The 54,172-nt window shown below is 63.2% G+C and carries 61 protein-coding genes and 1 pseudogene (2 of these 62 only partly in view); 17 read left to right on the top strand and 45 right to left on the bottom strand.

Features of this window, described 5'->3' with window-relative positions:
• A protein-coding gene (locus C7G61_RS31090; protein ID WP_108521052.1) for a KpsF/GutQ family sugar-phosphate isomerase crosses the window boundary here: on the top strand, window positions 1-614 show its 3' portion. The gene continues 400 nt to the left of window position 1, outside the view; only the last 614 of its 1,014 coding nucleotides appear in the window; the start codon falls outside the window, past its left edge; the stop codon is at window positions 612-614.
• A gap of 99 nt (window positions 615-713) precedes the next feature.
• Here C7G61_RS31090 and C7G61_RS31085 read toward each other — a convergent pair whose 3' ends face one another.
• Window positions 714-1,265, bottom strand: a complete 552-nt coding sequence (locus tag C7G61_RS31085) for a carboxymuconolactone decarboxylase family protein (RefSeq protein ID WP_108521050.1) — start codon at window positions 1,263-1,265, stop codon at window positions 714-716.
• 72 nt (window positions 1,266-1,337) lie between these two features.
• On the opposite strand from C7G61_RS31085, the gene C7G61_RS31080 reads away from it, so the two are divergent.
• Window positions 1,338-1,673, top strand: coding sequence for a winged helix-turn-helix transcriptional regulator (locus tag C7G61_RS31080; RefSeq protein ID WP_108521048.1), 336 nt, complete (start codon window positions 1,338-1,340; stop codon window positions 1,671-1,673).
• A 198-nt stretch (window positions 1,674-1,871) separates the two neighbouring features.
• Here C7G61_RS31080 and C7G61_RS31075 read toward each other — a convergent pair whose 3' ends face one another.
• The 3 genes from C7G61_RS31075 to hemH all read right to left on the bottom strand — a co-directional run bounded on the left by C7G61_RS31075 (window position 1,872) and on the right by hemH (window position 4,590).
• Window positions 1,872-2,318 carry an NfeD family protein gene (locus tag C7G61_RS31075; protein WP_108521046.1) on the bottom strand — a complete coding sequence of 149 codons (447 nt, stop codon included), beginning with the start codon at window positions 2,316-2,318 and terminating at the stop codon, window positions 1,872-1,874.
• Window positions 2,319-2,362: 44 nt separating this feature from the next.
• Window positions 2,363-3,364 carry an SPFH domain-containing protein gene (locus C7G61_RS31070; protein ID WP_108521044.1) on the bottom strand — a complete coding sequence of 334 codons (1,002 nt, stop codon included), beginning with the start codon at window positions 3,362-3,364 and terminating at the stop codon, window positions 2,363-2,365.
• A gap of 188 nt (window positions 3,365-3,552) precedes the next feature.
• Complete coding sequence (gene hemH / locus C7G61_RS31065) at window positions 3,553-4,590, bottom strand: ferrochelatase (RefSeq protein WP_108521098.1); 1,038 nt, start codon at window positions 4,588-4,590, stop codon at window positions 3,553-3,555.
• Window positions 4,591-4,680: 90 nt separating this feature from the next.
• Here hemH and C7G61_RS31060 point away from each other — a divergent pair, with 90 nt between their 5' ends.
• Window positions 4,681-5,079 carry an MAPEG family protein gene (locus C7G61_RS31060; protein ID WP_108521042.1) on the top strand — a complete coding sequence of 133 codons (399 nt, stop codon included), beginning with the start codon at window positions 4,681-4,683 and terminating at the stop codon, window positions 5,077-5,079.
• A 261-nt stretch (window positions 5,080-5,340) separates the two neighbouring features.
• Here the strand turns inward: C7G61_RS31060 and C7G61_RS31055 are convergent, their stop codons facing one another.
• The 7 genes from C7G61_RS31055 to C7G61_RS31025 all read right to left on the bottom strand — a co-directional run bounded on the left by C7G61_RS31055 (window position 5,341) and on the right by C7G61_RS31025 (window position 10,123).
• On the bottom strand, window positions 5,341-5,499 hold the full coding sequence (locus tag C7G61_RS31055; protein ID WP_244608546.1) for a hypothetical protein: 159 nt from the start codon (window positions 5,497-5,499) through the stop codon (window positions 5,341-5,343).
• Between the two features lie 49 nt (window positions 5,500-5,548).
• Window positions 5,549-5,851, bottom strand: a complete 303-nt coding sequence (locus C7G61_RS31050) for a copper-binding protein (protein WP_108521039.1) — start codon at window positions 5,849-5,851, stop codon at window positions 5,549-5,551.
• A gap of 36 nt (window positions 5,852-5,887) precedes the next feature.
• Complete coding sequence (locus tag C7G61_RS31045) at window positions 5,888-6,379, bottom strand: cupredoxin domain-containing protein (RefSeq protein ID WP_108521037.1); 492 nt, start codon at window positions 6,377-6,379, stop codon at window positions 5,888-5,890.
• A 39-nt stretch (window positions 6,380-6,418) separates the two neighbouring features.
• Window positions 6,419-7,801 (bottom strand): multicopper oxidase family protein, encoded by a 1,383-nt coding sequence (locus C7G61_RS31040; RefSeq protein WP_108521096.1) that lies wholly within the window; start codon window positions 7,799-7,801, stop codon window positions 6,419-6,421.
• A gap of 12 nt (window positions 7,802-7,813) precedes the next feature.
• Window positions 7,814-9,217 carry a TolC family protein gene (locus C7G61_RS31035; RefSeq protein ID WP_108521035.1) on the bottom strand — a complete coding sequence of 468 codons (1,404 nt, stop codon included), beginning with the start codon at window positions 9,215-9,217 and terminating at the stop codon, window positions 7,814-7,816.
• 74 nt (window positions 9,218-9,291) lie between these two features.
• On the bottom strand, window positions 9,292-9,588 hold the full coding sequence (locus C7G61_RS46220; RefSeq protein WP_108521033.1) for a hypothetical protein: 297 nt from the start codon (window positions 9,586-9,588) through the stop codon (window positions 9,292-9,294).
• Between the two features lie 76 nt (window positions 9,589-9,664).
• Window positions 9,665-10,123 carry a hypothetical protein gene (locus C7G61_RS31025; protein WP_108521030.1) on the bottom strand — a complete coding sequence of 153 codons (459 nt, stop codon included), beginning with the start codon at window positions 10,121-10,123 and terminating at the stop codon, window positions 9,665-9,667.
• 471 nt (window positions 10,124-10,594) lie between these two features.
• Between C7G61_RS31025 and C7G61_RS45670 the strand changes: the two genes are divergently transcribed.
• From C7G61_RS45670 to C7G61_RS31005, 4 genes are all read left to right on the top strand, one after another.
• Window positions 10,595-10,954, top strand: a complete 360-nt coding sequence (locus tag C7G61_RS45670) for a hypothetical protein (RefSeq protein ID WP_108521028.1) — start codon at window positions 10,595-10,597, stop codon at window positions 10,952-10,954.
• Window positions 10,955-11,691: 737 nt separating this feature from the next.
• A complete protein-coding gene (locus tag C7G61_RS31015) occupies window positions 11,692-13,353 on the top strand; it encodes an efflux RND transporter periplasmic adaptor subunit (protein WP_108521026.1) in 1,662 nt (553 codons plus the stop codon).
• A gap of 12 nt (window positions 13,354-13,365) precedes the next feature.
• Complete coding sequence (locus C7G61_RS31010) at window positions 13,366-16,494, top strand: efflux RND transporter permease subunit (protein WP_108521024.1); 3,129 nt, start codon at window positions 13,366-13,368, stop codon at window positions 16,492-16,494.
• A gap of 30 nt (window positions 16,495-16,524) precedes the next feature.
• Window positions 16,525-16,890, top strand: a complete 366-nt coding sequence (locus tag C7G61_RS31005) for a hypothetical protein (RefSeq protein WP_108521021.1) — start codon at window positions 16,525-16,527, stop codon at window positions 16,888-16,890.
• Between the two features lie 202 nt (window positions 16,891-17,092).
• Here the strand turns inward: C7G61_RS31005 and C7G61_RS31000 are convergent, their stop codons facing one another.
• The 5 genes from C7G61_RS31000 to C7G61_RS30980 form a co-directional block, all read right to left on the bottom strand.
• Window positions 17,093-17,527, bottom strand: a complete 435-nt coding sequence (locus C7G61_RS31000; protein ID WP_108521094.1) for an acyl-CoA thioesterase — start codon at window positions 17,525-17,527, stop codon at window positions 17,093-17,095.
• Between the two features lie 233 nt (window positions 17,528-17,760).
• Entirely contained in the window at window positions 17,761-18,573 is an 813-nt protein-coding gene (locus C7G61_RS30995; protein WP_108521018.1) for an outer membrane protein, read from the bottom strand.
• Window positions 18,574-19,059: 486 nt separating this feature from the next.
• A complete protein-coding gene (locus C7G61_RS30990; RefSeq protein WP_145963712.1) occupies window positions 19,060-20,160 on the bottom strand; it encodes a nickel/cobalt transporter in 1,101 nt (366 codons plus the stop codon).
• Between the two features lie 5 nt (window positions 20,161-20,165).
• Window positions 20,166-20,801, bottom strand: a complete 636-nt coding sequence (locus C7G61_RS30985; protein WP_108521013.1) for a DUF1007 family protein — start codon at window positions 20,799-20,801, stop codon at window positions 20,166-20,168.
• 13 nt (window positions 20,802-20,814) lie between these two features.
• The gene (locus C7G61_RS30980) at window positions 20,815-22,905 is read right to left on the bottom strand and encodes a M3 family metallopeptidase (protein WP_108521010.1); all 2,091 of its coding nucleotides are present in this window, start codon (window positions 22,903-22,905) and stop codon (window positions 20,815-20,817) included.
• Window positions 22,906-23,136: 231 nt separating this feature from the next.
• Between C7G61_RS30980 and C7G61_RS30975 the strand changes: the two genes are divergently transcribed.
• From C7G61_RS30975 to C7G61_RS30945, 7 genes are all read left to right on the top strand, one after another.
• The gene (locus tag C7G61_RS30975; protein ID WP_108521008.1) at window positions 23,137-23,397 is read left to right on the top strand and encodes a hypothetical protein; all 261 of its coding nucleotides are present in this window, start codon (window positions 23,137-23,139) and stop codon (window positions 23,395-23,397) included.
• A gap of 651 nt (window positions 23,398-24,048) precedes the next feature.
• Complete coding sequence (locus C7G61_RS30965; protein ID WP_108521006.1) at window positions 24,049-25,191, top strand: type III PLP-dependent enzyme; 1,143 nt, start codon at window positions 24,049-24,051, stop codon at window positions 25,189-25,191.
• A 119-nt stretch (window positions 25,192-25,310) separates the two neighbouring features.
• Entirely contained in the window at window positions 25,311-25,934 is a 624-nt protein-coding gene (locus C7G61_RS30960; RefSeq protein WP_108521004.1) for a GNAT family N-acetyltransferase, read from the top strand.
• Between the two features lie 4 nt (window positions 25,935-25,938).
• Window positions 25,939-26,112, top strand: a complete 174-nt coding sequence (locus C7G61_RS44955) for a hypothetical protein (RefSeq protein ID WP_190242042.1) — start codon at window positions 25,939-25,941, stop codon at window positions 26,110-26,112.
• Window positions 26,113-26,205: 93 nt separating this feature from the next.
• On the top strand, window positions 26,206-26,595 hold the full coding sequence (locus C7G61_RS30955) for a RidA family protein (protein WP_057855534.1): 390 nt from the start codon (window positions 26,206-26,208) through the stop codon (window positions 26,593-26,595).
• Window positions 26,596-26,637: 42 nt separating this feature from the next.
• Window positions 26,638-28,068, top strand: coding sequence for a homospermidine synthase (locus tag C7G61_RS30950; protein ID WP_108521002.1), 1,431 nt, complete (start codon window positions 26,638-26,640; stop codon window positions 28,066-28,068).
• Window positions 28,069-28,294: 226 nt separating this feature from the next.
• Window positions 28,295-28,516, top strand: a complete 222-nt coding sequence (locus tag C7G61_RS30945; RefSeq protein WP_108521000.1) for a hypothetical protein — start codon at window positions 28,295-28,297, stop codon at window positions 28,514-28,516.
• An 87-nt stretch (window positions 28,517-28,603) separates the two neighbouring features.
• On the opposite strand, the gene C7G61_RS30940 is transcribed toward C7G61_RS30945, so the two are convergent.
• From C7G61_RS30940 to C7G61_RS30820, 26 genes and pseudogenes are all read right to left on the bottom strand, one after another.
• Window positions 28,604-29,344 carry an acetoacetate decarboxylase gene (locus C7G61_RS30940; RefSeq protein ID WP_190242041.1) on the bottom strand — a complete coding sequence of 247 codons (741 nt, stop codon included), beginning with the start codon at window positions 29,342-29,344 and terminating at the stop codon, window positions 28,604-28,606.
• Between the two features lie 121 nt (window positions 29,345-29,465).
• Window positions 29,466-30,203: an ABC transporter ATP-binding protein gene (locus C7G61_RS30935; protein WP_108520995.1), complete on the bottom strand. Its 738-nt coding sequence runs from the start codon at window positions 30,201-30,203 to the stop codon at window positions 29,466-29,468.
• A complete protein-coding gene (locus tag C7G61_RS30930) occupies window positions 30,193-30,930 on the bottom strand; it encodes an ABC transporter ATP-binding protein (RefSeq protein WP_108520993.1) in 738 nt (245 codons plus the stop codon). Before C7G61_RS30930 ends, C7G61_RS30935 begins: the two co-directional genes overlap by 11 nt.
• A complete protein-coding gene (locus tag C7G61_RS30925; protein WP_244608545.1) occupies window positions 30,927-31,892 on the bottom strand; it encodes a branched-chain amino acid ABC transporter permease in 966 nt (321 codons plus the stop codon). The genes C7G61_RS30930 and C7G61_RS30925 overlap by 4 nt, the downstream gene beginning before the upstream one ends.
• Window positions 31,889-32,755 (bottom strand): branched-chain amino acid ABC transporter permease, encoded by an 867-nt coding sequence (locus C7G61_RS30920; RefSeq protein WP_244608544.1) that lies wholly within the window; start codon window positions 32,753-32,755, stop codon window positions 31,889-31,891. The genes C7G61_RS30925 and C7G61_RS30920 overlap by 4 nt, the downstream gene beginning before the upstream one ends.
• Window positions 32,756-32,811: 56 nt before the next feature.
• Complete coding sequence (locus C7G61_RS30915) at window positions 32,812-34,056, bottom strand: amino acid ABC transporter substrate-binding protein (protein ID WP_108520988.1); 1,245 nt, start codon at window positions 34,054-34,056, stop codon at window positions 32,812-32,814.
• 89 nt (window positions 34,057-34,145) lie between these two features.
• Entirely contained in the window at window positions 34,146-35,087 is a 942-nt protein-coding gene (locus tag C7G61_RS30910) for a dioxygenase family protein (RefSeq protein WP_108520985.1), read from the bottom strand.
• A gap of 233 nt (window positions 35,088-35,320) precedes the next feature.
• Window positions 35,321-35,617, bottom strand: a complete 297-nt coding sequence (locus C7G61_RS30905; protein WP_244608543.1) for a hypothetical protein — start codon at window positions 35,615-35,617, stop codon at window positions 35,321-35,323.
• Window positions 35,618-35,741: 124 nt separating this feature from the next.
• A pseudogene (locus C7G61_RS46215) lies at window positions 35,742-35,874 on the bottom strand (WD40 repeat domain-containing protein); the annotation flags it as partial.
• Window positions 35,875-35,892: 18 nt separating this feature from the next.
• Window positions 35,893-36,609 (bottom strand): MgtC/SapB family protein, encoded by a 717-nt coding sequence (locus C7G61_RS30900; RefSeq protein ID WP_108520980.1) that lies wholly within the window; start codon window positions 36,607-36,609, stop codon window positions 35,893-35,895.
• A gap of 33 nt (window positions 36,610-36,642) precedes the next feature.
• The gene (locus C7G61_RS30895) at window positions 36,643-37,659 is read right to left on the bottom strand and encodes a WD40 repeat domain-containing protein (protein WP_190242040.1); all 1,017 of its coding nucleotides are present in this window, start codon (window positions 37,657-37,659) and stop codon (window positions 36,643-36,645) included.
• Window positions 37,659-38,714 carry a CobW family GTP-binding protein gene (locus C7G61_RS30890; protein WP_108520974.1) on the bottom strand — a complete coding sequence of 352 codons (1,056 nt, stop codon included), beginning with the start codon at window positions 38,712-38,714 and terminating at the stop codon, window positions 37,659-37,661. The genes C7G61_RS30895 and C7G61_RS30890 overlap by 1 nt, the downstream gene beginning before the upstream one ends.
• A gap of 57 nt (window positions 38,715-38,771) precedes the next feature.
• Complete coding sequence (locus C7G61_RS30885) at window positions 38,772-39,644, bottom strand: metal ABC transporter solute-binding protein, Zn/Mn family (RefSeq protein ID WP_108520972.1); 873 nt, start codon at window positions 39,642-39,644, stop codon at window positions 38,772-38,774.
• A 2-nt stretch (window positions 39,645-39,646) separates the two neighbouring features.
• Entirely contained in the window at window positions 39,647-40,516 is an 870-nt protein-coding gene (locus tag C7G61_RS30880) for a metal ABC transporter permease (protein ID WP_108520970.1), read from the bottom strand.
• Window positions 40,516-41,271, bottom strand: coding sequence for a metal ABC transporter ATP-binding protein (locus C7G61_RS30875; protein ID WP_190242039.1), 756 nt, complete (start codon window positions 41,269-41,271; stop codon window positions 40,516-40,518). The genes C7G61_RS30880 and C7G61_RS30875 overlap by 1 nt, the downstream gene beginning before the upstream one ends.
• 2 nt (window positions 41,272-41,273) lie before the next feature.
• The gene (locus C7G61_RS30870) at window positions 41,274-41,489 is read right to left on the bottom strand and encodes a hypothetical protein (RefSeq protein WP_108520966.1); all 216 of its coding nucleotides are present in this window, start codon (window positions 41,487-41,489) and stop codon (window positions 41,274-41,276) included.
• A 387-nt stretch (window positions 41,490-41,876) separates the two neighbouring features.
• On the bottom strand, window positions 41,877-42,014 hold the full coding sequence (locus tag C7G61_RS44950; RefSeq protein ID WP_190242038.1) for a hypothetical protein: 138 nt from the start codon (window positions 42,012-42,014) through the stop codon (window positions 41,877-41,879).
• Window positions 42,015-42,226: 212 nt separating this feature from the next.
• Window positions 42,227-42,565: a hypothetical protein gene (locus C7G61_RS30865; RefSeq protein ID WP_108520964.1), complete on the bottom strand. Its 339-nt coding sequence runs from the start codon at window positions 42,563-42,565 to the stop codon at window positions 42,227-42,229.
• Between the two features lie 159 nt (window positions 42,566-42,724).
• Entirely contained in the window at window positions 42,725-43,363 is a 639-nt protein-coding gene (locus C7G61_RS30860; protein WP_108520962.1) for a cation efflux transmembrane domain-containing protein, read from the bottom strand.
• A 28-nt stretch (window positions 43,364-43,391) separates the two neighbouring features.
• Complete coding sequence (locus C7G61_RS46210; protein ID WP_108520960.1) at window positions 43,392-43,610, bottom strand: GDCCVxC domain-containing (seleno)protein; 219 nt, start codon at window positions 43,608-43,610, stop codon at window positions 43,392-43,394.
• 30 nt (window positions 43,611-43,640) lie between these two features.
• Window positions 43,641-43,868 carry a hypothetical protein gene (locus C7G61_RS30850; protein WP_108520958.1) on the bottom strand — a complete coding sequence of 76 codons (228 nt, stop codon included), beginning with the start codon at window positions 43,866-43,868 and terminating at the stop codon, window positions 43,641-43,643.
• Window positions 43,869-44,118: 250 nt separating this feature from the next.
• The gene (locus C7G61_RS30845; protein WP_108520955.1) at window positions 44,119-44,892 is read right to left on the bottom strand and encodes an outer membrane protein; all 774 of its coding nucleotides are present in this window, start codon (window positions 44,890-44,892) and stop codon (window positions 44,119-44,121) included.
• A gap of 143 nt (window positions 44,893-45,035) precedes the next feature.
• Window positions 45,036-45,539, bottom strand: coding sequence for a hypothetical protein (locus C7G61_RS30840; RefSeq protein ID WP_108520953.1), 504 nt, complete (start codon window positions 45,537-45,539; stop codon window positions 45,036-45,038).
• Window positions 45,536-46,138: a permease gene (locus C7G61_RS30835; RefSeq protein WP_108520951.1), complete on the bottom strand. Its 603-nt coding sequence runs from the start codon at window positions 46,136-46,138 to the stop codon at window positions 45,536-45,538. The genes C7G61_RS30840 and C7G61_RS30835 overlap by 4 nt, the downstream gene beginning before the upstream one ends.
• Before the next feature lie 139 nt (window positions 46,139-46,277).
• A complete protein-coding gene (crcB, locus tag C7G61_RS30830) occupies window positions 46,278-46,652 on the bottom strand; it encodes a fluoride efflux transporter CrcB (protein WP_108521090.1) in 375 nt (124 codons plus the stop codon).
• Between the two features lie 256 nt (window positions 46,653-46,908).
• Entirely contained in the window at window positions 46,909-47,505 is a 597-nt protein-coding gene (locus tag C7G61_RS30820) for a superoxide dismutase (protein ID WP_108520946.1), read from the bottom strand.
• Window positions 47,506-47,684: 179 nt separating this feature from the next.
• Here C7G61_RS30820 and C7G61_RS30815 point away from each other — a divergent pair, with 179 nt between their 5' ends.
• From C7G61_RS30815 to C7G61_RS30805, 3 genes are all read left to right on the top strand, one after another.
• Window positions 47,685-48,239 carry a GNAT family N-acetyltransferase gene (locus C7G61_RS30815; RefSeq protein ID WP_108520944.1) on the top strand — a complete coding sequence of 185 codons (555 nt, stop codon included), beginning with the start codon at window positions 47,685-47,687 and terminating at the stop codon, window positions 48,237-48,239.
• A gap of 84 nt (window positions 48,240-48,323) precedes the next feature.
• Window positions 48,324-49,709 carry an MATE family efflux transporter gene (locus C7G61_RS30810; protein WP_108520942.1) on the top strand — a complete coding sequence of 462 codons (1,386 nt, stop codon included), beginning with the start codon at window positions 48,324-48,326 and terminating at the stop codon, window positions 49,707-49,709.
• Window positions 49,710-49,784: 75 nt separating this feature from the next.
• Window positions 49,785-50,228 carry a DUF2147 domain-containing protein gene (locus C7G61_RS30805; protein ID WP_108520940.1) on the top strand — a complete coding sequence of 148 codons (444 nt, stop codon included), beginning with the start codon at window positions 49,785-49,787 and terminating at the stop codon, window positions 50,226-50,228.
• A 220-nt stretch (window positions 50,229-50,448) separates the two neighbouring features.
• On the opposite strand, the gene C7G61_RS30800 is transcribed toward C7G61_RS30805, so the two are convergent.
• The 3 genes from C7G61_RS30800 to C7G61_RS30790 all read right to left on the bottom strand — a co-directional run.
• A complete protein-coding gene (locus C7G61_RS30800; protein ID WP_108520937.1) occupies window positions 50,449-51,603 on the bottom strand; it encodes a DUF3095 domain-containing protein in 1,155 nt (384 codons plus the stop codon).
• 76 nt (window positions 51,604-51,679) lie between these two features.
• Window positions 51,680-53,548 (bottom strand): molecular chaperone HtpG, encoded by a 1,869-nt coding sequence (htpG, locus tag C7G61_RS30795; protein WP_108520935.1) that lies wholly within the window; start codon window positions 53,546-53,548, stop codon window positions 51,680-51,682.
• Between the two features lie 103 nt (window positions 53,549-53,651).
• Window positions 53,652-54,172 carry the 3' portion of an HlyD family type I secretion periplasmic adaptor subunit gene (locus C7G61_RS30790; RefSeq protein WP_108520934.1) on the bottom strand. 1,465 nt of this gene lie beyond the right edge of the window, so the window shows 521 of its 1,986 coding nt (coding positions 1,466-1,986); the start codon falls outside the window, past its right edge; its stop codon occupies window positions 53,652-53,654.

Genomic DNA, 54,172 nt, shown 5'->3' with positions numbered 1-54,172 from the left:
TCCGGATTTCCGTGATCGCGATGACGGCGGAGCGGGAATCCTCGCTCAGCAAGGCGGCCGACGTCGCGCTGACGCTGCCGAAGGCGCGCGAGGCCTGCCCGCACAATCTCGCGCCGACCACCTCCTCGCTGATGATGCTGGCGCTCGGCGATACGCTGGCGATCGCGCTGCTGGAAGGCCGCGGCTTTACGTCGGTCGATTTCAGCGTGCTGCATCCGGGCGGCAAGCTGGGTGCAATGCTGAAATATACCCGCGATCTCATGCACGCGGGCGACGCCGTGCCGCTGAAGCCGCTGGGCACCAAAATGTCCGACGCGCTGGTCGAGATGACCTCAAAGGGCTTTGGCTGCGTCGGCATCGTCGACGCACGCGGGCATATTGTCGGCATCGTCACCGACGGCGATTTGCGCCGCCACATGGGGCCCGATCTGATGGCGGCCACCGTCGATGAAGTGATGACGAAAAATCCGAAGACGATCGACGGCGATGTCCTGGCCGGCGAGGCGCTGGAGATCCTCAACTCCTCGAAGATCACGACGCTGATCGTCACCGACGCCGGCAAGCCGGTCGGCATCGTGCATCTGCACGATTTTTTGCGCGCGGGCGTGGCGTAGATTGGACGGTCTCGTAGGGTGGGTTAGCCGAAGGCGTAACCCACCGATTTCCGAGCCGCAGAATGGTGGGTTACGCTTCGCTAACCCACCCTACGATTCTCACTTCGGAAACCTTGCCGCCTTCGCCTCCAGCGGCAGCGCCAGTCCGTTCGCGAGATACGATACGGTGTGATAGAATCCGCACAGCAGGATGATCTCGAATATCTGCGCCTCGTCGTAATACGCCGACAGCGCCGCGAATTCGGCATCGCTCAGCGTTGCGCGGTCGTGCAGCGCATCGACGACGGCGATCAGCGCCTGCTCGGCCTCCGACCAACAGGCCTCGGTAGCCGCGCCGCGCACGGTGGCGCGGACCTGTTCATCGGTCAGTTTTGCAGCAGCCGCAAACGCCGCGATGTGCACGCCCCATTCGTACTCGCATCCGGTTCGCCCGCAGGTGCGATCGATGACGATCTCGCGCTCCCGCAACGACAGCGGCCCGCGATCCAGCAGACTGCCGGCGCGGAATTTCTCCCAGGCGCGGGCGTTGCCGGCCATGACGCGAAACAGCACCAGCGGCGGCGCGCCACGCATGATGCGGTCGAACTGCTCGGCAATGTCAGGTGCATAAGGCGGCTCAAGCGGCGCGATGCGCGGCGCGGTCTGGGACATGGCCAACTCCTGTGCTACAAATAACGTAGCGATATGCTACATTATCTGTAGCGCCACGCAAGAGGGCTTTCGATGCCGAAACCGGCCGCCATCCCAAGGAAAACTGCCGTTCGCGGCTCTAGAACCGGCCGGCCGGTCATGGCGCTGCTCGATCTGCTCGGCCGCCGCTGGACCTTGCGGATCGTCTGGGAGCTGCGCGACGGCGCGCTGACCTCGCGCGCGCTGCGCACCGCCTGCGACGACGCCTCGCCGACGGTGATGCAGGCCCGGCTGTCGGAGCTGCGCGAGGCCGGCCTCGTCGAACTCCTGGCCGGCGACGGCTATCGCCTGACACCGCTGGGCAGGGAGCTGATGGAAAGCTTCCTGCCGCTGCATCGCTTTGCCGAGCGATGGAGCAAGCGGAATTGAGCGGGCTTTCTACCTCGCCCCGCTTGCGGGGGTCGAGACGAGCGAAGCTCGCTCTTAGGTCGCCGCGCCCTTCGCGCGGCGGGTGAGGGGTACAGGTCTATCGATAGAGCTCACTCGCGGAGAGAGCACCTCACCCCTACCCTCTAAGAGCGAGCTTCGCTCGTCTCGACCCCGTGAAGGACGGGGCGAGGGAGTCTACTAAGCCGCCGCCACCGTCAGGCTCGCGCCATCTGCCTGCACCACCTTGACGCGGCTGCCGGCCGGCGCGTCGGGGCCGGCGACACGCCAGATCGTATCGTCGATCCGCACCGTGCCCGTGCCGTCGACGATCGGCTTTTCCAGCGTGAATTCCCGGCCGATCAGCGCTTCGGTCCGCCGGTTGAGAAACGGGTTGCTCTGGCTGCGGCTTCCAGCGCTGCGCGCGAAGTGTCGCCACGCCGGCACGGCGGCGACTGTGAAGATGGCGAACAACAGGATTTGCGTCTGCCAGGACGGGTTGATCACAAACGAGAGCAATCCGACCAACAGCGCCGCAAGCCCGAGCCAGAACAGAAAAATGCCCGGCGCGAGCAGCTCCAGCGCCATCAGGCCAAAGCCGAAGATCAGCCAATTCCAGGTACCTAACGTAGAGAAAATTTCGGCCATGACACGAACCTCTTATCAAACAGTATGACCTTCCGGACCCGCCCCTACCGCTGCGGCGCGACCGGCGGCGGCGTCGGACCGGCGTTCGGCACCGAGGACGTCCGCCGCGCAGCGGCCGCCGCAGAGGCCGCGCTCTCGCCGAAGGTCGCCTTGGCGATCTCGCCAATGCCGGCAAGCGATCCCAAAATGCTCATCGCTTCGATCGGCAGCATGACGATCTTCTGGTTCGGCGAATCCGCAAGCTGCCCGAACGCCTTAATGTATTTGTCGGCGATAAAATAGTTCAGCGCGGCGACGTCGCCCTTGGCGATGGCCTCGGAGACCATCTGCGTCGCCTTGGCCTCGGCTTCGGCCGAGCGTTCGCGCGCTTCGGCGTCACGGAACGCGGCTTCCTTGCGGCCTTCAGCCTGCAAAATCTGACCCTGCTTGGCGCCTTCCGCACGAAGAATTTCGGACTGCCGCTGGCCCTCGGCCTGCAGGATGTCGGCACGCTTGACGCGCTCGGCCTTCATCTGCCGGCCCATCGCCTCGACCAGATCGGCCGGCGGCACGATGTCCTTGATCTCGATGCGGTTGACCTTCAGCCCCCACGGCGACACCGCGGCATCGACCACGCGCAACAGGCGCTCGTTGATCTCGTCGCGATGCGACAGCACCTGGTCGAGGTCCATCGATCCCATCACGGAGCGGATATTGGTCATGGTCAGCACGATGATCGCTTGATCGAGATTGGATACTTCGTAACTCGCCTTGGCGGCATCGAACACCTGATAGAAGGCGACGCCGTCCACCGTCACGGTGGCGTTGTCCTTGGTGATCACCTCCTGCTCGGGAATGCTGATCACCTGCTCCATCATGTTCATCTTGCGGCCGACGCGGTCGAAATAGGGAATGATGAGGTTGAGCCCCGGCGCCAACGTGCGGGTGTATTTGCCGAACCGCTCGATGGTCCAGTCATAGCCCTGCGGCACCGTCTTGACGCCCGCGAACAGCGTAACAATGACGAGCAGAACAAACGCGATCGCGAAGATGTCAAAACCGCTCATAAAATCCCTCCAAAGCCGGCAGGAAGCGCTGCCGGACGCGCTATCCATTTGTCAGCAAAGCCGCGGCGCCGGTTCAGCCGACGCTCTCAAGTTGTGGACTATATAGCTAGGGAACGGTTTGACGGCCACCAGATGTTCTTGCGTCCGAACGGCGGCAAGCTATCGGCAAATTTTCAATTTTCGAAGGGCTATATCCAGCCTTGAAGCTCACGCAAAACGAGCTGGCGGATGACGTCCATGCCGGGATCGCTGTCGTTGAGGCAGGGGATGGCAAAAAATTGCTCGCCGCCATTGTGCTTGAAGATTTCGGCGTTTTCCTGCGCGATCTCCTCCAGCGTCTCCAGGCAATCGGCGGAGAAGCCGGGGGTCACGACGGCAATGCGCTTGACCCCATCTTTCGCCAGCTTTTCGATGGTCCTGTCCGTATAGGGCTGCAGCCACGCGTCGAAGCCGAAGCGCGACTGAAACGTAAGGATCAGTTTTGCGGCATCAAGCCCCAGGCGCTTGCGCAAGCTTTCCGTCGTTGCAACGCACTGGGCGTAATAGGGATCGCCCTTGTCGACATATTTCTGCGGCATGCCGTGAAACGACGCCACGATCAGTTCGGGCTGAAACGGCAAGGTCGCCAGATGCGCTGACATGGAAACGGCGACCGCGTCGATGTAATCGGGATCGTCGTAATAAGGCGGGCTCACCCGCAGCGTCGGCTGCGCGCGCATGTCGGCGAACGCGCGAAACACTTCGTCGCAGACGGTCGCCGAGGTCGCGGCGGAATATTGGGGATAGAGCGGCACGACCAGCAACCGGTCGCAGCCCTGCGCGGTCAGCGCATCGATGCGCGAGCGGATCGACGGGTTGCCGTAGCGCATCGCCCAATCGACCACGACGTGGTCGTGATCGGCGATGGCGTCTGCAAGCTTTTCGGCCTGGGCGCGCGTAATCGTCTTGAGCGGGGATTCGTCTCTTTCGGTATTCCAGATCTTCCGGTAGTCGCGCGCCTTGCGACCGGGACGCAGGCGCAGGATGATGCCGTTGAGGATCAGCTTCCAGCGCAGGCCCTGATCCTCGATCACGCGCGGATCGGACAGAAACTCCTTGAGATAAACCCGCACACCCCGGGCGTCGGCGGTGTCAGGCGTGCCGAGATTGACCAGCAGCACGCCGACGCGTTGCGGCTGGGCTGCCGATGCCGGCCTGGGATGTCCGATGGGGGCGACCGCGGTCATGATTTCGATGGCTTCGCGCGTTGCACTATCCTTGTCAAGATAATGGCCGGTTCGATACGCTTTGCCCATATCCTGCGGGCGGGAGGAACCATGACGGTCGCCGAATGGTGCGTTTTCGGAACGCTGATGCTCTATTTGCTGACGATCGCCTCGGTCAAATGGGCCGGGCATCGCCATTTCGACAATGCCAGACCGCGCGATCCCGCCTTCTACGAGGACGCGATCCGCGCCCGCGCGCTCGGCGCCCATCAGAACGGCATCGAGGCGTTTCCGTTCTTTGCGGTTGCCGTCCTGCTGGCGGAATTCCGTCTCGGGCCGCAGCACCTGATCGACGAGCTCGCGGTGCTCTTCCTGATCGTGCGGGTCGCCTATGTCTTCACCTATCTCGGCAATCGCCCGACGCTGCGCTCGATCCTCTGGAGCCTCGGCTTCGCGATCAACATCGCGATTTTCTTCCTGCCGGCGATCAGGGGTTATCTGCCAGTGTAAGGTCGTCATATGAAGCATTCAAGACATACTGAGAGGGCATGCGTTCGCGATCTCGTAGCGCGGATTGCGCCCGAGGTTTGCGTCTTGCTCGCCCATCAAAGAAGAGCAACTGAGCCGAAGTAGCCCGGTGATCGGTCGGCCTCAAGGCTGGCGCTGGCGCGCCCCCGCCTACGGCGGCTACGGCCTTGACCCCGCCCGTTCACCGGTCTGTTGGCTTTGCAAGCGCTCGGTCGAGGACCGAGCGCGGAGAGGTGCGCTCGCTCAGCTCAGCGCGTAACGGCTAGAATCCCATTTCTGCCGTCGCGCGATCATGGTCTTGAGGATGACGATCAGCTTTCGCATGCAGGCAATGAGCGCGACCTTCGGCTCCCTCACGCTCTCATTTGGCAGCAGTTCTCCGCGCATTGATATCCGTTTCACGGTCGACGCCGCCTGCCCGCCAGCCGGGAAGCGGCGCCGATCGTTTCGCTTACTTGCCCTTCTGAATCTTGGTGATGGTGATGCCTGCCGGGGCTCTTTCCGCGTCGAAGTTCACCTTGTCGCCGACTTTCACCTGCTTGAGCATCGCAGGATCCTGCACCCGAAACACCATCGTCATTTCGTCCTCCATATCGAGACTCTTGATGGGACCGTGTTTCAGCGTGATTTTTCCCGCAGCTTCGTCGATCTTCCTGACCTCGCCGCTGGCCATCGCCGCTTGCGCGAATGCGCTGGCGCTTGACAAAGCGAGCGACAGCGCGAGAGCTGCGGCTGCGACTTTACTAGCATTCATGTTTAACTCCCTTCCTTCGATTGATCCTGACTCACGTCACTTGACCGTAACCGTGCCGACCATCCCGGCTTCGCGATGTCCGGGGATCAGGCACGAATATTCGAACTCGCCGGCCTTGGTGAATTTCCAGACCATCTCATCCGTCTTCTTCGGGGCAAGCCGCTTGCCGTTCGGATCGTCATGCTCCATGTCGGGATTCTTCTTCATCGCCTCGCCGTGCTTGAGGTTCTCCGCCGTTGTCGCGAGGATGAACTCGTGCTCCAGTTCGCCATTGTTGCGGAGCATGAACTTCACCTGTTCGCCCTTCTTCACGTGGATTTTCTCCGGCATAAAGATCATCTTGCCGTCCGTCTCGCTCATCGTTACCTGCACGATCCTGGCCGGCTTCTTTGGATCGCCCGGCACGCCGGCGGAAAACGCCTCGTCATGGCTGTGACTGTGTCCTGAAGGGCCCGCTCCGGCCCAGGCCGAGGCGGAGAGAAGCAATGCTGCGACGAGCGCGATGCCGGTTCGATTGAGAGTCTTCATAGTCGGTTCCTTGCTGTTGGGTTTGGATTGATGGTTTCGTTAGTGTGACATGCCCTTCATGCCTTTCGTCCCCTTCACCGCCTTCATCTCGGTCGGCTTGGCTGACTCCTTCGGCTTGTTCTCCCGTGGTGCTTCCGTGTTAGGTGCATCGACCTCCCAGGCGACCGTGCCCTTCGGAAACTTGTACGGACCCGGATCCTTGTAATCGTCACGCGCAAGCCCTTCGCGGATCTTCATGACCGTAAACATGCCGCCCATTTCGATCGGGCCGAACTGGCCGGTCCCGGTCATCATCGGCAGCGTGTTGTCGGGGCCCGGCATTTCCATGTCGCCCATCGCCATGCCGCGCTCGCCCATGACCATGGTGTCGGGCGCCAGCTTGCCGACCGCTTTGGCCAAATCCTTTCTCGATACGCCGATCAGGTTTCTGACATCGTGTCCCATCGCGTTCATGGTGTGATGCGACTTGTGGCAGTGGAACGCCCAGTCGCCCGGATTGTCCGCGAGAACATCGAAGGCACGTATCGCGCCGACGGGAACATCGATCGTGGTTTCCGGCCATTGCGCGGTTTCGGGAACCCATCCGCCATCGGTGCAGCTCACGGCGAAATTATGCCCGTGCAGATGGATCGGGTGATTGGTCATGGTGAGATTGCCGATACGTACACGCACGCGATCGCCAAGCCGAACCGGCAGCGGATCGATGCCGGGAAACACGCGGCTGTTCCAGGTCCACATGTTGAAATCGGTCATCTCGTTCACCTTCGGCAGATAGGTGCCGGGATCAATCAGGTACGAGCTCATGATAAAGACGAAGTCGCGATCGACCGGGCGAAACTTGGGATCGCGCGGGTGCACGACGATCATTCCCATCATGCCCATCGCCATCTGGACCATTTCATCCGAGTGCGGGTGGTACATGAAGGTGCCGCTATGCTTCATCTCGAATTCATAGACGAACGTCTTGCCCGGCTGAATATGCGGCTGGGTCAGTCCACCGACGCCGTCCATGCCGCTCGGCAAGAGCACCCCGTGCCAATGCACGGTGGTATACTCGGGCAACTTGTTAGTGACGAAGATGCGGAGCTTGTCACCCTCGACCGCCTCAATGGTGGGACCCGGCGACTGGCCGTTGTAGCCCCACAGATGGACCTTCATGCCTTCAGCGAATTCGCGTTCGACCGGCTCGGCGACGAGATGGAATTCCTTCCAGTCACCGTTCATGCGCCAGGGCAGCGTCCAGCCATTGAGCGTCACGACCGGCCGATAGTCCGGCCCGCTCGAGGGATAGAGCGGCGGCTGCATGGTCGCCTTCTCCATGATCGGCGCTTCCGGGATATTTGCGGCCTGCACGCGGCCGCTGATCGCCGTTGCGCTTGCAAGCGCCGTTGCCGTGCCAAGAAAACTTCGTCGGGATAACATGGTCTTCTCCATTCAATGTCCGCCCCCGCCCGCCTGGGCGGTGGCCGATGCACGGGGTTGTCGTGGACTTTCGCTGCTACTGCCCCCGCCGTTGACGGCTGTCTTCAATTCGGACTGTGCAAGCCAGAAGTCCCGCTTGGCTTCGATAGCGGCACGCAACGCCGCGATCCGCTGCCGTGCTTCCGTCAGCAACGCAAAGACGTCGACCTGCATGCTGCTGAAACGCAGTTTCATCTCGTCCGAGATGATCTCGCGGAGCGGCAACACCTCGCGCTGGTAGTGTCCGGCGATGTCGTAGGTCGAACGGTAGACACGGAACGCATCGCGTGCTTCCGAACGCACGTCCACTGCTTTTTCGGTCAGACGATTGAATGCCTGATTGTAAGTCTCCGCGGCTTGCCGGACGCGGACCTCGCCGCCGTCGAAGATCGGAATCTGGAATGCGATGTCGAAACCCCGTTCCCGGAATGGAGCGCCTTCCGGCTCGCGAGTCTTCTTGTCGATCCCCGCAAGATCGAGAAGCGTGACGAATCGTGTTGCCTCTGTGAGCTTGAGCGACTTCGCAAGAAGGCCCAACTCAATGCGGGCCATCTGGAGATCGATACGATGTGCGACGGCATCCACCTCGATCCGCGGCAGCGACAGTGGCTGGCGCGGCAAGGCCGGCAATTTCTGTGGCAGCCGGAAGCCGAGGTCACCGTCCCACAATCCAAGCAAGCGGATCAGGCGCTCGCGGGAGCTTGTGGCATCCTGACGAAGCGTCGCAAGGTCGGCCGTGATCTCCGCGTAGAAGACCTGCTCACGGGCCTGGTCGAGCTTGTTCAGCGATCCGGTCTCTCCCAGCTTCAGGGCAAGCTGGGCCGTGGATTCCGCTGTGGACTTTGCATCGGTAAGCAGGACGACGAGTTCGTTGGCCCCGACCGCACGATAATACGCGCGCCTGACCTCGGCTGCGAGCCGCAGCGTCTCCTCTGCCGCGCGCAACTGAGCCTTTTGGAAGCGCTGCCGGGCGATCTCCGACCGGAACGGCAGGGTGGCCAGCGCCAGAATGTCGCCGACAACCTGACGCTCGATCTCGTACCCGCCATTGCCTGCGATGCGAGAAATCGCGAAAGTCGGATTGGGCGGCAGGCTTTCCTCGACAAACTCGGCTTCGGCCAAGGCCAATTCGTTGTACGCCGCCTGCAGGCCCCGATTGTTGAGGAGCGCGATCTGGACGGCGGTGTCCACCGTCAGGGCTCGACGAAGAAGACCTTGGACGGCGGCTTTCGCCCGTTCTGCGTCGTCGGTCGTGCGAATGGACACCACGTCTTTATTAATGGTCTCGCTGGCGACGGTGGCGACGACGTTCATTCCGCCATCTGGCGAGAAGGACGCGCATCCCGTCAAAGCAACAGTTGAAAGAAGCGCAGCCATGTACGCAGGCTTCAATCGAAGCCGATCTGCTGGGAACAGAGCGATCCGAAAATTTCGACTCATTGTTCGCGCTCCTATCGGCCAGACTTGGGCGCCGGAGCGACGCGTTCGTTCTGCTGGCGCCACGGGGCTGGAGCGGTTGGGCGAAGGCTGGTGTAAGGAGCAATTGTCGAACGATAGCCCGCTCCGGCTACCTTGGCGCCGGGGTCCGCGGGATCGGCGCCAATTAGCGCAACAGTCGCCGGCATGCATCCTCCCAGGGTGACGGCCGCGACGGCCACTCCCGCGAGGAGGATTCCGGATCTACGTCTATTGAATTGTCCCACCACCGAATGAACGGCGGCGAAGTTCGCCCCAAACTGCGCAAGCATGGCTTTTCCCTGAACTGCCGATGGATCACAGGCGCGCGTGCCCTTAACGGGCGCGGCACCACGTCATTCCGTCAGGTCAGGAAATGGGAGGGCGGTAATGTCGTGGGGGAGCGTTATCGACGGCGCTTCGATAATTCTCGGAAGCACAGATAGAGGTCGGCGCCGAAGGCTTGACGATGTCAACAATAGTGGCGGGCAACCCACTCAAGCATACCACGCCGCAGCATTGCGCTCCCGAGGTCTGATGCGGTCCGCTGGAAGGAGCCGGCGCTTCGTCGGCGACATACGCTACATCTTTGTGGCCGTCATGCGCATGACTGGCGGAATGTTCGTGCACATGCCCGCCTTGGTGGGCGTGTTGCGCCGAAGCTTCGCTAAGCTCATGAACATGCACGACGCCCAGACCGTGGGCCGTCGCCCGCAACCCATCCGAAAACGCGAAGGAGATGCCCGGCGCAAGCACGCAAAGCATATAGACCAGGGCGAGCAGCCACCCTGCCTTCAATCGCTTCGCTCTGGTCAAACGCACGAACATTCAGTTCTAAATCTCGCAATCAGAACACACGGCGCAGGCAGCCTACGCGGAAACGCTTTCACCGCCAAGTGCGAACATTCCCCTCTGGAAAAGTTCCGGGGCGCAGTTCAGCGGTCTGCGCGGCCGACGGCCGCCATCAGTCCTGCAATCTTTTTCCTTGGTCCGATTTGTCGCCGCTTGCTGCCGGTCCTCATAGGCATGCTGCATATCCTTGCAAGGAAGGCAAAAAGCTTGCGGTGCGCGGAAGAATTCTTACGGCGGCGAGATCCTCTGCACTGCCCGCCGGATTAATGAACAAACGATGAATTGATCCGCCATGCCTTGTTCAGAGTCGCGCTGCGACAATCAGACATAATGCAAAGCGCGGCCGAAACATAAGTTGGACCTGCCGTTCTGGCGTGGTTGCGCTGAAGCGCCAAACGGCTCGAAGTAACGGGCTCCAGGAGAGTCTTCGGCCCAAGAGGAAGAAAAATGCGTCGTTTGATTTTGGCAGCTACAGCTGTGGCGGCCCTCGCCGGCGCAGGATCGCTCGTCAGCACGCGGGCAGACGCGATGCCGGCAAATGGTGGATTGGGCGCATCTGTTGCGCGTGAGCTGACCGAACAGGTGCATCTGGTATGTGAACGAAGATGGAACGGTTATCGCTGGGGCCGGACCTGCTATGAAACGGGCCCGCGCTACTATGACAGCGGACCAGGCTACTATTACGGCGGCGGACCGAGCATTCATTTTGGTTTTGGTGGCGGAGGATTTCACCATCACCATCACCATCACGGTCATCATGGCGGCCACCACGGAGGCCATCATGGCGGCCATCACGGCCACCACTAACGCTTTCGACGAATGATTCCACGGCGCGAAGCTGCGTGCGGCGAGAAGGCGCGTGGGCACAACAATTTGAGTGGACGTTATTCAGCGTGAGTTTTGAAGCCAATCCCGATCGCTGATCCGCCTTACGGCCGCCGCCGGCAAGATTATCGCCTGAGGGTTGCTCAACGTCTGGTGAGAAAGTACATATGAACCTTGAAGTTCCGGTTTCCAAGGACATGTGATTTTGGGCGGTTGTGTTAGAATAGAGCCATGATGCTTAAACAGCGGATTATGCGAATTCTGGGAGCGGCGATCGTTTTGATCGTGCTTTCGTTCGCGCCGTCAGCTGTCCAGGCCCATACCGGCCATCCGCATCTTGCTGGAGCGTCCGCGGCAGTTCATGGCGGCCACGGCCAAGCCGCGTCTCATGAGTCCCAACAGGCGGCGACGTCTGCGTTGCTGCAGGCGCAGTTGGGGCAGACTGAGATACCCGCACCTTCGAGCCGGGACTGCGGCGGCGGCTGCTGTTCATGTGCCTGCGTCACCGCCGGTTTGCCCAGTTCCGTGGAGCATCTCGCTTTTCCCCGGACGATAATGCGTGTCGCGTTTCATCCATCACAGACATGGGCAAGCCGCGAGCCTGGGTCGCTCAAGCGGCCTCCCAAATACTTCATCTGAAGCTAAACGATCACTGAGTTTGCGAGGCATGTCGTATGCTGCCCGCAAGCGACGGCATTTCAGATTGAAGGACTATAGGTATGTTTTCCTATTTCGGGCGTGCCCTGCGTGCTCTCGCGGTGACCGCAGTTCTATGCGCTGCGATTGCCCCCGCTTCCGCCCACGAGGGCCATGACCATGGGGAACAGCCGCCCGTCTCGGCAGGCGCGCTGCCACGCGGCGAGGCCGATTCCGACGCGTTCGAGATCGTTGCGATTGTCCGCGGCGAAAATCTCGAGATCTATCTCGACCGGTTCGCCACCAATGAGCCGGTAACCGGCGCAACGATTGAAGTCGAATCCCCTGGTGGTCCCGTAAAAGCCGCGGCGGGTGCCGACGGCACATACCGGGTGGCAGCGCCGTGGCTCGCAAAGAGCGGACGTACGGACCTGATTTTCACAGTCACGGCGGGAGACACCACCGACATTCTGCCGCTGACGATCCAGACGGCGCCAGGCACCGCGCAAAGCGCGACACAACAGGATACGGCTCCCGGCGGGCATATCAGCAAGGTTTCGGTTCTTCTCGTCCTGGGCGGCGCTCTCATCGGGGCGCTGCTCGCTGCCATTGCCCTGCGCGGTGGGCGCAAGGCGGCAGCCCTTGTTGTGATCTTTTCCGTGCTCATGGGCGCGCGCGCGCCGGAAGCGCATGAAGGCCACGGCCATGAGGAAGAAAAGGCGCAAGTCGCCATCAACACCGTCTCCGGCGAGCGCGCCCAGCGCCTTCCGGATGGGGCGGTTTTTGTGCCCAAGACGGTGCAGCGGATATTTGCGGTGCGGACGCTGGTCGCCGAAAACGCGGAGCACAAGAAAATCACTGAACTTCCGGGTAGGATAATTCCCGACCCCAATGCCAGCGGATATGTGCAATCCGCTGTCGGCGGACGCCTTTCCGCAGCCCCGGGCGGCTTTCCCCGGTTGGGCACGCGGGTGAAGCAAGGCGATATCCTCGGCTATGTCACGCCGCCCATTGCGGCGATCGATGTTTCCGACATGCGGCAGCGCCAGGGCGAACTCGATCAGCAAATCTCGATCGTCGAACGCAGGTTTGCGCGTTACGAGCAGCTCGCGCCGTCGGGCGCGATATCGCGGACCCAACTCGAGGACACACGGCTCGAGCTGGAAGGGCTTCGCGAACGGCGCGCATCGATTGAAAAATCGCGCCGCGATCCCGAAGCGCTGATCGCGCCGGTGGCAGGCGTGATCGCCGAAGGCAGCGCCGTGGCTGGCCAGATCGTTCAGCCGAGCTCCATCGTCTTCAACATCATCGATCCCTCGCGGCTGTGGGTCGAGGCGCTGAGTTTCGAGAGCCTCGAACCGTCCCGCGGCGCGCGGGCGTCGACCTATACGGGCAGGAATTACGACCTTGTCTATCAGGGTACCGGCTTCGCCGATCGCAGCCAATCGGTGCCGGTGCATTTTGCCGTGACGGGCGACACGGCGGGGCTTAGGGCCGGCCAGTTCCTGACCGTGCTGGTCACGACCGACGATACCAAGGAAGGCCTCGCGGTGCCGCGCAGCAGCGTCGTTCGCGGCTCAAACGGCCAGGATTTCGTCTACGAGCACATAGCCCCCGAGCGGTTCATGGCAAGGAGCGTACGCACGGAGCCGCTCGACGGCGATCGTGTCCTGATCGTGTCCGGCTTCACGCCCGGCAAGCGGATCGTGTCGCAAGGCGCGGACCTTCTCGATCACGTACGCTGAGGAGGCACACTCATGTTCACATTCCTGGTCAGCGCCTCGCTCCGCAATCGCCTCCTTGTTCTTGCGATGGCGAGTATCCTCGTTCTTCTGGGCGCCTATACCGCGCGCCAGTTGCCCGTCGATGTGTTCCCGGACCTCAACCGTCCGACCGTTACCATCATGACGGAATCCGAAGGTTACGCCCCGCCGGAAGTCGAGCAGCTCGTCAGCTTCCCGATCGAAACCCAGATGAACGGCGTGCCGGGCGTCAGCCGGGTTCGATCGGTCTCGGGCATCGGACTTTCGATCGTCTACGTCGAGTTCGATTGGGGAACCGATATCTTCCGCAACCGCCAGCTGGTCGCGGAACGCCTCGCCCAAGTGCAGAGCCAGCTGCCTCTCAACGTCACCCCGCAGATCGGCCCGATCAGTTCGATCATGGGCCAGATTCTCCTGATCGCGGTGACGTCGAAGACGGCATCGCCGATGGAGGTGCGCGAGATCGCCGACTTCACGATCAGGCCCCGGCTGCTCGCGATACCGGGTGTCGCGCAGGTGATCCCGATTGGCGGCGAGGTTCGTCAGTACCGGATCGCGCCGCTGCCTTCGGCGCTACGCGCGCTCGGCGTGGGCTATGAGCAAATAGAGCTGGCGCTAAGGCAGTTCGGCACCAACACCGGCGGCGGGTTCACCGATCAGAATGCCCGCGAATTTCTCATCCGCAATATCGGACGCACGACGAGCCTGGAAGACCTGCGCAACATCGTCGTTACCACCATCGAAGGACGTCCTATCCTGCTTCGGCAGGTAGCGAATGTTGAATTTTCGCCCAAGGTCAAGCGCGGTGACGCGGGCTATATGAGCAAGCCCGCCGTGATCGTCTCGGTCGAGAAGCAGCCCAATGTCGACACGGTGCAACTGACGCGACAGATCACACAGGTGCTCGCGGAGCTGGAGCCCAGCCTGCCGTCCGGCGTGAAAGCCAGCGAGATCATATTCAGGCAGGCGAGTTTCATCGAAAACTCGATCCAGAACGTGGAGCGGGTGCTGTTCGAAGCCGCCCTTGTCGTGGCCGTCATCCTGTTCGCGTTTCTTCTCAACTGGCGCACGACGGCCATTTCGCTGACGGCGATCCCGGTCTCGATCCTGACCACGGCCATCATCTTCAAGCTGCTTGGCCTGTCGATCAACACGATGACCCTGGGCGGCCTTGCGATCGCCATCGGCGAGTTGGTCGATGACGCGGTGGTCGATGTCGAGAACATCTTCCGCCGGCTGCGCGAAAACAGGGAGCAAGGCAGCCCCCGCTCCGTGTTCGACGTGGTGGTTTCGGCATCCAACGAAGTGCGGTCGGGCATCGTCTACGCCACAATGATCATCGTCCTCGTGTTCGTGCCGCTGTTTGCGCTTTCGGGCATCGAGGGACGGCTGTTCGCACCACTCGGTCACGCCTACATCATCTCGATCCTCGCAAGCCTGCTGGTTTCGATCACCCTCACCCCTGTCATGGCCTACTACCTGCTGCCGGGGATGAAACGCCTCGCAGAACGAGAGAGCTGGCTGGTCCGCAAGCTCAAGTCTGCGAACCATGCGGCGCTCGGGTTTGCCTTCGTTCACAAGGGATTGCTGCTCGGCGTCACGGCGCTGGCGGTGCTGGGTGCCGGTGCGGGTGTATTCGGCCTGAACCGCGCGTTCCTTCCGGCCTTCAACGAAGGCACTTTCACCATCAATCTTGCGTTCAATCCCGGCGTTTCGCTTTCCGAATCGACCCGGGTGGGGTCGATCGCCGAACGACTCCTGCTTGATGTTCCGGAAGTGATCAGCGTCGGGCGGCGTACGGGACGCGCGGAACTGGACGAGCACGCGGAAGGCGTCCATTCGTCTGAAATCGACGTCGACCTCAAAGCCTCGCAGCGGCCGAAATCCGAGATCGTCGCGGATATACGCTCCCGGCTTTCGGTGCTGCCGCTCTCGGTCAATGTCGGGCAGCCGATATCGCACCGGCTCGATCATCTGCTCTCGGGCGTCCGTGCCGAGCTCGCCCTGAAACTGTTCGGCGACGACCTCGATACGCTGCGAAACAGCGCGGAAGAACTCCGACTGCGACTCTCGAAAATCGAAGGCATCCAGGACCTGCAGGTCGAAAAGCAGGTTCGGATTCCGCAACTCGAGATCCGCGTCGATTATACGCGGGCCGCTTTGTACGGCGTGCAGCCGGGCGCCGTGACCGATCAGTTGTCGCGCCTGTCGAGCGGGCGCGTCATCTCGCGCGTGGTCGACGGCTACAAGCGCTACGACGTCGTCATGAGGCTTCCGGACCGCCTTCGCACGACCGAGAAGCTCGGCGACCTCCTGATCAAGACCCCATCGGGGTGGATACCGGCGCGTCAGATCGCAGACGTGAAGGAGACCGATGGGCCGAATCAAATCCTGAGGGAGAACGGCCGCAGGCGCATCGTCATACTCGCGAACTCGGACGGCAAGACCGACATGGCCGAGATCGTGCGGCGCATTCGCGTCGAATTACAGGCGGCGAGCCTGCCGCAGGGCGTCACCGCGAGTCTTGAAGGCACATTCCAGGCCCAGGAGGAAGCCAGCCTCAGGATAGGTATCCTTTCAGTCGTGTCTCTGGCGCTGATCTTTGCAATTCTCTACAGCCGCTACCGCTCCGCGGTGCTGGCCGCGATCATCATGGGTGGGGTGCCGCTGGCCTTGATCGGCTCGGTCGCGGCACTGGCGCTGACCGGTCAGCCGTTGTCTGTCGCCAGTATGATTGGCTTCATAACCCTCACGGGGATCGCGACGCGCAATGGTATTCTCAAGATAAGCCACTACATCAATCTCGCCTTGCACGAGCGCATGGAATTCGGGCCGGAGCTTGTCATCCGCGGAAGCCTCGAGCGCATGACACCCGTCCTGATGACCGCGCTGTCCGCGGGGCTGGCGCTGCTGCCGCTGCTGATCGCGGCTGACGATCCGGGCAAGGAGATATTGCACCCGGTCGCCGTGACGATTTTCGGCGGACTTGTCAGCGCGACATTGCTCGATGCCCTGATCACGCCTGTGCTGTTCCTCACGTTCGGCAGGAAGCCGCTCATGCGACTGATGCAACGCCAATCCGAGGAGCAACTCGCAGATCATGCTGCTTCGCATTCTTATTGATCGTTCCTATCTTCCCAAAGGAGACTACGCATGAAGTTCAGATATCTCACCCTCGGTGTTGCCCTGCTGGCCGCCCTGCCCGCCTATGCACACGAGCCGAAAGCTTCTCATGGCGGGCGTGTCGCCGACGCCGGTCCATACCACGTGGAACTCGTCGCGAAAGACACGGCGATTGAAGTCTTCCTGATCGGCGAGAACGACAAGCCGATCGATCCGAAGGGTTTCAAGGGCGTCGCCATTTTCAATCTGGGAGGCAAAGCCGAACGCATTACGCTCGTTCCCTCGGAAAAGAACGTGCTGAGCGGAACAGCGGCCACGGCCCTGCCGGCCAAGTTCAAAGGGGCGGTTCAGCTCACCTTGCCGGATGGCAAGACTGCAACGGCGCGCTTCGACTAGCACCGCCTGAGGCGGCGCTGATCCTTTGGGGCCCAGGCGCCGCGACTTTGTAACTCCCCGTCATTGCGAGCGAAGCGAAGCAATCCATGCCTCGCCAAGAACCAAGCTGGATTGCTTCGTCGCTTCGCTTCCTTGCGCAAACGCTTCGCGTTTGTCGCAGGCAATGACGTGGATGGTTCCGAGTACGACAACGGCAGAAATCTCATGCCAGATGCCGCTCCCGCGCCGCGATCCGTTCCCGGATCGCCTTCGATATCGGGACCGGGCGATGGGTTTGCTGGTTGGTGTTGACCCAGACGATTTCACCGGTCACGAGCGCCTCATCGCCGCCCTTCAGGAAGATCGCGAGTTCGAAGGTGAGGCTCGAGTTGCCGATCCGCGCCACGCGCGCGCCGACGTCCAGTTCCCAGTCGAACCGGACCGGCGCCTTGAATTCAATGACCGATTTGACGACGTGGAAATCCTCGCCCGTCTGCTTGGCGTCGGCATACTGATCGTAGCCGAGCGCCCGAAAATACTCGGTGATGGTGGTGTCGAAGTAGGTCAAATAGTGCGCGTTGAAGACGACGCCCTGGCCGTCGATCTCGGAATAGCGCACGCGGAAGGGATGGAAGAACCAGAATTGCTCGCGTGACATCGGGGGCTCCGGCTGTACATGATCGATCGCCTGCATAGCCCACCGTATCCGTTTCATAAAGCCGCCCGCTTGTAGCCCGGATGGAGCGCAGCGTAATCCGGGACTGGTGGGGCCCGCGGGCTCTACGGCCCCGGGTTGCGCTGCGCTTCACCCGGGCTACGGACCGCACTACCCACCTAAAAAAGCCCGGCGCGAGGCCGGGCTTCTCGTTGTTGATGTCGCAGATGCGCGTTCTACCTCCCGCCCATTGCACCGAACTTGTAGTTCAGGCCGGCGCGCACGATGTGGCCATCGTTTTCGAAACGGCTGTTGTAGCCGGTGCCACCGCCGCCGCCGCCGGGAACGACGGCAACGTTCACCGTCTCATCCCTGAAATCGTAGTACAGATATTCCGCCTTCACGGTCCAGTTTGAAGCGAATGCGTGCTCGATGCCGGCGCCGACGGTGTAACCGGCCTCGGTACGGCGATTGTTGCCTGCGAACTGGAGCTGTCCGGCGGGACCGAAGAACGCGACGCTGTTCTCGATATCCGCATAGGCGAGACCACCCGTCGCATAGAGCAGGGTGCGGTCCCAGGCGTAACCGATGCGGCCGCGCACGGTGCCGAAATATTCCATGCGCGTGCGGAAGTTATTGTTGAGCGTGCCGATCCCGTTCAGCGGGATCGTCACGACATTCGTATCATTGCGAATGTCGACATAGGAGATGTCGGTTTCCAGACCGACCACCCAGTTCGGGGTGAGTTGCCAGTTGTAACCGGCCTGGCCACCGCCGATGAAGCCGTCGCGATCGAGACGAACCTGTCCCGGGCGTGCACCACCCGCGACATTGGCGATGTTTGCCGCGGCCTGTCCGGTCGTGGAGATGTTGTCGTCTTCACCGAACGTATAGCCGGCGTGAACGCCGAGATAGAAACCGGACCAGTCGTAGGCCGCCGCGATCAAGGCGGGTGCCTTGGTCACGCGGGCGGGAAGATCGGCGGCAAGCGCCGGAAGCGACAGACACAGCGTCGCCAGTGCTGCCGTTCCAAGTAGAAAGCTCTTCATGGTAGTTCCTCTGAGATACTGAAACGGTCCCGGAGAAACGATCTACACATTCCAAGGTAGAATGCTGTTGCGCGGACATCACACACCGCCGGCTCCACGATTCCAGCCAGACCGAACCGTTCATCCGGACCCGGGATCCGAAGCCGCGAACCTATCGAAAGTGCCTGCGCTGCAATGACTTCTTACATTCGTCACACGCCGCAAAGAGCGTGACCAGTGCATCGATAGACGCGATACGCGGCATGCGGCATCTGGGCGCGTCTTATGATTGAAACCGATCTCGGGTTCGTTCGTAAGCGGCCGTTCGCGCCGGAATCGTCGACGCAAACCAAGTGTCACGCCGCTTGTAGCTTGTAGCCCGGATGGAGCGCAGCGCAATCCGGGACTGGTGCGTTCGCGGGCTCTCCGGCCCCTGATTGCGCGGAGCCTGTCATCGGGCGCGCATTCGCGCGACCCGTTGGCTCCCTCCGGGCTACGACCACACAGTCACAAACACGTCGCGCGTTCGGCGGCGAGATAGCCGAACAACAGGCCGAGGCCGAACAGCAGCACCAGGCCAGCCGCGCCGAACTCGATGCCGCGCATAATCAGCGCACCGCCGCCTTCGCGTCCGGCGCTGAGCCGGCGGGCAAGACCCTTGGCGGACACGGCAATCACGGCGATGGTTGCGACCGTAATCGCGGTGCCGAGCCCCATCACGAAGGTCGCGGCGATGCCGGCCAGGAAAAGGCCCTGCGCCAGCGAAAACACCAGCACCAGGATCGCGCCCGAACAGGGCCGCATGCCGACGGCGAAGATCGCGCCCAGGCCGCGCCGCCAGCCGCCGGGGCCGGCGAGTTGATCCGGCGTCGGCCCGTGCGAATGGCCGCAATGCTCGTCGTGAACGTGACCATGACCGTGAGAGTGGTCGTGGCTGTGAGCGTGGTCAGGGCCGTGGTGGTGATCATGGTGATGATGGCCGTGATCGTGGCTGTGATCATGATGATCGTGATCATGATGATGCGCAGCCGCCATCGCCGGCGCCGGCTTTGCCTGCAACGCCCGCATAAAACCGCCGCCCTTGGTCCAGACCAGCCGGGCGCCGAACGCCGCGATCAAGGCGTAGCTTGCGATCTCGATCGCCTTCTCCGCGGAGCACATCGTCTTGGCGGTAGAACTAAGCAGCCAGGCGAGAACCGCAACCAGCGCCACCGCCACCAGCGCCTGCAGCAACGCCGAGGCGAACGACAGCACGATGCCGCGGCGCGCGGTTTCCTCGTTGGCGACGAGATAGGACGAGATCACCGCCTTGCCGTGGCCGGGTCCGGCGGCGTGAAAGACGCCGTAGGCAAAGGAAATCCCAAGCAGCGTCCAGACCGCGCTGCCATCCGACTTCGCCGCGCGGATGGTCGCCGACATCTCGCGATAGAATTCGGATTGCTTGGCGAGGATCCATCCGATGACGCCGCCGACCTGCGGCTCGGCAGAAGGTCGCGGGCCGCCGAACGGATTCTGCGCCATCAAGGCGTGCACGGCCGCGTCGAACACCATGACGGCCGCAAGCGCGGCAAGTGTGACCGTTATGCCTCGCGCAAGGCCGGCGGGCATCCGCCTCACGGGCAATCAACCATGATCTTGTTGGCGAACATCGCGCCATAGTTGGAATTGTCGCCATTCATGAAATTGTTTTCGTTGAGGCGTTGCGCATTGGCGGTGCCGTCATTCGGCCGCTGGAACTGCATCTTGCAGGCGGCGGGCGCACCGTTGAGCTTGATCGGGTCCTTGTCGTCGAACTTGAAGTCGATGAAGTAGGACGGGTCGAAGACTTCAAGCGCCGTCTGCTTCGCCTTGAACGGCGTCTTGACCGGCAGCATGAAATGCAGCGTCAATTCGCTGTCCTTGTATTCGAGGAAATAATCCACCGGCTCGACAAACTTCTCCTTCTTGCCGTCGGCCTTGGCGAAGGTGAAGAAGTTGAACTCCTTCAGCGATTCGACATTGGTCTGCGCCAGCGGCGCCAGTTCTTCGCGGGTGTAGACGCCCTTGGTCTTGGTCGCGAGCCCCTGCAGCGCGTAGGTGGTGAACATTTCGTCAAAGGTCCAGGCGTGGCGGACGCCCGTGATCGAGCCGTCGGGCGCATAGACCACTTCGCTCTTCGCAGTGATCCAGACGTGCGGATGCGCCTCGGCGGTGGCCGTGCCAAGCGCGATGCCAGCAGCGAGGAGGAGCAAACCGAATAACCTGTGCATCGTTGATGTCACCTCAGGCCGCCGGTGTTGCTTCGAGCAGGCCTCGCCGCCGCAACAGCGCGTCCGCCTCCGGCTCGCGACCACGGAACGCGACATAGGCTTCCTCGGGCTCGCGCGAGCCGCCTGACGAATAGATGTCGTCATGCAGGCGTTTGGCGGTGGCGGGATCGAAGATGTCGCCAGCCTCCTCGAAGGCGCCGAAGGCGTCGGCGTCCATCACTTCCGACCACATGTAGCTGTAATAGCCGGACGCATAGTGATCGCCGGAGAAGATATGGCCGAACTGCGTGGGCCGGTGCCGCAGCGCGATTTCCGCGGGCATGCCGATTTTTTCCAGCTCCGCCTTCTCGAACGCGCCGACGTCGCGGCTAGCGGCGGCCGGCTGGGTGTGGAATTCGAGGTCGATCAGTGCCGAGGAGACGAACTCCACGGTAGCAAAGCCCTGGTTGAATTTTCGCGCGGCGAGGAAGCGCTGCAGCAGGTCGTCCGGCAGCGGCTCGCCGGTCTGGTAGTGCTTTGCGAACTGCCGCAGCACCTGCGGCTGCTCCTGCCAGTGCTCGTAGAGCTGCGAGGGCAATTCGACGAAGTCGGTGAACACGGACGTGCCGGACAGCGAGGGATAGGTCACGTTGGACAGCATGCCGTGCAGGCCATGGCCGAATTCGTGGAATAGCGTCCGCGCATCGTCCGGCGACAGCAGCGACGGCTCGCCATTGGCGCCCCGGGCGAAATTGCAGACATTGATGATCAGCGGGGCGGTCTCGCCGTCGAGCTTCTGCTGGTCGCGCAGCGAGGTCATCCAGGCGCCGGAGCGTTTTGAGGACCTCGCAAAGTAATCGCCGTAGAACAGCGCCTTGTGCTGGCCGGCGGCGTCCTTGACCTCCCAGACCCGGACGTCCGGATGCCAGACCGGAACGTCCTTGCGCTCGGCGAAGGTGATCCCGAACAGGCGGGTGGCGCAGTCGAAGGCCGCCTCGATCATGTGGTCGAGGACCAGATAGGGTTTTATAGCCGCATCGTCGAAATCGGCGCGGCGCTGGCGAAGCTTTTCGGCGTAGTAGCGCCAGTCCCAGGGAGCGAGACTGAAATTGCCGCCCTCCTCTGTGATCAGTTCCTGCAGGGCGTCGCGGTCGGCAAGCGCCCGCGCCCGGGCCGGCTTCCAGACCCGCTCCAGCAGGCCGCGCACCGCTTCCGGCGTCTTGGCCATGGAATCCTCCAGCCGGTAGGCGGCGTAGGTCGCAAAGCCCATGATCTTGGCGGCCTCCTCGCGGAGCTCGAGGATCTCCACGATCGTGGCGTTGTTGTCGTTGGCGTTGCCATTGTCGCCGCGCGCGGTGAAGGCCTTGAAGACCTTCTCGCGCAGGTCGCGGCGCGACGAACTCTTCAGGAACGGCTCGACTGAAGAGCGCGACAGCGTCACGATCGCCTTGCCTGCCATGCCCCGCTCTTCGGCGGTCGCCTTCGCCGCGGCGACGAAGGCTTCGGGGAGACCGGCGCGGTCGTCCTCGCCGAGCTCCATGAACCAGTCCTGCTCGTCGCCGAGCAGATGGTGGCTGAACGAGGTGCCGAGCTGGGCCAGCCGCTCGTTGATCTCGGCCCGCCGCTTCTTGGCGGCCTCGTCGAGGCCGGCGCCGGCGCGGTAGAAATTGGTGTAGGTACGCTCCAGCAGCCGCATCTGTTCAGCCGTCAGGCCGAGCTTGGCGCGCTTCTCGTGCAGCATCGCGATGCGGCCGAACAGCACCGCGTTCATCATGATCGGGTTCCAGTGCCGCGCCATCCGCAAGGAGACTTCCTTGTCGATCTCCAGGATCGCCGGATTGGAGTGCGCCGAGACCAGGTCGTAGAACACGGCCGCGACCTTGGAGAGCAGCTTGCCGGAGCGCTCCAGCGCCGTGATGGTGTTGGCGAAGTCCGGCAGGGTGGGATCATGGGTGATCGCCGCGATCTCGGCGGCATGGTCGGCAAAGGCCCGCTCGAAGGCGGGCAGGAAGTGCTCCGGCTCGATCTCGGCGAAAGGCGGCGTCTCGAACGGCGTCTGCCACGGTTGGAGCAGCGGATTTGCTCCGGCTTCCGGAGCGGCTGCCGTCTGCAGGGTTTCTGACATCACAAATCCCGTCTTTTCCTCTGGAGCCCTCTCGGCCCTGATTGATCAGGGCCGGGCTCCAACTTTGGTTTGACGCGTTTTCTTTAGCGCGAACCGGTCACCACTTCGCCCGAAAAAACGCTCTGGAACATGCGGCAATCTATATCACGCGATGCGGCATTTTTGGGCCTTTTGTGCTTGATAGATCGGCCCTTTTCGGAGAGATTGCGCCCCTTGAACAGGACCTTTTCCATGAGCCCACAGCCCGCTTCCACCTCCTCTCGCGCGATCGTCTGGCCGAGCGTCATCACCGTCATCTCGGCGGCGATCCTGATCGGCGCCGAAGTGTTCGGCGCGGCGTTTGCCGGCGGCTGGGCGCTCGCGATCCTGTTCGGCCTCGACGACACCGCCGCGCATATTCTCCAGGCGGTGCTGTTCGGGATCGGCGTGCTGATCATGGTGGCGTTCATCCGCGCCGCGCAACGCATCGAGCCGTTCTTCAAGCGCGCCTGACGCGCATTCAAGAAAGCGCTGCGGCACAGGCGCTGAAGCGCTCGCGCATCTTTCCAGAAATCTTAACGTCCATTCATGTTTGTTCACCGGCCGCGCGCGCCGAGAACCAATTTGTAAGCACGCATGGGGAAATCTGTCCCCAGCCTAAAAAAATTGTTGCGAAGCAGAATCAAAAGTCTTATTTCCAGCCTTGCCCAATTTCGCACGTGCCTGTGGTCGTGTGTCAGTCGGTAGGTATCCGGACAAGAGGCCGGACAGCCGCCAAGGGGTGGAAGAACCGAGGGTCGCTCCATAAGCGGCCAGCATCTCTCTCAAGAGATGCCGTCGAAGGTCTCGCCATCCTTTGCAACCGTGACTGGCAGCCGGAGGCGAACCGGCGCACCCCGCTCTCAACGGGGGACGCGACTTAAAGCAACGACGGATCGGGCTTTTTTGGTCTCTACCGGCATTCCAACGCCGGCGCGGGCTACTGAAAAGGCTTGTCCTTCATTGCCAGGTGTGCGGGCGGGAAAATTCCCGACCAATCCACGGCAGCACAATTCGGTCTGAGTTCAAGGCCTTGTCGCGTCTCCATCGTGCGGCAACGCCAGCAAACTCATGTCCGAGATCACATTTGAACGGGTCCCGTCGCTGGGCCGTTTGGAGGGTGCTATGACCGAACGTATTCAGGAATTCCTGCGCAACCGCCGCAGCGAGGGCCAGGACACCGAGCCGTGCCTCGTGGTCGACCTCGAAGTCGTGCGCGACAACTACCAGACCTTCGCGAAGGCCTTGCCGGACAGCCGCGTGTTCTACGCGGTGAAGGCAAACCCGGCGCCGGAAGTGCTGTCGCTTTTGGCCTCGATGGGCTCGTGCTTCGACACGGCCACCGTCGCCGAGATCGAAATGGCGCTGACTGCCGGTGCGACGGCTGACCGCATCTCCTATGGCAATACGATCAAGAAGGAGCGTGACATCGCGCGCGCCTTCGCGCTCGGCATTCGCCTGTTCGCGGTCGACTGCGCCGCCGAGGTCGAAAAGGTCGCTCGTGCCGCCCCCGGCGCCAAGGTGTTCTGCCGCATTCTTTATGACTGCGCAGGCGCCGAGTGGCCGCTGTCGCGCAAGTTCGGTTGCGACCCGGAGATGGCGGTCGAGGTGCTCGACCTCGCCAAGCGTCTGGGCCTGGAGCCGGTCGGCATCTCGTTCCATGTCGGCTCGCAGCAGCGCAAGGTGAAGGCGTGGGACCGCGCGCTGGCGATGGCCTCGACGGTGTTCCGGGACTGCGCGGAGCGCGGGATCAGCCTGTCCATGGTCAACATGGGCGGCGGCTTCCCGACCAGGTACCTCAAGGACGTTCCTCCGGTCGTGCAATACGGCCGGTCGATCTTCCGTGCGCTGCGCAAGCACTTTGGCAACCAGATCCCGGAGACCATCATCGAGCCGGGCCGCGGCATGGTCGGCAACGCCGGCGTGATCGAGACCGAAGTCGTTCTGATCTCCAGGAAAAGCGACGAGGACGAGGTGCGCTGGGTGTATCTCGACATCGGCAAGTTCGGCGGTCTCGCCGAGACGATGGACGAGTCGATCCGCTACGCCATCCGCACGCCGCATGACGGCGCGGACATGACGCCGTGCGTGCTCGCGGGGCCGACCTGCGATTCCGCCGACGTGCTGTACGAGAAGATGCCGTATCCGCTTCCGGTGACGCTCGAGATCGGCGACAAGCTGCTGATCGAAGGCACCGGGGCCTATACGTCGACCTACTCGTCGGTGGCGTTCAACGGCATCCCGCCGCTCAGAACCTACCACATCTGACGCCTCGTTTGAGGCTCGAATAACGGGAGCCGGTGCGCCGGCTCCCTCCCCGTCATTTGCCGATTTTCTGACAACGCTTGGCGCGGCGTACAGCCGTTGCGAGCGGGGACTGACGTGCCATGACTGCTTTGCGGAAGACCATTGCTGTCCTCATCTCCGATGCCGCTCCGTTCGCGATCCGTACGGAGCAGGCCTCGGACGTCGCCGCGCGTGAAGCGCTGCTGGATGCCTGCTTTGGCGACAACCGCCATACGCGCACCTGCCAGCGCCTGCGTGACGGACGCGCGCCCGCCGAAGGCCTTGCCTTGTCGGCCGTGCGCCAGGGCCGGGTGGTCGGGTCTGTGCGGTTGTGGCACGTCAGCGCCGGGGGCATCCCGGCGCTCATGCTCGGCCCGCTGGCGGTGGAGGCTTCCTCCCGTCAGCTTGGCGTCGGGGCTGCGCTGATGGACCACGCGCTCGCGGCGGCGAAGGCGCGTGGCCATCGCGCGGTAATCCTGCTGGGCGATGAGCCCTATTACGCCCGCTTCGGCTTCTCGAGCGCCAAGACGGGGGAGCTGCGGCTACCGGGCGCGTTCGAGCGCAATCGGCTGCTCGGCCTGGAGCTGTGCGAGGGCGCGCTCGATAGTGCCTGGGGCATGATCGCCGCAACTGGCGCGCCGCTGCCTAAACCCAAGGCAGGCCCCAAGGCAGGCCTCAAGGCAGGCCGCGCCAGGAAGTCGCTGCTCGTGCCGCGCGTGGCTTGATGCCATGCCGGAGAACCCTCTTCCCAAGCCGAGCGCCAGCGCCCGCCCACGCTTCCGCAGCGTCATCACCACGGTGCTCCTGATCGTGATCTCGGTCCTGATCGTGCGCGACCTCCTGGTGCGCCGTTGGGGCGGCTCCGCGCCTCCGGCCTCCGACGTTGTCAGGCCATCCCGCTAGGCCCGCGAGGGGTTGCGCGCACGGGCGAAAAGCCCTTAAACCGCGCCAAACCCGCCCGGATCATCCCCAGTCCTTCCCACGATCGAGGTTCCGATGCCCCGTCGCCTGATCTCCACCGGCTCGCCCCTTGAGAAGACCGTCGGCTACAGCCGCGCCGTCATCGACGGCGACTTCGCCTTCGTCGCCGGCACCACCGGCTACGATTACGCCACCATGACGATGCCGGCGGATGTCACGAGCCAGTCACGGAACTGCTTCAGGACAATCGAGGCCGCCCTGAAAGAGGGCGGCTTCGCGATGGCCGATATCGTCCGCGCGACCTACTACGTCACTGACGCCAAGGACGTGGATGCCCACTTCGCCGTCTGTGGCGAAGTCCTCGGCGACATTCGCCCCGCGGCGACGTTGCTGATCGTCGTTGGCCTCGCAAGACCCGAGATGAAGGTCGAGATTGAAGTCACCGCGAAGCGCCGCACTGCCTGATCCCACCTTCACGACAGATCGTATTTTTCCGGAGACCCACTTATGAGCCCGTCCGCGCAAATCCATGCGAAAATTTCCGGCCCCATTGTCATGATCGGCTTCGGCTCGATCGGCAAAGGCACGCTGCCCCTGATCGAACGCCACTTTGACTATGACAAGTCGCGCTTTGTGATCATCGACCCGCATGAGGATGGCGAGCTCGCCAAGCAGCACGGCGTGCGCTTCATCAAGGAGGGCATCACCCGCGAGAACTACCGCGAGGTGCTGGTGCCGCTATTGACCTCAGGCGGCGGCCAGGGCTTTTGCGTCAACCTTTCGGTCGATACTTCGTCGGTCGACATCATGACGCTGTGCCGCGAGATCGGCGCGCTCTACATCGACACCGTCGTGGAGCCGTGGCTCGGCTTCTATTTCGACAAGAACATCGGTCCCGAGAAGCGCTCCAACTACGCGCTGCGCGAGACGCTGCTGGCGGCCAAGCACAAGAGCCCCGGCGGCACCACGGCGGTTTCCACCTGCGGCGCCAATCCCGGCATGGTGTCGTGGTTCGTCAAGCAGGCGCTGCTCGACATCGCCCGCGACACGGGCGTCGAGGTCAACGAGCCGAAGAGCCGCGAAGGCTGGGGCCAGCTCGCGCACAAGCTCGGCGTCAAGGGCATCCACATCGCCGAGCGCGATACCCAGCGCTCGAAGAAGCCGAAGCCGATCAACGTGTTCGTCAACACCTGGTCGGTTGAAGGCTTTGTTTCCGAGGGCATGCAGCCGGCCGAACTCGGCTGGGGCACGCACGAGACGTGGATGCCGGAGAACGGCCGGGCGCACACCGAGGGCTGTGGGGCAGCTATCTATCTGCTGCAGCCCGGCGCCAACACGCGCGTGCGGTCCTGGTGTCCGACGCCGGGCGCGCAATATGGCTTCCTCGTCACCCATAACGAGTCGATCTCGATCGCGGACTATTTCACCGTGCGCGACGGGTCGAAGGTGGTCTACCGCCCGACCTGCCACTACGCTTATCACCCGGCCAACGACGCCGTGCTGTCGCTGCACGAGATCTTTGGCGCGACCGGCAAGATGCAGCCGAAGTGGCACATCCTGGATGAGAACGAGATCGAGGACGGCATCGACGAGCTTGGCGTGCTGCTCTACGGCCACGGCAAGAACGCCTATTGGTACGGCTCGCAGCTCTCGATCGAGGAAACGCGGCGCATCTGCCCCTACCAGAACGCTACCGGCATGCAGGTGTCATCAGCGGTGCTGGCCGGCATGGTGTGGGCGCTGGAGAATCCCGAAGCCGGAATCGTCGAGGCCGACGAGATGGATTTCCGCCGCTGCCTCGAAATCCAGATGCCGTACCTTGGCCCGGTGAAGGGTTTTTACACCGACTGGACGCCGCTGTCGGACCGGCCAGGACTATTCCCGGAAGACATCGACACGTCGGATCCCTGGCAATTCCGCAACGTGCTGGTGCGCTGACAGCGCCGGCACGGCATAGCCAGAGAGGGCACGCGGTCCCGGAGGCTCCCGCTGCAGTGCACAGCTGCAGGCTCGAATCCGGGCGTAGAACTACGCAAGGGAACCTCGAGACCGCGTAACACTCGATTAATTCAATCGCGCCATCCTGAAGGGTAATTTTCTGCGAGGGCCCAAGGCCGTCGCCCGCAGCTTTATGAGCGAGGGCTCCCGGTTGGAGCGACCAAACATGCGCGTCATTCTTGCCATCATCCTGGCGGCCGCGGCCCTGGCTGCGTGCACGCCCGAGAGCAGCAACGACGTCACGGGCTCGATCGACAACTGCGTCCGCAAGCTCTACAGCCAGTACAATCCCAAGGACAAGAAGCAGTGCGTCGCGGTGTGCATCGCCTGCGAGCGCGGCGTGACCACGACCTGCTCGACCGCCTGCACGCTGAGGGGCGCGCAGTAAGCGTGGGCAAAAAGTGATTCTTGTTTTTGACGCATTTTCTTCACGCGAACCGGTATCCACTTCGCTCGAAAACGCTATGGGCGCGCGTCACTTCGTCATGTAGTCGAACGCCACCGTGCCCAGCCCCAGCGTCAGGTCCGCCTTGAAATGCAGCGCGGAGACCACTTCGCGCACCGGCAGCCGTGCCACGTCGGCGAGCGCGTGCGGAAACAGGCCGAGCGCGGCGGGGCCGGTCCATGCTTCCTTCAGCGTGATATCTTCCAGATAATAGCGCACTAGTTCGCAGATCCGCGGGCTGCCGTCGACATGCGGGATGATCTTGAGCATGAAGTTCGGCGCCTTCATCGCCTCTAGCACCGCGTCGTGATCGACCGGGCGGTGCTTGTAGCCCATGGTAGCGGAGGCGCACAGCACCGAGCCGTAGTGCAAGGTGCCGACTAGCACGTCGCTCTCGACGGCGATCTTCGGCGAAGCCAGTTTCTTCGGAAAGCCCCAGAGCTCGCGGCCGCCGGCGATCGGTCCCTCGTCGTCCAGATACATCGAATGAACGTAGACGCCCTCCTCGCCCTTGAAGCGGACCGGGATCACCTGGCCGGTTTCGGTGTAATCGCCGAAGCCGGTTGAATCAGGCATGCGGATGAATTCGTATTTGACGACCGCCTCAGTGACTTCGAGCGGCTCGGGCACCACGGCGGCGAGCGCATCGGGGTCGGTGCGATAGGTGATGATGAAATATTCGCGGTTGAAGAAACGATACGGCCCCGGCGGGAACGACGGGTTGGTCAGCGGCATCGAATAGGCGGTTCGCCTGACGTCATCGATCTTCATCGCTTGCCTCATCTGTCATCTGCACGGACACGATGACAGATTATGGGGCAGCCGACGGCAACAGGCGAGGCCGTAAAACCGGCAGAACGGTGCAGACACCGTCACGATGCCGTCATTTCCCTCAGACGACGCCGCCGAGATAGAGCCGCTTGACGATGTCGTTGGCCTTCAACTCGTCGACCGACTGCGCCGCCACCGCAATCTCGCCATGGACGATGATGTAACCGCGGTCGGCGATCCGAATCGCCTGGTTGAAATTCTGCTCCGCCATCAGCACCGTAAGTCCGACGCGCTGCTTGAGCTCGCCGATCTTGGTAATCGTCTGCGACACCAATAGCGGCGACAGCCCGACCGAGGGCTCGTCGATCAGCAGCAGGCGCGGCGAGGACATCAGCGCGCGCGCAATCGCGAGCATCTGCTGCTGTCCGCCGGACATGGTGCCGGCGAGCTGGTTGCGGCGCTCCTTCAGGGCCGGAAAAGTCTCGAACGCCAGCGCGAGATTTTGCCGGATGGCGCCGCGGGCTACTTTCCGGAAAGCGCCCAGCATCAGGTTTTCCGTAACCGTCAGCTTGGGAAACAGCCGCCGTCCCTCCGGCACCAGCGCCACGCCGAGATCGACGATCGCCTCGGGCGAGAGTTTGGTCAGATCGTGCACCTGCCCGTCGATCGAAAGCGACAGCCGGCCGTGATCCGGGCGGACCAGGCCCATGATGCACTTCATCAGCGTGCTCTTGCCGTTGCCGTTGGTGCCGAGCAAGGCGACGGTCTCGCCAGCCTCGACATGAAGCGTGACGCCGCGCAGCGCCTTGACGGCGCCGTAGCCGGCATCGAGGCCCTCGATGGCAAGGCTAAGTGCCAAGATAGGCCTCCTGCACTCGCTTGTTGGCCATCACTTCGGCCGGCGCGCCGATCGCGATGATCTTTCCGGCGTCGAGGCACATCACCCGCTCCGAGAAGCGCATCACCGCCTGCATGATGTGCTCGATCATGATGATGGTGATGTCCTCCTCGCCGAGGCTGATCAGCAGGTCGAGCACCTCGTCGACCTCGGAAGAGGACAGCCCCGCCATGGTCTCGTCCGAAATCAAAAGCTTCGGCCGCACCGCCATCGCGCGCGCGAGCTCCATCTTGCGTAATTCCACCTGGCTCAGCGTATCGGTCGGCGCGCCGGCCTTGGCGGCAAGGCCCATCCGCGTCAGGATCGACATCGCGACGTCTTCCTCCGGCAGGCTCGAACCGACGGTGGCAAAGTCGAGCCCGACCATGAGATTTTCCAGCACCGTCATGCTCTTGAACGGCCGCGGAATCTGGAAGCTGCGGGCGATGCCGCGGCGCGCGCGTAAGTGCGGCGGCAATTGGGTGATGTCCTCGCCGCAGAACACCACGCTGCCGGTCTGCGGACGCAGCGCGCCGGAAATGCAGTTGATCAGCGTGGTCTTGCCGGAGCCGTTCGGCCCGATCAGGCCGAAGCGTTCGCCTTTCCTGATATCGACGCTGATATTGTCGAGCGCGGTGAAGCCGCCGAAGGTCTTGGTAAGGCTTCCGACTTGCAGCAGGGGCGCGTCCGGCGCGGCGGTTACCGTCATGGCTTGCCTCCCGCGCGCAGACGATAGCGCGGCCGCAGCAGCCCGATGATGCCCTTGGGCGCGCCGACCACAAACAGCACCAGCATGATGCCGAGCACCAGCACGTTGACTTCCGAGGAGATGGTCACGGCGAGAAGCTGCTGCGTCGATCCGAGCAGGATGGCGCCGAGCACCGGGCCGATCCAGTGGGCGGTCCCGCCGATCAGCGCCATCGCCAAGGCCGAGACCGAGTAGCTCAAATTGAATGCCGATGAGGGATCGGCATATTGCAGGTACATCGCGGCAGGCGCCCCGGCCGCGGAAATCAGCGCGCCCGATATCATGCAGGCGACCAGTTTCAGCTTCAGGGTCGGCACACCCGTGCATTCGGCCGCGAGTTCGTCATCCCTCAGCGCCTGCAGGCCGCGGCCGATCCGGGAATTCTGGATGTAGCGCGCGATCGAAACGGCAATGACCACCAGCAGCGCCTGCACGAAAAACAGCATCTTCACATAACTGTCGAACGGCGCCATCACCGGCGGCCGCTGCAACTGGATGCCGGCCGCACCGCCGACGAACCGCCAGTTCATCACGAAGGTTTCGATGATGATCGCCAGCGCAATGGTCGCGATCGAGAAAAAGATTCCCCGCATCCGCAGGGTCAGGAGACCGACCCCAAAGCCAAGCAGCATGCCGATAACAGCGGCAGCGCCGATCTGCACCACCAGCGGCGCGCCCGTCGCCTTGAACAAGGCGACCGCCGTGTAGACGCCGACGCCGAAAAAGGCGTTGGTGCCGAAATTGACGTAGCCGGCATAGCCGCCGAGGATGCTCCAGGCGACCGCGAGCGCGATGAACTGCAGGATGACGTAGCCGGCGAAAAACGGATATTCGTTGCGGACGATTTGCGTCATCGACAGCACGGCGGCGAGGAAGATGGCTACGCCGGCCCAGAATGCGATGGTGTTGCGATGCTTCATCATCGGCCGAACAGACCTTGCGGCCGGACGGCGAGCACGCCAAGCAGCATCGCGAACGAGATCGCCGGCGCCCAGGAAGCGCCGAACATCGTCAGCACGATGGATTCGGCGACGCCGAGGATAATGGCGGCGATCAGCGTGCCGCTGATGCTACCGAGTCCGGCCATGACGACGACGCAGAAGGTCCGCCCGATATAGGCGCGGTCGAGCGTCGGCTCGACCGGCGCCACGATGATCAGGAGCGCACCGGCGATCCCGAGCACGGCGGTGGCGATGCCGAAGGCAAACTGCTTGATACGGACCGGATTGGCGCCCATCAGCCGCAGCGCCTCCTCGTCCTGCGCTACGGCACGGATCGCGCGGCCCATGAAGGTTTTCGACAGATACACGGCGAGCAGCACCGTCAACCCCAGCGCGACCGCGAACGCGACGAGCTGCCGGATCGGGATCCGAAACTCGCCGAACCGCCAGGACTTGCCGATATAGGTCGCCGAGACCGAGCGCTGGTCGACGCCGAACTGAAGGATGATCAGCACCTCGATGATGAAGGCGATGCCGAAGAAAAATGCGATGCCGCGCACGCCTGCGTCGGTGCCGCGCCGCTCGAAGGTCTCGTAATAAACGCGGTAGGCGAGCAGGCCGAACAGGAAAAACAGCGGCGTGATGGCGAGCCCCGCCAGCAACGGATCGATGTCGTAGCTTTCGTTGAGCTGGTACACGCCGTAGGAGGCGAGCACCAGGAATGCCGGATGCGCAACATGGGGAACGTCGAGCAGTCCGAACGAGACGGACAGCCCGACGCTGACGGCTGCATAGAAGCAGCCGAGCAGCACCCCAAGCACGACAGCACCTAGCAGCAGGTCCATCGAAAACAATTCAGATCCCCCTTGGCCCGTCTGGACCGGAAAAAAAGGCCGCTAGCCTATTTGCGGGCCGCCTCGAAGGGACTGATGAGATTTCCAGTCTTCAGTTTGTCCGGGAACAGGATCACCTGCTTGCCGGAGGACCGGAACTGTTCGATATCCTTGTCCTTCACGCCGCGGAACTGCGCCTGCAGCGTCGCGGTTTCCTTGCGCTCGCCATCGGCAGAAAACGCGATCGGCCCGACGATGGTCTTGTGCTCGTTCTCGCGCAGATATTTAGCGATGCCCTTCTGGTCGAGCGACTTCGTTGAATTGACCGCCGCGTCGATCATCTGGCCCATCGCATAGCCGAACGGGGCCAGGTAATAGCCGAGCGGATCGACCTTGGCCTCCACCGCGCGCTTGGTGTATTTCTCGAAAAAGTCCTTGGTGCCGTCGAAATACATGCTCGGTTCCGGCAGCCAGGTATTGTAGTTCACGACACCATTGAGCAGCGAGCCGAGATTGGACATCACGGCCGCGAACTGCAGGCCGACCATGCCGCCGCCGAAAATCTTGACGTCGTCGCCGATCCCGATCTCGTTCACGGCGCGCAGGATGCCGGCCGAGTCGGGCGGATAGGACGCGACATAGACGATATCGGGCTTGGCGGCCTTGAGCGCGCGGATGATGGAGGCGAATTCCACCGTGTTCGGCGGATAGCTCTGGTCGAACACAACCGGGATGTTGCGCTTCTTGGCGACGTCGCGTGCGGTCAGCGCGAGGTTCTGTGCGAACTCCTGGTCCGCCGTGAGCAGCGCCATGCTCTTGCCGCCGGCCTTCTGCGCCAGATCGAGGAACGAGGCCGCCCAGCTATCGGCCGGCCCCCAGGGGGCATTGTTGAACCACATGTCGTGGCCGACCTTGCTGTTCACCTGGAACGAGAAATTACCCATCAGCAGCAGGCCGCGCTGCTTGACGAACGGCATGATTGGCGCAGTAGGCACCGTTGCATAGGGCGCGAACAGCAGGTCGACCTTGTCGACATCGACCAGCTTGGCGTAGATCGCCGGCGTCTCTGATGCGCTCGACTTGTCGTCATAGACGACCAGCTCGACCTTGCGGCCGAGCAGCCCGCCCTTGGCGTTGATATCGTCGCGCCAGATTTCGATACCGAGCAGCGAAGCCTTGCCGCCGCCGGCGAGACCGCCGGTTTGCGGCATCGACATGCCGATCTTGATGGGCGGCTGCTGCGCCAGCGCGCGCGAGCCCTGCCCAACCACCGCGACGGCCATCGCGCCGCCAAGGAACGTCCTGCGCTTCATTGAATCCCCCTCATTTGTCGTTGTTGTCAGTCATTACGGCTCCGCCGGATCTCCGTCCGGTCGCTGCGAATGGTTAGGTCAGACCGAGGCTATTTGGCTCCCACCGGCGCGGGTTCATTTTTGGTGGATTTTTTCATGATCGCCGACGGATCGGCGCCGACGCGCCCGCTGGTCTTGTCGGCCTCGCTTTCGCGCGAAAGGCGCATGTCGAAGCGGATGCTCGGCATCCCCTTGATCGGGCAGTCCGGATCGTTTGCCGCCACGTCGACGGCGAGATCGCCCGACGAGCCGAATACGACATCGTCAGCCAAATGCGGATCGTCGCGCAGATAGAGCGCAGTGACGAGTTCACGATACCCGGGCGCGCCGACCAGGAAGTGAATATGCGCCGGCCGCATGCCATGCCGTGCCTGCGCCTTCACCATGGTGCCGACCGGCCCATCCATCGGGATCGAGTATCCGAGTGGTTTCACGGTGCGCAGCACATAGAGCCCATCCGCGTCGGTTGCGAACACGCCGCGATAATCGACCGATGTCGCGCTGGCCTGAATGTCGTAGAGCCCGTCGGCGCCGGTCTGCCAGATCGAGACAGTGGCGCCAGCGACCGGCTTGCCGGTGGCATCGGTGACGCGGCCGTAAAGCACGCATTCGCTGCCCGGCTTCGGATTTTTGGCGATCGAGCTGCCGGCGGCGAGCGTCGGCGTGGCCTCGCGGTAAAATGGGCCGAGCAGGCTGGTATGGGTGGCTTCCTCCAGCGCGGTGGCGTCGTGCAGGCCGTTGACGAGCGCCGAGAGGCCGAGCGTGTCGGACAGCAGGATGAATTCCTGCCGTTCCGGCGAGCACATCTTGCCGGCGGCGGTCATGAATTCGATGCCCTTGATCCATTCCGCCGGCGTCAGGTTGACCTCTCGGGCGAAGGCATGGAGGTGCTTGACCGCCGACGCCATGATCGTTTTAAGGCGCGGGTCCGGCGTTGTCGCCATCTGGTCGAGCACGGCGTCCGTGATCGTTTCAGGCGTTAACTCACGCATGCGTCACTCCCAGAGCTGCCGGCGGTTATTCGACCCGCCGGCTGTTATTGCAGCAAGCCTAACCGCTTGTTGGGGATCAACACAAGGCGTTCGAAGGCGGCGCCTGCGCCCCCTCCTACGAATTGATACGAGGCGATGGGGGCACTTAGCTGCACAATGACGCGTCAGAGCGCACCGCAGATTTCGGCGGCCCACGATTTTGCGATTGCACAATCAGGGCGGCGAAAGTGGGATCATTTCTCGCGGATCGGCGGCGCAGCCTTCTCTGCCGGCGCCGGCGGCAGCGCGGGCTGAGCGCCCCGCTTCTGCGCGTCCGGGTCGGGCCGGGCCGGTTGCGGCGGAACGTCTGAGGGTCTCTGGCCGGTCGTGCCCGGCTCGGGTGGCGCGGGCGGTTTCGTCTCCGCGCCCGGCGTCGATTGCGTAGGCGGCGTCGCCTGCGCGATTTTCTGGGCATCGCGCGAGGTGAGCGCGGTCAGTGCAAGCGCTGAGGCGGCCAGCCCCGCCGCGATCAGCAGGGACGCGAGCAACATTTCCCGTCGGTATTCGCGTTGGCGGTCATCGGCAGGCATCGTTCAACCCCACGAATTTGTTCGTAAGCTTCAACGGCCGGCGGGGCGCATGGTTCCTCGGGGAACCAGCGCCCGCTCGAAACACCTAAAATTCGAGGATTTCGGCATCGCCATCCTCGGTGCCGAAAGCCAGCAGCGTGCCCTTGGCGTTCCAGGCTGCCATTGCAGCGCACCAGGATTTCCACGCCGTCCTCGAGCCGCACGTTCAGCACGGTGCCGGCTCATGCATGGCGGAACTAATCCGTCGTGCTCACTTCCCAGGTGGCATGTCTTACGCCGGCTTGGTGCTGCAGGTCGACCACAACGGGATTGAGTTCGTTGGGATTGACCGCGGTGCTGACCAGCGTCGCCACGATCTCCAGGAGATTGTCGCCGAGTTCGACCACATTGACATCGGCCACCGGATAGTTGGCGGCTTCCAGCCTCTCCACCAGGCGGTCGCGCATATCGGGCAGCGCTTCAGGGGTGACCGCGAGCTTGAAATAATAGGTTGCTTCCAACGACTGCTCGTTGAGCGGAATCCGATTGATCGCGTTCACGAGGGGACGCAGCAACGTATTGCCGGCGATCACGAAGACCGTCAGCGCCACCGCCTGGGCGACCATGTCGGCGCCGGCGCAGGATCCGACCGCGGCCGATGCCCACAGCGTCGCCGCGGTGTTGAGGCCGCGCACGTCCATGCCCTGTTTCATGATGACGCCGGCTCCGAGGAAGCCGATCCCCGACACGACGTAGGCAATCACGCGCACCGCACCCTCGGCAGCGGTCAGGTTCATGGCAAGGTCGACGAAGGCCGCTGCGCCAACGGCGACCAGCACATTGGTGCGCAAGCCCGCGGTGCGCTGCCGATATTGCCGCTCCGCACCGATCAAGGTGCCGAGCACGAACGCGGCGGTCAGACTGACCAGCGTGTCGAGAAAATCGTGAATCTGGAAGGTCGTTAGAAACCGCATGGCCCCACATAACGGCTGAATACGACGGATCGATTAAAACTCCAGCATCCCGGCGTCGCCGTCCTCGGTGCCGAAGGCCAGCAGCGTACCCTTGGCGTTCCAGGCCAGCGCAGAGACCGGCTCGCTGCCATTGCGGCGCACCAGGATTTCCGCGCCGTCCTCGAGCCGCACGATCAGCACGGTGCCGTCGCCATAGCCTGCGGCCATGATGTCCTGCTTCGGATGACAGGCGACCATGGAGACGCGCGCCTGCAGCGGCGCCAGCATCGCGGGCTCCTTGCCCATCGGACCGTCCTTGCTGGCGAACGGCCAGATGATCACGGTATCGGCGCCCGAGGTGGCGAGCCCCTTGCCGCCCGTGCTCCACGACATCGAGCGGACGCGGCCGGGATAGCCGCTCATCCGCATGTGCCTGTTATCGGCAAGCCGCCAGCCGTGCAGCGCCGGCTCGTGCATCGCGGTGACGAGGAATTTGTTGTCCGGGCTGAAGGTGACGGCGAGATGCGAGCCGGCCCATTCCAGAAATTCCGGCTTCGCCGCCATGTTGGGAAACCACAGCGTCACGCCGTTGTAGTGGGCGACCGCCACGCGCAATCCCTTGGGCGCGAAAGCAAGCCCGCCGACGGTCGAGGGCGCATCAAAACTCTTTTCCTCGCCCTTGCCGCTGCGGACGAACGCGGTCTTGCCGGCCGACCACGCCACGGCGCCATCGGGATGCAGCGCGACGTTATCGATCCAGCGCCGCTTTGCGTCGGTCGCCAGCACCGTGACCTCGCCCTTGGCGTCGAGCGCAACGACCTTGCCATCATCGCCGCCGGTGACGATTCGCTTGCCGTCGGACGCCGCACATAGGACGGCGCCGCCGTGGATGGTGACTTTCGAGACTTCGCCCGCCTGGTCCACCATCGCCGCGTGCTCCTCGGCACCGACAAACACCGCGGTATCGCCGAGGAAATGGATCGAGCTGACGGGCATGCCGACAGGCAACGCCCGCACCTGGTCGGTGATGGAAGCGATGGAGGGCGCTTCGCCCGGATCGAACTCTTTCATCACGTGACGATACAGCTTTCAAAGCCGTCGCGGATCATCTGCTCCGGCAATTCGCGGCCGATGAAGACGACGCGGCTTTCGCGCGCCTCGCCGTCCTTCCACTTCCGCTGGTGATCGCCCTCCAGCATCATGTGCACGCCCTGGAAGACGTAGCGGTCATCGTCGTCGGTGAAGGCGAGGATGCCTTTCGAGCGCAGGATCTTCTGCCCCTCGGTGGCGACGAGGTTTTGCAGCCAGGGCATGAATAGAGTCGGGTCGAGCGGCTTGTCCGACCGCAGCGACAACGATTGCATGTCCTCGTCATGGTAATGCTTCAACCCGCCATGGCTGTGGCCGTGATCGTGGTGGTCGTGCCCATGATGATGATCGTGGTCGTGGTGATGATCATGGCCATCGCCGGCATCGAGGAATTCCGGCTCGATCTCCAGGATGCGATCCAGGTCGAACGCGCCGCGTTCCAGCACATCCGACAGCGCCACCTTGCAGCGCTCGGTGCGGTGCAGCTTTGCGTAAGGGTTGATGCCGCGGATGCGGGCCTCGACTTCGGCCAGCTCTGGCTTGGAGACGAGGTCCGTCTTGTTCAGCACGATCACGTCGGCGAATGCGATCTGATTCTTGGCTTCCGGCGCATCCTTCAGACGATCGCTCAGCCATTTGGCGTCGGCGACGGTGACGACCGCATCGAGCCGGGCGTTCTTCTGTACGTCTTCGTCGACGAAAAAAGTCTGCGCCACCGGGGCCGGATCGGCCAATCCCGTGGTCTCGACGATGATGGCGTCGAACTTGCCCTTGCGCTTCATCAACCCGTCCATGATGCGCACGAGGTCGCCGCGCACGGTACAGCAGACGCAGCCATTGTTCATCTCGAACACTTCTTCGTCGGCGCCGATGATGAGGTCGTTGTCGATGCCGATCTCGCCGAATTCGTTGACGATGACGGCGTATTTCTTGCCGTGGTTTTCCGACAGGATGCGGTTCAAAAGCGTGGTCTTGCCGGCGCCGAGATAGCCCGTCAGCACGGTCACTGGAATTTTTTGGGACGTCAAATCTGGCATAGTCGCTCCGGAGCGGAATTGTATTGGGCGCGCCGGCAGGCAAGGAGGGCCCCTGCCCTATGGGCTCAGCGCGCTGGTCAGGGCCTTTATATTGTGCCTGACCATCGCAATGTAAGTGGGAGAATCGCCCTTTTCGCCGGTCAAGCTATCCGAATACAGCGTTCCGCCGACCCTGGCGCCGGTCTCGGCCGAGATCCGGCCCATCAGGCGAGGGTCGGTGATATCTTCCAGAAACACGGCCGGTATTTTGGTGGCCCTGATCTGGGTGATGATCTTGGCGATGTCGCGGGCGCTGGCCTCGGATTCGGTCGAGACGCCGAGCGGCGCGATGAATTCAACACCATAGGCGGCGGCGAAATAGCCGAAGGCATTGTGGGTCGAGATCACCTTGCGCCGGCTTTCCGGAATTTTCGCGATCGCCTCGCGCAGTTCGCGGTCCAGCGCGTCGAGATCGGCCAGATAGGCAGCCGCATTAGCTTTGAAGGCACCGGCATCAGCGGGAGCCGCCGCCACCAGCGCATCGCGGATATTGGCGACATAGACCTTCGCGTTGGCGACCGATTGCCAGGCATGCGGATCGGCTATCGAGCCGAGCTTGAGCGGCGCGATGCCTGATGTCGTAGTCACGATGGAAGCCTTGCCGCCGGCGGCCTTCAACAGCCGCGACAGCCAGCCCTCGAACCCGAGACCGTTGACGAAGACGAGCTTCGCGTCCGCCACCCTCTTTGCATCCGCCGGCGTCGGCACATAGACATGTGCATCGCTGTTGGGGCCGACCAGCGTGGTGACGTTGACCCGGTCGCCGCCGACATTGCGAACGAAATCGCCAAGGATCGAGAAGCTGGCGACGACGTTGAGCCGGTCCTGCGCCCGCACTGGGCTGCTGACCGCGATCAATCCCAAACAGATAAGCAAACACAGTCGCTGCATCTTCACGCCTCGAGGTGACGGCCGGGAAACAACTGCCGCACCAGGCCGCTGACATTGCCGAACAACAGCGACGCCAGATAGAGCCCTGCCGCCACGAGTATGATCGCCGGCCCCGAGGGAATCCGGGTCTGGAACGACAGCACCAGCCCGGCATAGCCGGAGACAATGGCGCTGGCGACCGCGATGCAGATCATGCCGGTAATGTCGCGCGACCAGAACCGCGCGATGCCGGCGGGCAGGATCATCAACCCGACGCCGAGCAGCGTGCCGAGGGCGTGAAAGCCGTTGACGAGGTTGATCACGACCAGCGCCAGAAACGCCAGATGCGCGGGCGCCCCGGCGCGAGAGACCGTGCGCAGGAACAGCGGATCGACGCATTCGATCACCAGCGGCCGGTAGATCACCGCCATCACCAGCAGCGTGAGGGTGGCGTTGAAGGCGATGACGAGCAGCGTCTGGTCGTCCATTGCGAGAATGTTGCCGAACAGCACGTGCAGCAGATCGATATTGGTGCCCTTGACGGAAACGATGGTGACGCCGAGCGCGAGCGACACCAGATAGAAGGTCGCAAGCGAAGCGTCCTCCTTCAGCTCCGTGTTGCGCGCGACGAGACCCGCGAGCAGCGCGACCGTAAAGCCCGCGATCAGCCCGCCGGTCGTCATCGCAAACAAATTGAGGCCCGATACGAGGAAGCCGATCGCAGCCCCCGGCAGGATCGCATGCGCCATGGCGTCGCCGACGAGACTCATCCGCCGCAGCATCAGGAACACGCCGATTGGTGCTGCGCCCAGCGCCAGCGCGATCACGGCGGCGAGCGCGCGGCGCATGAACTCGAATTCGGTGAAGGGCGCGATCAGCGCGTCGTACAGCATCAGGCGGCCCGCGATGGCATGTCGTCCGCGCAGGCGGCGGCGGTATCGTCGAACGCCTCGCACATCCGCAAGGCCACCATCAGGTTTTCGGTGGTCAGCACTTCCGCGGTCGGGCCCCAGGCCACCGGTCCGCGCGCGAGCAGCAAGGTTTCGGGGAAATGGTCGCGCACCAGCTCCATGTCGTGCAGGGCGGCCAGCACCGTGCGGCCCTCGCCGTGCCAGCGCTTCACCAGCGCGAGCAGGTCGGCCGAGGTTTTCGCGTCGATGGCGTTGAACGGCTCGTCGAGCACGATCAGGCGCGCGTCCTGCAGCAGCACGCGCGCGAACAGCATGCGCTGCATCTGCCCGCCGGACAGCGTGCCGATCGAGCGGTTTTCAAAACCGTTGAGGCCGACGGCGGCGAGCGCCTTGGTGATCTTGTCCCGCGCTGATTTGCCCATGCCGCCGAAAAACCCGGTCGAGCGCCACAGGCCGGTGCCGACCAGATCGAACACTGAAATCGGGAAAGTCCGGTCGATGTCGACGCTCTGCGGCAGATAGGCGATGTCGCGGATATCGAGGCCGCCGAGATCGATCGATCCCGAGAGCGGTTTCAAAATGCCGGCGAGCCCGCGAAACAGCGTCGACTTGCCGGCGCCGTTCGGTCCGATCACCGCCAGCAGCGCACCGGAAGCGACCTCGCCCTTGAGGTGATGCACGGCCGGGTGCCGGTCGTAGCCGAGCGTAACGTTGTGGAATTTGAGCTGCGCCGCCATGCTCACCTCATCGCCACCAGCACGACGACCCATAGCCCAGCGCTGACGGCCAGCGCCGCGGCAAGGCGCGCGGTCACGGTCATGCGCAGGATCGACCAGGGGGCCGGCTGCGCCGGATGCGGCGTCGCCGGGCCATGGGAATGGGCGTGGCCGTGGTGATGGTGCGCGTGATCGTGGGAATGGTCGTGAGGCATGGGAAAGACGTTATAATATAACATTACGGGAGTCCACGTGGTGGCTACCTGTAGGATGGGTAGAGCGAAGCGAAACCCATCAAGCCGGCGCGCGTGACGATGGGTTTCGCTTCGCTCTACCCATCCTACGACACACCTTCGCGTTCTCGCGGCGCATTCCGCCCGAGGCTTGCTTCGATTTCCCCCTCTTAAAAGGAGAGTGGGCGCAGGGAAGACCGGGTGCACGCTGCGCCCGCGGTCTCGTGTGCAATTGCGCACAGATTTGTGTAAGAACAAAAGGGGAATATTTTTACACCGGATACTGGACCAAGCGCTGGCGTGATTTGCCCGGCAGGCAGCACAGGCCTTGGTAGGTCGGCGGAGGGCTGAAGCCGGACCCGCCGCTTCAACACGGCCGCCGGCCGGGGAGCCTCAAATTCGAATACCCATCGATGAGGCCGCCAGCCGGATCATCTGCACGGCAGCGCCGGTGTAACGGCCACCGTTGAAATTGACATCAACAACCCACAAAACGAACACAGCAACAAATGCGGCGGTGACTGCTTTCATAAATTATTAACGATGAGGATACGGAACATGTTCCGGGCCTGCGTCGCGATAACGTGGTTGCCAGCGAGAGACGAGGCGGTGAGACGGATCAGTCGTGCGGGTTACCCTCGCAGCAGACATAACCGCGTTCACCAGTGCTTTGCTGGCTGAACAACACAGGTGTTGGGCCAGGTCGCCATCATCGCAACCTGGCCCCACGTATAAAATAAACTCTACTGACAGACGTACATGATGCTGTCGCCGCCCTTGATCGCAGTACCGGGCGTGCAGCCAATGCCATTGCGCGCTGCGTAGTCAGGCCAGCCTGTGTAGCTGTACCCACGCCCACTCCAGGGGCCATTGAAGTAGTAGGCCCTCACGGCGTACCAGGAGCCCGGCTCGACATAGACAGCCCTCGCGGCGTAACCACGCGTGATATAGACCCGCTTCTGCGCCTCGGCTTTATTGATCGACAGCGATATCCCGCCTTGATCGGACCAGCCAGGCGAAAACAACGCCGCGCATGCGAACGTCGACGCAGCAACGGCCACCGTTCTCAAAGTCATTTTCATGATCTACTCCATTGCTAATCCCCGCGGCTTAAACCGTGCTTTTGCCGGTGGAGCGCCCTTTGACATAGATCAAGCGCCCAGGTCGTTCGGTTGGGGCTATGGCCGCGGGTGCTGGGAGGTAGCGTTGTGCAATTCGCGGGCCCGGGGTGAGGCCGCGGCTTAAGCCGTCGCTGCGGCGGGCGGCTTCAATTCGGCCAGAGCGTGCCGCACGACCGTCACTGCGCCTTGCAGCGCAAGCATGGCCATGATCGCGGCGACGATAATGTCGGGCCAGCCGGTGCCGGTGCCGAACACGCCAAGCGCAGCCAGCAGCACAGCCAGATTGCCCAACACGTCATTGCGCGTGCAAATCCAGGCCGACCGCATGTTGGCGTCACCCGTGCGGTGCCGCCACAACAGGTAAAAGGACAGCGCGTTGGCGACCAGCGCGGCAAAGCCGACGCTGCCCATGGTGATGGCCTGAGGCAGCGTGCCGTGCAGGGCATGCCAGCCGGTGACGCCGATAACCCACAGCCCGAAGACGCCCATCGTGGCGCCCTTGGCAAGCGCGGCGCTGGCCCGATAACGCAAGGCCATGCCGACCACCAACAGGCTGATCGCGTAGTTCGCCGCATCGCCCAGAAAGTCGAGCGCGTCGGCTTGAAGGGCGGCAGAGCCCGCAGCCAGGCCCGCGCCGATCTCGACCATGAACATCGCAGCATTGATGCCGAGCACGGCCCACAAGACGCGCCGGAACGCGCTCACGTCCTGGCGCGGGCCGAGATTCAACGGTGGTGGAGCGCAGCAGTGGTCCGCCATGACCGGAAGATAGTCGCAGGCAGCAACGTTACACAATCACGCTGCAACACGTTCCCTTGCCGTCTATCTGGACCGGCGGGCACGGCATGGTTCCGTAAGAGCAGTAAACACAGCAATCGCCCGGCTTGGGCTTGAGCCGGGTGCCGCAGTTCCGACAGTCGTAGAAGAACTGGCAGGCGTCTGTCGGCATGGTCTCGGTGGCCTGGTGCCCACACGCGGGACAGGTCAGTGTCGATTCAAGCTGCATGGCCTCAGACTGAACTAGGACACCCCAAATTCACAACCCATGCTTTGCCCAGACCGCGCGGACCTCTTCATCCGTCGCGAACTCACCCTTCGCGGCTTCGGCGAGCGAAGCATCGAGGTCGGCGGCTTCCTCAGGCGTGAGCTCATAGGGCGGCTGGTCCACGCCTGCGAGTTGCAGGAGAATTCGCGCGAGATCGTCCTGCGCCTCGTCGGGCAATGCTGATACGGCTTCGACAGCCTGTTCAAGCAAGCGGGTCATCAGCTTCGCATTGGAAGCCTTGCGATCAGCCTCGCCCGCCTCACGGCTCTCCGATCACCATCGCGACCCGGGATTCCCAGAGAATCATCCGCTGGAAGGCGAACGGCGCCCAGGCGACGACATAAGCAATCACAAGCGGCGGCTTGCCGACCTTCAACGCCACCCTGCCACACGAAAAACCCCGAGCTTGCGCCCGGGGCTTCTCGATTCAAGCTCGACGCATCGCGCCGTGGCGCGCAGCTACGGAAACTCAGAACTTGTAGGCCAATCCGACGCGCGCAGTGTGCAGATGGTCGTGGAAGGTATACGGGCTCGGCTGCGTCGCCGGCGGAACGCCGCCGCTGCCATCGCCGAGATCGAAGACCGTCTTGTTCTCGAACTGCATGTAGAGATATTCGCCTCGGATGATCCAGTTGTTGGTGAGCGCATATTCCATGCCGCCGCCGACGGCCCAGCCGAGCCGCGTGGAGTCGCTACGGCCGATATGCTCCGGATCGGGAGAAGGAACAAAGGCTCCGACGTCATCCAGCGCTTCGTTCTTGATGCGGGCCACGGCGAGGCCGCCCTTGGCGTACAACAGCGCGCGGTCGACGGCGACGCCGAGCCGGCCGGTGAAGGCGCCATAGGCGCCGTAGCTGGTCTCGAAGCGGTGGTCCGGCGCGATCACCGAGAAAACCGTGTTCTTGGCGCCGATATAGCCGCCTTCGGCTTCGAGGCCAAAGACGAACGAATTGACCTGCCAGTTGTAGCCGATATAGCCGCCGCCGAAGGCGCCGTTCACATCGTGTGAGATGCTTTCGCAGCTCAGGCCGCCGCCGCAATCCAGCGCGTCGGGCAAGCCGACGTCCGTCCTCGAGCGGCCCCATGCGTAGCCGGCGTGTCCGCCGATGTAGAACCCGCTCCAGCTGAAGATGGTGGCCGCAACCGGCGGCGCCTTGACGGGCATCCGTGCCGCCAAATCGGCCGCCATAGCCGAAGCCGGCAGGAAGATGCTTAGTGCAATACAGCTTAGGAATTTTTTCATGAACGCCCCCTGATCGTGAATCCAACTCAAGCAATGCTCAATCTATAAGGCGTTCATGCCGGAAAGGCTGTTGTAGCCGTACAACTACCGATAGGATTCGGACGAAGCGGCCAGTGCCGAATGGGTCCAATTCGGTTCAGACGTCACGGCTTCCCGATCACCATCGCGATCGCCGCGGCCAGAAACGGAAACGGCAGCGACACCGCCGCGCGAAACCAGACGAAGCGGGCCGGCATGAACGGGATTTCCCAGAGGATCATGCGCTGGAAGGCGAACAGCGCCCAGGCGACGACATAGGCGATCACCTGCGGCGGGCCGCCGCCGACCTTCAGCGCCACCGCGCCGATCGAGAAACCGACCACCGGGCCGCCGGGGGTGGCTGCGCCGGCGATGACAGCGGTCAACACGCCGAACCAGCCGCTATCAGGGCCGAGCCAGCCGGTGATGACTTCCGGCGGGATGACGGCGGCGATGTAGCCGGAGCCGATCACGCCGAGCGCAATGCGCGGCACGATGTTGATGAAATCCATACTGCCTTCGCGCACCGACGACACCAGCACGACGCGGCCGCGCTGCCAGGCCATGAAGCCGAGGATGGCGACCGAGCCCCACAGGGTGATGTCGATGATCAGCGCGGAGAGGGTCATGCCGGCGGCTCCGGCTCGCCCTTCGGGTACATCCGCACGAAGACGAAGCGGCCGAGCGCGCCGGCCAGCACCGGGATCGGCAGCGAGATCACGATCCGCCACAGCGTGAACTCCGTGCCGAGGATCGGCAGCTCCCAGGCGACCGCGCGGCCGTAGCCGATCAGCGTCCAGCTCACGACCATGGCGATGGTGGCGCCGAAATCGGCGCCGACCGTGAGCAGCGCCGCCGCCACTGGATAGGCGGTGAAGGGACCGCCGGGCAGGATCGCGCCGAACGCCGTTCCGATCAAAAGGCCTTTCAGGCCCGAGTTCGGCCCGAGCGCTCGCGAGACTTTGTCGTGCGGCAGAATTTCCGCAATGAAGCCGCCGAGCAGGCAGCCGGCCAGCACGCGCGGGATGATCTCGCCGAACAGCCAGAGATCATGGGTGAGGATCCTGAGCACGCCATCGATGCCGTCGCGCCGCCAGACCAGGCCTGCGCACACCGCGACCAGCGCGCCGATCACGATCATCGACCAGCCGACCGGCTTGCGCGCGCGCCGGGGCTTCGGCTCGGCGTCATCGGCAGGCGCCGGGTCTTTTATCTGATCTTCTGACAAGGGCGATGGATTCAGGGGGTGATGCTATTCCATCCCTGCTTAGTCCCGCCATGGTGGCGACGCAACGATAGCCATGCGCATCTCAGGCATGCCCATGCGAGGACGTCACGCGGCCCTGCCTGCCCGGCGGGCCATTCGTTCACGTAAACTGGCGGACCAGCGCAAGGCCGGCAAACAGCCCGGCAATCGAGAGCACCACCGAGCCAACGACGTAGAGCGCCGCGGATGTTAGTTCGCCGCGTTCGTAGAGCAGCGCCGCATCGAGCGAGTAGGCCGAAAACGTCGTGTAACCGCCGAGGATGCCGGTCATCAAAAACAGCCGCCAGGGCTGCGACGCCTCGCCCTTGAAGGCGAGATAGCCCGCGATCAGCCCCATCGCGGTCGATCCCGTGATGTTGATGATGAAGGTGCCCCAGGGAAATCCGGTGCCGAGGCAGCGGGCGCAGGTGAGGTTGATGAGATGGCGCAGCGTCGCGCCAAGGCCGCCACCGACAAAGACCAGCAAATAGCTCATCGCAGCATTTTCCACGTCAGCAAAGGCACCCGGCATGCCGCTTGTGCCGCACCGGGGCGATCCCCGCAAGGATCGGGACGGCGCTACGCCAATGAAAAAGGGCGGCAGCCGCTGGCCACCGCCCTTCGAAATTTACTCCGCTGTCATTCCGGGGCGATGCGAAAGCATCGAACCTCAGATGCGCAATTGCGCATCGGGGAATCTCGAGATTCCGGGTCTGGTCCTTCGGACCATCCCGGAATGACGGAGTGTAACGTCACACCTTGCCGAACAGCTCGTCGACATAGTCCCAGTTGATCAGGTTATCGCAGAACGCCTTCAGATAGTCGGGACGGCGGTTGCGATAGTCGATGTAGTAGGAGTGCTCCCAGACGTCGCAGCCAAGGATCGGCGTGGCGCCATGGACCAGCGGGCTTTCGCCGTTCGCGGTCTTGGAGATTTCGAGCTTGCCGTTCTTGACCGACAGCCAGCACCAGCCGGAGCCGAACTGACCGACGCCGGCGGCGGCGAAATCGGCCTTGAACTTGTCGAGGCCGCCGAGGTCCTCGGTGATCTTCTTTTCCAGACGGCCAGGCAGCTTGCTGCCGCCGCCGTTCGGCTTCATCCAGTTCCAGAAATGCAGGTGGTTGTAGTGCTGGCCGGCATTGTTGAACACGGCCGGATTCTTGCCGAACGAACCCTTGACGATCTCCTCCAGGGACTTGCCTTCGAATTCGGTCCCCTTGATCGCGTTGTTTCCGTTAGTCACGTAAGCTTGGTGATGCTTGTCGTGGTGGTATTCCAGCGTTTCCTTGGACATGTGGGGCGCAAGGGCGTCGTGGGAATAGGGCAGATTGGGCAGCGTGAAGGTCATGGGGTGATGTCCGAACTGATGGGAGACTTGGTCTGGTCTAACGGGAACTCTTATAGAAGGTTCCAATGCGCATAAACATCGCAATTTGGCAAGAACGCCAAGGTTCTGGGTAACGCCCCTCCGCGTCCAGCGTATGACGGATATGGCGCCGACGCGGATTTGGCGCGATGAGGAATGAAATGAGCATCGAGATCGACGTTCTGAACGGGGACGCATCATGGCCACGGGCCGAACCGCTGATGCAGGCGGTGTGGCCGGCGGATGTAGTCGAAAAGCTGTCGTGGGGTCACGTCAAATGGGCCCATGCCGATCTGCGCGTGCTGATCGACGCGCCTGAGGACGCAGCTCAGCCGGGGCTTGCCTGCCAAGGTCTTGCCTGCCACGTCGGCATCTTCTTCCGCGACGCGACCTGGGACGGGCGCAAGGTCCATATCGGCGGCGTTGGCGGCGTCTCGACGCGCCCGGACTGCCGGGGACGCGGCTATGCCTCGCTGGCGCTGAACGCCGCCATCAGGACCATGCGCGACCACGAAGCGGTGCGGTTTGCGATGCTGTTCTGCGAGCCGCACAATGAAGCATTCTATGAAGCGCGCGGCTGGCATCCCTTCAAGGGCGAGGTCTATGCCGAGCAGCCGGAGGGGCGGGTTCGTTTCGAGGCGATGGCGCCGTTCGTGTTCGATTTTACCCGAAAGCCGCGCGACGGAATTATCGACCTATGCGGCCTGCCGTGGTGACCCCTGCACCGGGCGCGGGTGGCTTGCGCTGGTCTAGCCGGATAATATGTCATCCATAATTTATTCGATTGGATGATCTGACGCATGACCATTGACGCCCCGCTCGACATGCGTCCTACCACCGCAGTTCCGCCCGCGCCGATCAACGGCCTGCTCACCTCGCCGATCCTGCCGACGCTGCTGAACCTGGCGCTACCCAATGCGATCGCCATGGTGGGCACGACGCTGGTTGCCGTCGCCGAAACTTCCTATATCGGCCGGCTCGGCACCGAGCCGCTCGCCGGCATCGCGCTGGTGTTTCCCTTCGTCATGCTGACGCAAATGATGTCGGCGGGTGCGATGGGCGGCGGCGTGTCGTCTGCGATCAGCCGGGCGATCGGCGCGGGGAATCGCGACCGCGCCGCTGATCTGGCGCTGCATGCGGCAATGATCGGCGCCTGCGCCGGAATCTTTTTCACGGTTACGATGCTGATTTTCGGCCGCGCGTTCTACACGCTGCTCGGCGGGCGCGGCGGCGTGCTCGAACAGGCCATGCAATATTCGCACGTGCTGTTCTCCGGCGCGATGGCGATCTGGCTAGTCAATACGCTGGCCTCGGTGGTGCGCGGCACCGGCGACATGCGGATTCCGTCGGTGACGCTGATCGGCACCGCGCTGGTGCAGATCGCGGTCGGCGGCGCGCTGGGCCTTGGGCTGTTCGGCCTGCCCAGGCTCGGCATGGCTGGCGTTGCCGCAGGTCAGCTCACCGCCTTCACGCTCGGGGCGGTCTTTCTGATCTGGCATCTCGTCAGCGGCCGCAGCCGGCTGGCGCTGAACTTCAAGGGCTTCAAATTCCAGCGCGACATGTTCTTCGACATTCTTAAGGTAGGTGCGGTGGCCTGCCTGTCGCCGCTGCAGACCGTGCTGACGGTGCTGATCTTCACCAAAATCCTGGCCGACTACGGCACAGCGACATTGGCCGGCTATGGCATGGGCTCGCGGCTGGAATTTCTGCTGACGCCGATCGCGTTCGCCTTCGGCGTCGCCTCGGTGCCGATGGTCGGCATGGCTGTTGGCGCAGGGCTGGTGACGCGCGCGCGGCAGGTGGCGTGGACCGCGGGCATAGCTGCCGGCATCGCCGTGGGCGCCATCGGATTGATCGTCGCAGCGATGCCGTCGCTCTGGGTTTCGCTGTTCACCAGCGATCCCGGCGTCACCGCCGCGGCTTCTTCCTATCTGGTCTGGGCAGGCCCGGCGTTCGCCTTTTTCGGGATGGGCGCCTGCCTCTATTTCTCGTCGCAGGGGGCTGCGAAGGTCGGCGGCCCCGTGATGGCCGGCACCGCGAGATTGCTGATCGTCGGCGGCGGCGGCGCGTGGCTGGCCTCCGCGGGCGCGCCGGCATGGACATTGTTCGCGCTGGTGGGCGCGGCGATGGTCGTTTACGGCCTCGGTACGGCGTTGTCGATCCGCCTCACCCGCTGGAGCAAATGATCGTGTTCGCGCAATCCGACATTGCACAAATCTGATTTGTTGTTATGCAGGCCTGCTTTTTTGGGGAAATGATTCATGGCTTGCAGAACGGCTTTCATCATCGCGATCTCGACGGCATTGCTGGCCGCCCCATCGGCTCGCGCACAAGGCGCCGGCGAGCCGACCGGCGTCTGGCAGACCCAGGCCGGCGACGCGCGGGTGAAAGTCAGCAAATGCGGGGGCGGCATCTGCGGCGTGATCGTCGGGTTGAAAGACCCGATCGATCCATCAACCGGCAAGCCCCAGGTCGATGACAAGAATCCCAATCCGGCGCTGAAGAAGCGTCCGATGATCGGCCTGCCGCTGTTCAGCGGCATGCAGCCGGTAGCGCCCAACAAATGGTCGGGCCAGATCTACAACGCCGATGACGGTGGCACCTACGCGAGCAGCGTCTCGGTGACGGGGACGGATACGCTGAAAGTCGAAGGCTGCGTCGGCGCGCTCTGCGGCGGCGAAAACTGGACGCGCGTGGGGCGGTAGGGACTTCGCGCTACCGTCGATACTGCCGATGCGGCGCGAGCCCCCACCCTAACCCTCCCCCGCAAGTGCGGGAGAGGGAATGCACTTTCTCTGCGGCCAACGCTCTTTCCAAGCAACGGCAAGAACTCCCTCTCCCGCTTGCGGGGGAGGGCTGGGGTGGGGGTGCCGCCGCATATTCGAACGGCAGACAGAGTACCGATAACCGAGCCGCAAATTCCGCCTACGCCGCCATCGCCTTGAGCGCCGTCGCCGCCGAGGCGTAGCCGCCGCGGGCGCCGTCGATGAAGTGGACATGATCGCTGCGCATCACCGAGGGCGTGAAGCAGGTCATCATCGCCGCGTCCTGCCGGTGCAGGCCGTAGCGCACGATCCGCTCTGAAGCTGCATTGGCCAGAAGCTCCGCCAGCGCGCGCTCCAGCTCCTCCGTGCAATCGAGGATCATCCGCAGGCCGTCGTCATATTTGCGGAAGTCGGAATTCTCCACCACCTGCTGCACATAATTCTTCGGCACGAAATTGCCGACCTTGATGCCGAAGCGCATCACGACATAGGCCCAGAGCGTCACCGCGAGCACGACGGTGCGCCGCTTCAACAGCGGCCCGCCGCGCGCCGCGCGCGCTTCATACTCGACGCCGGCCGGCGGCCAGCGCAGCGGCGGCCCGCCCGGCGGCACCGGCCGCCCGGCATCCGGCGACTGTTCGACCCGCCTGATGATGTCCTCGATCACCTTGCGGAAACGATGCGGATCGGCGCCCCTGGCCGGCACCACCAGCACGGACAGAATGAGCCCGCGCGCGGAGGGAATTTCCTCGAACCGGCAAGAAAGCCCGGACAGATCGGGCTGCGTGCCCGGCGCTGCCGCCGGCACCGCAAACTCGCCGCGCTTCATCGCGGCATCCGCCCAGCCAAGCCCGCCGCCGGAAAACATCGCATAGGACAGATTGGCCGACGGGCCGAAGCGGGCGACCTTGACGTCGAGGCCCTGCGCGCGGATGTCCTTGACCGGCACCAGCGCCACCCGCATCACCAGATCGAGATCGTGGCTGACCCATGCCGCCGTCGCCGCCAGCGCGTCGCGGGCGCGCGCGAGGTCTGAGGGCGACACCGCAAAGCTGGCGCCATCGCCGCCGAACACGAACGGAAATTCACGCCCGTCAAGCGCGTTGGTGACGGCCGCGATGACGGCGGCGCCGGCCATGTTGACCGCCTTGTAGCGCTGGTTCGCAATCGCCTTGGTCGATTCCACGATGTCGGCAACGCCGACGGTCCAGTCATCAGGCAACGGCGAGTACATCGCCGGGTCCATCAGGCTGCCAAAGCCGCGAAAGACCGGGATCGCGCCGTAGAAAATGTCGGTGCCGTCAGGCGTCGTCATGGCAGTGAGACCCCCCGGGGTTCCAGCTTTCCAGCAGATACGGTCGATTTTGAAATCCGGTTCGCGACAGATCGTCCTACCCCTTCGCCAGCCCCCGCAGCACCAGCTGATTGAGCCGGCTGGCAAACGCCGCCGGGTCTTCCGGCAACTCGCCGTCGAGGATCTGCGCCTGCTCCAGCAGCAGAAACGACAGATCTCTGGCCGCCTCCTTGTCGCCGGCGATCGCCGCGACCAGAGGATGGCGCATGTTGATCTCCAGGATCGGCCTAGTGGTGGGCGCCTTGTTCTGCATCGCCAGCAGCCGCTCGAGCATGCGGTCATGCGCGTCGCCGCCGGCAACCAAACACGACGCGCTCGCCGTCAGCCGCTGCGAGGCGCGCACGTCGGAGACGCGCTCGCCGAGCGCGTCCTTGATCAGCGCAATCGTCGTGGCTTCATCTGCGCCGGACTCTTCCTTCTTGTCCTCGGCCTTTTCATCCAATAGCGGGATCAGGGCGAAATCGATATCGCCCTGGCTCAGCGACTTCAGCGGCTTGCCGCCGAAATCGAGCTGGCCTGAGGTCCAGAACGCATCGACCGGATCGGTCAGCAGCAGCACCTCGATGCCGCGGGCGGTTGCCGACTCCAGTTTCGGGTTCGCCTTCAGCCGTTCGACGCTTTCGCCGGTCAGGTAATAGATGTCGGTCTGGTTCGGCTTGAGATCTTCGACATATTGCTTGAGCGCGCGCTTCTCGCCCTTGGTCGTGGTGAAGCGCGACAAGCCCAACAACTTCTCGCGGCGCTCAAAATCCTCCCAGATGCCTTCCTTGATCACGGGGCCGAACGCGTCCCAGATTTTGACGAATGCTTCCGGCTCCTTTTCGCCGAGGCTTTCCAGCTCCGATATCACGCGGCCGGTGACGGCTTTGCGGATCTGGGTGAGTTGCGGATTGTTCTGCAGCATCTCTCTGGAGATGTTGAGCGGCAGATCCTCGCTGTCGATCACGCCGCGGATGAAGCGCAAATAAGCCGGCAAGACATCGGCGTCGTCGGCGATGAAGACACGGCGGACATAGAGCTTGACCTTGCCCTTGCGCGCCTGATCGAACAGATCGAACGGCTTGGTCGACGGCGCGAACAGCAGCACCGCATAGGACTGCCGGCCCTCGGCGCGATAGTGCAGCGTCATCGCCGGCTCGTCGAAGGCGCCAGCGATCTGTTGATAGGCCTGCTTGTAGTCCTCCGGCGAGAGCTCCGATTTCGGCCGCTGCCATAGCGCGCTGGCCGAGTTGATCTGGCGCGGCTCGCCCTCCTCCGGCACCAGTTCGATCGGGAACTGGATGTTGTCGGACCAGGCGCGGACGATGCGCTCGATCTCGTGGGTCTCGAGATATTTCGCCGCATCCTTCTTCAGATGCAGGACGATCTCGGTGCCGCGCGTGACGCGGGCGGCTTCCTCGTCGCTGGCCGGCGCGATTTCAAACCCGCTACCGCCCGAGGACGACCAGACAAAAACTTGATCGGAACCGGCGCGGCGGCTGGTGACGACGATGCGCTCGGCCACCATGAACGCCGCATAGAAGCCGACGCCGAACTGGCCGATCAGATTGGTGCCGTCCTTGGCCTCGGTCAGGCGGGAGAGAAAGGATTTTGTGCCGGAGCGTGCGATGGTGCCGAGATTGTCGATCAGTTCCTGCCGGTCCATGCCGATGCCGCTGTCGACGACGGAAAGCGTATTGGCCTTCTTGTCCGGCGCGATGCGGATTTTGGGCGGCGCGCCGTCCGTGATCAGCTCAGGCGCCGATATCGCCTCATAGCGCAGCTTGTCGCAGGCATCCGATGCGTTTGAAATCAGCTCACGCAGGAAGATGTCGGTCTCCGAATAGACCGAGTGCACCATCAGATTCAGAAGCTCGGCGACCTCGGCCTGGAACGGCTGGGATTCGGGGGCAGTGGTGGTGGTCATACGGGGCTCGCAGGGAACAGGGCCAAAGGAAAGCCCTGATATAACGATGCCATCCGGGGTGGCAAGCTTTGCCGGGCCCCGCCAGACGCCTGTGCCCGCCCCCTTACCGCTCGATAAAAGCGCGTTGGAATTGATCCAGAATCGGCTTGAACAGGTAGCTCAGCATGGTCCGGCTGCCGGTCTGCATGAACACTTCCGCGGGCATGCCCGAAGAGAGCTGCAGCCCGGCCAGCCGCCGGCGCTCTTCTTCCGGCAGCATGATCCGGACCGTGAAATAGGACATGCTGGTCTGCTGGTCGCGGGTGGTGTCGGGCGAGACGTACGACACCTGACCGATCAGCTGCGGCGTTACCCGCTGGTTGAAGGCCGAGAAGCGGACGAATGCCTGCTGGCCTTTCCGCACCTGGTCGATGTCGTTCGGCTGCAACCGCGCCTCGATCTGCAGATCATCGGAATCCGGCACCACCTCCATGACGGTGTCACCGGCGCGAATGACGCCGCCGATGGTGTGCGCGTTCAGCTGATGGATCACACCCGACGTCGGCGCGCGCATCTCGATGCGCTCAAGGACGTCGCGCGCTGCGACGCTTCGTTCGCTGAGTTCGGCTTCCTTGCCCTGCGCCT

Origin of the sequence: Bradyrhizobium algeriense (assembly GCF_003062295.1) — a bacterium.
Lineage (GTDB): Bacteria > Pseudomonadota > Alphaproteobacteria > Rhizobiales > Xanthobacteraceae > Bradyrhizobium > Bradyrhizobium algeriense.
Note: the sequence above shows the minus strand (reverse complement) of the source record. Positions and strands in the feature narration are given on the sequence as shown.

Bases quoted from the DNA above. Each gene is read 5' to 3' on its own strand.
- C7G61_RS31085 (WP_108521050.1), bottom strand. From the start codon at position 1,265: ATGTCCCAGACCGCGCCGCGCATCGCGCCGCTTGAGCCGCCTTATGCA.
- C7G61_RS31080 (WP_108521048.1), top strand. From the start codon at position 1,338: ATGCCGAAACCGGCCGCCATCCCAAGGAAAACTGCCGTTCGCGGCTCT.
- C7G61_RS31075 (WP_108521046.1), bottom strand. From the start codon at position 2,318: ATGGCCGAAATTTTCTCTACGTTAGGTACCTGGAATTGGCTGATCTTC.
- C7G61_RS31070 (WP_108521044.1), bottom strand. From the start codon at position 3,364: ATGAGCGGTTTTGACATCTTCGCGATCGCGTTTGTTCTGCTCGTCATT.
- hemH (WP_108521098.1), bottom strand. From the start codon at position 4,590: ATGACCGCGGTCGCCCCCATCGGACATCCCAGGCCGGCATCGGCAGCC.
- C7G61_RS31060 (WP_108521042.1), top strand. From the start codon at position 4,681: ATGACGGTCGCCGAATGGTGCGTTTTCGGAACGCTGATGCTCTATTTG.
- C7G61_RS31050 (WP_108521039.1), bottom strand. From the start codon at position 5,851: ATGAATGCTAGTAAAGTCGCAGCCGCAGCTCTCGCGCTGTCGCTCGCT.
- C7G61_RS31045 (WP_108521037.1), bottom strand. From the start codon at position 6,379: ATGAAGACTCTCAATCGAACCGGCATCGCGCTCGTCGCAGCATTGCTT.
- C7G61_RS31040 (WP_108521096.1), bottom strand. From the start codon at position 7,801: ATGTTATCCCGACGAAGTTTTCTTGGCACGGCAACGGCGCTTGCAAGC.
- C7G61_RS31035 (WP_108521035.1), bottom strand. From the start codon at position 9,217: ATGGCTGCGCTTCTTTCAACTGTTGCTTTGACGGGATGCGCGTCCTTC.
- C7G61_RS46220 (WP_108521033.1), bottom strand. From the start codon at position 9,588: ATGCTTGCGCAGTTTGGGGCGAACTTCGCCGCCGTTCATTCGGTGGTG.
- C7G61_RS31025 (WP_108521030.1), bottom strand. From the start codon at position 10,123: ATGTTCGTGCGTTTGACCAGAGCGAAGCGATTGAAGGCAGGGTGGCTG.
- C7G61_RS45670 (WP_108521028.1), top strand. From the start codon at position 10,595: ATGCGTCGTTTGATTTTGGCAGCTACAGCTGTGGCGGCCCTCGCCGGC.
- C7G61_RS31015 (WP_108521026.1), top strand. From the start codon at position 11,692: ATGTTTTCCTATTTCGGGCGTGCCCTGCGTGCTCTCGCGGTGACCGCA.
- C7G61_RS31010 (WP_108521024.1), top strand. From the start codon at position 13,366: ATGTTCACATTCCTGGTCAGCGCCTCGCTCCGCAATCGCCTCCTTGTT.
- C7G61_RS31005 (WP_108521021.1), top strand. From the start codon at position 16,525: ATGAAGTTCAGATATCTCACCCTCGGTGTTGCCCTGCTGGCCGCCCTG.
- C7G61_RS31000 (WP_108521094.1), bottom strand. From the start codon at position 17,527: ATGTCACGCGAGCAATTCTGGTTCTTCCATCCCTTCCGCGTGCGCTAT.
- C7G61_RS30995 (WP_108521018.1), bottom strand. From the start codon at position 18,573: ATGAAGAGCTTTCTACTTGGAACGGCAGCACTGGCGACGCTGTGTCTG.
- C7G61_RS30990 (WP_145963712.1), bottom strand. From the start codon at position 20,160: ATGCCCGCCGGCCTTGCGCGAGGCATAACGGTCACACTTGCCGCGCTT.
- C7G61_RS30985 (WP_108521013.1), bottom strand. From the start codon at position 20,801: ATGCACAGGTTATTCGGTTTGCTCCTCCTCGCTGCTGGCATCGCGCTT.
- C7G61_RS30980 (WP_108521010.1), bottom strand. From the start codon at position 22,905: ATGTCAGAAACCCTGCAGACGGCAGCCGCTCCGGAAGCCGGAGCAAAT.
- C7G61_RS30975 (WP_108521008.1), top strand. From the start codon at position 23,137: ATGAGCCCACAGCCCGCTTCCACCTCCTCTCGCGCGATCGTCTGGCCG.
- C7G61_RS30965 (WP_108521006.1), top strand. From the start codon at position 24,049: ATGACCGAACGTATTCAGGAATTCCTGCGCAACCGCCGCAGCGAGGGC.
- C7G61_RS30960 (WP_108521004.1), top strand. From the start codon at position 25,311: ATGACTGCTTTGCGGAAGACCATTGCTGTCCTCATCTCCGATGCCGCT.
- C7G61_RS44955 (WP_190242042.1), top strand. From the start codon at position 25,939: ATGCCGGAGAACCCTCTTCCCAAGCCGAGCGCCAGCGCCCGCCCACGC.
- C7G61_RS30955 (WP_057855534.1), top strand. From the start codon at position 26,206: ATGCCCCGTCGCCTGATCTCCACCGGCTCGCCCCTTGAGAAGACCGTC.
- C7G61_RS30950 (WP_108521002.1), top strand. From the start codon at position 26,638: ATGAGCCCGTCCGCGCAAATCCATGCGAAAATTTCCGGCCCCATTGTC.
- C7G61_RS30945 (WP_108521000.1), top strand. From the start codon at position 28,295: ATGCGCGTCATTCTTGCCATCATCCTGGCGGCCGCGGCCCTGGCTGCG.
- C7G61_RS30940 (WP_190242041.1), bottom strand. From the start codon at position 29,344: ATGAAGATCGATGACGTCAGGCGAACCGCCTATTCGATGCCGCTGACC.
- C7G61_RS30930 (WP_108520993.1), bottom strand. From the start codon at position 30,930: ATGACGGTAACCGCCGCGCCGGACGCGCCCCTGCTGCAAGTCGGAAGC.
- C7G61_RS30925 (WP_244608545.1), bottom strand. From the start codon at position 31,892: ATGATGAAGCATCGCAACACCATCGCATTCTGGGCCGGCGTAGCCATC.
- C7G61_RS30920 (WP_244608544.1), bottom strand. From the start codon at position 32,755: ATGGACCTGCTGCTAGGTGCTGTCGTGCTTGGGGTGCTGCTCGGCTGC.
- C7G61_RS30915 (WP_108520988.1), bottom strand. From the start codon at position 34,056: ATGAAGCGCAGGACGTTCCTTGGCGGCGCGATGGCCGTCGCGGTGGTT.
- C7G61_RS30910 (WP_108520985.1), bottom strand. From the start codon at position 35,087: ATGCGTGAGTTAACGCCTGAAACGATCACGGACGCCGTGCTCGACCAG.
- C7G61_RS30905 (WP_244608543.1), bottom strand. From the start codon at position 35,617: ATGTTGCTCGCGTCCCTGCTGATCGCGGCGGGGCTGGCCGCCTCAGCG.
- C7G61_RS30900 (WP_108520980.1), bottom strand. From the start codon at position 36,609: ATGCGGTTTCTAACGACCTTCCAGATTCACGATTTTCTCGACACGCTG.
- C7G61_RS30895 (WP_190242040.1), bottom strand. From the start codon at position 37,659: ATGAAAGAGTTCGATCCGGGCGAAGCGCCCTCCATCGCTTCCATCACC.
- C7G61_RS30890 (WP_108520974.1), bottom strand. From the start codon at position 38,714: ATGCCAGATTTGACGTCCCAAAAAATTCCAGTGACCGTGCTGACGGGC.
- C7G61_RS30885 (WP_108520972.1), bottom strand. From the start codon at position 39,644: ATGCAGCGACTGTGTTTGCTTATCTGTTTGGGATTGATCGCGGTCAGC.
- C7G61_RS30880 (WP_108520970.1), bottom strand. From the start codon at position 40,516: ATGCTGTACGACGCGCTGATCGCGCCCTTCACCGAATTCGAGTTCATG.
- C7G61_RS30875 (WP_190242039.1), bottom strand. From the start codon at position 41,271: ATGGCGGCGCAGCTCAAATTCCACAACGTTACGCTCGGCTACGACCGG.
- C7G61_RS30870 (WP_108520966.1), bottom strand. From the start codon at position 41,489: ATGTTATATTATAACGTCTTTCCCATGCCTCACGACCATTCCCACGAT.
- C7G61_RS44950 (WP_190242038.1), bottom strand. From the start codon at position 42,014: ATGAAAGCAGTCACCGCCGCATTTGTTGCTGTGTTCGTTTTGTGGGTT.
- C7G61_RS30865 (WP_108520964.1), bottom strand. From the start codon at position 42,565: ATGAAAATGACTTTGAGAACGGTGGCCGTTGCTGCGTCGACGTTCGCA.
- C7G61_RS30860 (WP_108520962.1), bottom strand. From the start codon at position 43,363: ATGGCGGACCACTGCTGCGCTCCACCACCGTTGAATCTCGGCCCGCGC.
- C7G61_RS46210 (WP_108520960.1), bottom strand. From the start codon at position 43,610: ATGCAGCTTGAATCGACACTGACCTGTCCCGCGTGTGGGCACCAGGCC.
- C7G61_RS30850 (WP_108520958.1), bottom strand. From the start codon at position 43,868: ATGACCCGCTTGCTTGAACAGGCTGTCGAAGCCGTATCAGCATTGCCC.
- C7G61_RS30845 (WP_108520955.1), bottom strand. From the start codon at position 44,892: ATGAAAAAATTCCTAAGCTGTATTGCACTAAGCATCTTCCTGCCGGCT.
- C7G61_RS30840 (WP_108520953.1), bottom strand. From the start codon at position 45,539: ATGACCCTCTCCGCGCTGATCATCGACATCACCCTGTGGGGCTCGGTC.
- crcB (WP_108521090.1), bottom strand. From the start codon at position 46,652: ATGAGCTATTTGCTGGTCTTTGTCGGTGGCGGCCTTGGCGCGACGCTG.
- C7G61_RS30820 (WP_108520946.1), bottom strand. From the start codon at position 47,505: ATGACCTTCACGCTGCCCAATCTGCCCTATTCCCACGACGCCCTTGCG.
- C7G61_RS30815 (WP_108520944.1), top strand. From the start codon at position 47,685: ATGAGCATCGAGATCGACGTTCTGAACGGGGACGCATCATGGCCACGG.
- C7G61_RS30810 (WP_108520942.1), top strand. From the start codon at position 48,324: ATGACCATTGACGCCCCGCTCGACATGCGTCCTACCACCGCAGTTCCG.
- C7G61_RS30805 (WP_108520940.1), top strand. From the start codon at position 49,785: ATGGCTTGCAGAACGGCTTTCATCATCGCGATCTCGACGGCATTGCTG.
- C7G61_RS30800 (WP_108520937.1), bottom strand. From the start codon at position 51,603: ATGACGACGCCTGACGGCACCGACATTTTCTACGGCGCGATCCCGGTC.
- htpG (WP_108520935.1), bottom strand. From the start codon at position 53,548: ATGACCACCACCACTGCCCCCGAATCCCAGCCGTTCCAGGCCGAGGTC.